This window comes from Massilia varians, assembly GCF_027923905.1.
GTDB classification, from domain to species: Bacteria; Pseudomonadota; Gammaproteobacteria; order Burkholderiales; family Burkholderiaceae_D; genus Telluria; species Telluria varians_B.
Genome location: NZ_AP026966.1, coordinates 2936269 through 2993939 on the forward strand (window position 1 = coordinate 2936269; position 57671 = coordinate 2993939).

Annotated in this window: 47 protein-coding genes and 3 pseudogenes (2 of these 50 only partly in view); 30 read left to right on the forward strand and 20 right to left on the reverse strand. The window is 61.1% G+C overall.

The features are described 5' to 3' along the window. From MasN3_RS13300 to MasN3_RS13310, 3 genes and pseudogenes are all read left to right on the forward strand, one after another. A pseudogene (locus MasN3_RS13300) lies at positions 1 to 389 on the forward strand (IS481-like element ISKpn27 family transposase) (its annotated part extends 586 nt beyond the left edge of the window); the annotation flags it as partial. A 483-nt stretch (positions 390 to 872) separates the two neighbouring features. Then, entirely contained in the window at positions 873 to 1100 is a 228-nt protein-coding gene (locus MasN3_RS13305) for a hypothetical protein (RefSeq protein ID WP_143054574.1), read from the forward strand. Positions 1101 to 1176: 76 nt separating this feature from the next. Beyond that, the gene (locus MasN3_RS13310) at positions 1177 to 1641 is read left to right on the forward strand and encodes a copper-binding protein (RefSeq protein WP_281907672.1); all 465 of its coding nucleotides are present in this window, start codon (positions 1177 to 1179) and stop codon (positions 1639 to 1641) included. Between the two features lie 112 nt (positions 1642 to 1753). On the opposite strand, the gene MasN3_RS13315 is transcribed toward MasN3_RS13310, so the two are convergent. From MasN3_RS13315 to MasN3_RS13325, 3 genes and pseudogenes are all read right to left on the reverse strand, one after another. After that, positions 1754 to 2782, reverse strand: a complete 1029-nt coding sequence (locus MasN3_RS13315; protein ID WP_281914461.1) for an IS5 family transposase — start codon at positions 2780 to 2782, stop codon at positions 1754 to 1756. Between the two features lie 325 nt (positions 2783 to 3107). Continuing rightward, positions 3108 to 3488 (reverse strand): cupredoxin domain-containing protein, encoded by a 381-nt coding sequence (locus MasN3_RS13320; protein ID WP_071362890.1) that lies wholly within the window; start codon positions 3486 to 3488, stop codon positions 3108 to 3110. A gap of 8 nt (positions 3489 to 3496) precedes the next feature. Beyond that, positions 3497 to 3952: pseudogene (locus tag MasN3_RS13325) on the reverse strand (HAD-IC family P-type ATPase); the annotation flags it as partial. Between the two features lie 274 nt (positions 3953 to 4226). On the opposite strand from MasN3_RS13325, the gene MasN3_RS13330 reads away from it, so the two are divergent. From MasN3_RS13330 to MasN3_RS13355, 6 genes are all read left to right on the forward strand, one after another. Next, positions 4227 to 6092 (forward strand): copper resistance system multicopper oxidase, encoded by a 1866-nt coding sequence (locus tag MasN3_RS13330; RefSeq protein WP_071363896.1) that lies wholly within the window; start codon positions 4227 to 4229, stop codon positions 6090 to 6092. After that, positions 6089 to 7333 carry a copper resistance protein B gene (locus MasN3_RS13335; protein WP_281907674.1) on the forward strand — a complete coding sequence of 415 codons (1245 nt, stop codon included), beginning with the start codon at positions 6089 to 6091 and terminating at the stop codon, positions 7331 to 7333. Before MasN3_RS13330 ends, MasN3_RS13335 begins: the two co-directional genes overlap by 4 nt. A gap of 85 nt (positions 7334 to 7418) precedes the next feature. Continuing rightward, on the forward strand, positions 7419 to 7748 hold the full coding sequence (locus MasN3_RS13340) for a four-helix bundle copper-binding protein (protein WP_071362887.1): 330 nt from the start codon (positions 7419 to 7421) through the stop codon (positions 7746 to 7748). A 295-nt stretch (positions 7749 to 8043) separates the two neighbouring features. After that, entirely contained in the window at positions 8044 to 10752 is a 2709-nt protein-coding gene (locus MasN3_RS13345) for a TonB-dependent receptor (protein WP_071362886.1), read from the forward strand. A gap of 91 nt (positions 10753 to 10843) precedes the next feature. Further along, on the forward strand, positions 10844 to 11536 hold the full coding sequence (locus tag MasN3_RS13350) for a PepSY domain-containing protein (RefSeq protein WP_071362885.1): 693 nt from the start codon (positions 10844 to 10846) through the stop codon (positions 11534 to 11536). Further along, on the forward strand, positions 11533 to 13332 hold the full coding sequence (locus MasN3_RS13355) for a 2Fe-2S iron-sulfur cluster-binding protein (RefSeq protein WP_177185553.1): 1800 nt from the start codon (positions 11533 to 11535) through the stop codon (positions 13330 to 13332). The genes MasN3_RS13350 and MasN3_RS13355 overlap by 4 nt, the downstream gene beginning before the upstream one ends. A gap of 124 nt (positions 13333 to 13456) precedes the next feature. On the opposite strand, the gene MasN3_RS13360 is transcribed toward MasN3_RS13355, so the two are convergent. After that, complete coding sequence (locus MasN3_RS13360) at positions 13457 to 14632, reverse strand: S8 family peptidase (RefSeq protein WP_281907677.1); 1176 nt, start codon at positions 14630 to 14632, stop codon at positions 13457 to 13459. 505 nt (positions 14633 to 15137) lie between these two features. On the opposite strand from MasN3_RS13360, the gene MasN3_RS13365 reads away from it, so the two are divergent. Beyond that, on the forward strand, positions 15138 to 15797 hold the full coding sequence (locus MasN3_RS13365) for a c-type cytochrome (protein WP_281907679.1): 660 nt from the start codon (positions 15138 to 15140) through the stop codon (positions 15795 to 15797). Positions 15798 to 15890: 93 nt separating this feature from the next. On the opposite strand, the gene MasN3_RS13370 is transcribed toward MasN3_RS13365, so the two are convergent. Next, positions 15891 to 17135: a hypothetical protein gene (locus tag MasN3_RS13370; RefSeq protein ID WP_281907680.1), complete on the reverse strand. Its 1245-nt coding sequence runs from the start codon at positions 17133 to 17135 to the stop codon at positions 15891 to 15893. A 216-nt stretch (positions 17136 to 17351) separates the two neighbouring features. Between MasN3_RS13370 and MasN3_RS13375 the strand changes: the two genes are divergently transcribed. The 6 genes from MasN3_RS13375 to MasN3_RS13400 all read left to right on the forward strand — a co-directional run bounded on the left by MasN3_RS13375 (position 17352) and on the right by MasN3_RS13400 (position 25270). Continuing rightward, entirely contained in the window at positions 17352 to 17558 is a 207-nt protein-coding gene (locus MasN3_RS13375) for a heavy-metal-associated domain-containing protein (RefSeq protein ID WP_071362880.1), read from the forward strand. Between the two features lie 435 nt (positions 17559 to 17993). Beyond that, a protein-coding gene (locus MasN3_RS13380) for an IS3 family transposase (RefSeq protein WP_370662284.1) occupies positions 17994 to 19159 on the forward strand; the annotation gives its coding sequence in 2 pieces (ribosomal slippage) (positions 17994 to 18270 and positions 18270 to 19159; 1167 coding nt in all). A 734-nt stretch (positions 19160 to 19893) separates the two neighbouring features. Beyond that, positions 19894 to 21762: a copper resistance system multicopper oxidase gene (locus MasN3_RS13385; RefSeq protein ID WP_281907685.1), complete on the forward strand. Its 1869-nt coding sequence runs from the start codon at positions 19894 to 19896 to the stop codon at positions 21760 to 21762. Next, positions 21759 to 23219 (forward strand): copper resistance protein B, encoded by a 1461-nt coding sequence (locus MasN3_RS13390; RefSeq protein WP_281907686.1) that lies wholly within the window; start codon positions 21759 to 21761, stop codon positions 23217 to 23219. The genes MasN3_RS13385 and MasN3_RS13390 overlap by 4 nt, the downstream gene beginning before the upstream one ends. Before the next feature lie 97 nt (positions 23220 to 23316). Continuing rightward, entirely contained in the window at positions 23317 to 23694 is a 378-nt protein-coding gene (locus tag MasN3_RS13395) for a four-helix bundle copper-binding protein (protein WP_281907687.1), read from the forward strand. A 64-nt stretch (positions 23695 to 23758) separates the two neighbouring features. Then, positions 23759 to 25270 carry a calcium-binding protein gene (locus MasN3_RS13400; RefSeq protein WP_281907689.1) on the forward strand — a complete coding sequence of 504 codons (1512 nt, stop codon included), beginning with the start codon at positions 23759 to 23761 and terminating at the stop codon, positions 25268 to 25270. 67 nt (positions 25271 to 25337) lie between these two features. Here MasN3_RS13400 and MasN3_RS13405 read toward each other — a convergent pair whose 3' ends face one another. Genes MasN3_RS13405 through MasN3_RS13440 form a run of 8 tightly spaced genes read right to left on the reverse strand, consistent with a single transcriptional unit; the run spans position 25338 to position 31231 of the window. Next, on the reverse strand, positions 25338 to 25781 hold the full coding sequence (locus MasN3_RS13405) for a YybH family protein (RefSeq protein ID WP_281907690.1): 444 nt from the start codon (positions 25779 to 25781) through the stop codon (positions 25338 to 25340). A 26-nt stretch (positions 25782 to 25807) separates the two neighbouring features. Next, positions 25808 to 26749, reverse strand: coding sequence for a copper resistance D family protein (locus MasN3_RS13410; protein ID WP_281907691.1), 942 nt, complete (start codon positions 26747 to 26749; stop codon positions 25808 to 25810). Continuing rightward, on the reverse strand, positions 26750 to 27115 hold the full coding sequence (copC, locus tag MasN3_RS13415; protein ID WP_071362875.1) for a copper homeostasis periplasmic binding protein CopC: 366 nt from the start codon (positions 27113 to 27115) through the stop codon (positions 26750 to 26752). 60 nt (positions 27116 to 27175) lie between these two features. Next, positions 27176 to 27523, reverse strand: a complete 348-nt coding sequence (locus MasN3_RS13420; protein WP_071362874.1) for a copper-binding protein — start codon at positions 27521 to 27523, stop codon at positions 27176 to 27178. A 24-nt stretch (positions 27524 to 27547) separates the two neighbouring features. Continuing rightward, positions 27548 to 27988: a DUF411 domain-containing protein gene (locus tag MasN3_RS13425; RefSeq protein ID WP_281907694.1), complete on the reverse strand. Its 441-nt coding sequence runs from the start codon at positions 27986 to 27988 to the stop codon at positions 27548 to 27550. Between the two features lie 39 nt (positions 27989 to 28027). Beyond that, positions 28028 to 29419, reverse strand: a complete 1392-nt coding sequence (locus MasN3_RS13430; protein ID WP_281907695.1) for a multicopper oxidase family protein — start codon at positions 29417 to 29419, stop codon at positions 28028 to 28030. An 18-nt stretch (positions 29420 to 29437) separates the two neighbouring features. Next, on the reverse strand, positions 29438 to 30856 hold the full coding sequence (locus MasN3_RS13435; RefSeq protein ID WP_281907696.1) for a TolC family protein: 1419 nt from the start codon (positions 30854 to 30856) through the stop codon (positions 29438 to 29440). 12 nt (positions 30857 to 30868) lie between these two features. Beyond that, positions 30869 to 31231: a hypothetical protein gene (locus MasN3_RS13440; RefSeq protein ID WP_281907697.1), complete on the reverse strand. Its 363-nt coding sequence runs from the start codon at positions 31229 to 31231 to the stop codon at positions 30869 to 30871. Between the two features lie 741 nt (positions 31232 to 31972). On the opposite strand from MasN3_RS13440, the gene MasN3_RS13445 reads away from it, so the two are divergent. The 5 genes from MasN3_RS13445 (at position 31973) to MasN3_RS13465 (ending at position 37477) form a co-directional block, all read left to right on the forward strand. After that, the gene (locus MasN3_RS13445; protein ID WP_281907698.1) at positions 31973 to 32377 is read left to right on the forward strand and encodes a DUF305 domain-containing protein; all 405 of its coding nucleotides are present in this window, start codon (positions 31973 to 31975) and stop codon (positions 32375 to 32377) included. A gap of 643 nt (positions 32378 to 33020) precedes the next feature. Next, positions 33021 to 33689, forward strand: a complete 669-nt coding sequence (locus MasN3_RS13450; RefSeq protein WP_071362868.1) for a PEP-CTERM sorting domain-containing protein — start codon at positions 33021 to 33023, stop codon at positions 33687 to 33689. Positions 33690 to 33718: 29 nt separating this feature from the next. Then, a complete protein-coding gene (locus MasN3_RS13455; RefSeq protein WP_071362867.1) occupies positions 33719 to 34441 on the forward strand; it encodes a DUF305 domain-containing protein in 723 nt (240 codons plus the stop codon). A gap of 337 nt (positions 34442 to 34778) precedes the next feature. Beyond that, positions 34779 to 35117, forward strand: a complete 339-nt coding sequence (gene fdx, locus MasN3_RS13460) for an ISC system 2Fe-2S type ferredoxin (RefSeq protein WP_071362866.1) — start codon at positions 34779 to 34781, stop codon at positions 35115 to 35117. 71 nt (positions 35118 to 35188) lie between these two features. Continuing rightward, positions 35189 to 37477, forward strand: a complete 2289-nt coding sequence (locus tag MasN3_RS13465; RefSeq protein WP_370662285.1) for a heavy metal translocating P-type ATPase — start codon at positions 35189 to 35191, stop codon at positions 37475 to 37477. Here the strand turns inward: MasN3_RS13465 and MasN3_RS13470 are convergent. Next, entirely contained in the window at positions 37474 to 38724 is a 1251-nt protein-coding gene (locus MasN3_RS13470; protein ID WP_281913402.1) for an IS256 family transposase, read from the reverse strand. The genes MasN3_RS13465 and MasN3_RS13470 overlap by 4 nt on opposite strands. A gap of 74 nt (positions 38725 to 38798) precedes the next feature. Here MasN3_RS13470 and MasN3_RS13475 point away from each other — a divergent pair. After that, positions 38799 to 38981 (forward strand): annotated as a pseudogene (locus MasN3_RS13475) (hypothetical protein); the annotation flags it as partial. Continuing rightward, the gene (locus MasN3_RS13480; RefSeq protein WP_071362865.1) at positions 38978 to 39163 is read left to right on the forward strand and encodes a hypothetical protein; all 186 of its coding nucleotides are present in this window, start codon (positions 38978 to 38980) and stop codon (positions 39161 to 39163) included. The pseudogene MasN3_RS13475 and the gene MasN3_RS13480, both read left to right, overlap by 4 nt. A 104-nt stretch (positions 39164 to 39267) precedes the next feature. Here the strand turns inward: MasN3_RS13480 and MasN3_RS13485 are convergent, their stop codons facing one another. Continuing rightward, positions 39268 to 39801 (reverse strand): hypothetical protein, encoded by a 534-nt coding sequence (locus tag MasN3_RS13485; RefSeq protein ID WP_281907705.1) that lies wholly within the window; start codon positions 39799 to 39801, stop codon positions 39268 to 39270. Positions 39802 to 40403: 602 nt separating this feature from the next. Here MasN3_RS13485 and MasN3_RS13490 point away from each other — a divergent pair. From MasN3_RS13490 to MasN3_RS13505, 4 genes are read left to right on the forward strand one after another with little or no spacing between them, the layout of a single operon-like run. Further along, on the forward strand, positions 40404 to 43241 hold the full coding sequence (locus MasN3_RS13490) for a type VI secretion system Vgr family protein (RefSeq protein ID WP_281907706.1): 2838 nt from the start codon (positions 40404 to 40406) through the stop codon (positions 43239 to 43241). A 15-nt stretch (positions 43242 to 43256) separates the two neighbouring features. Continuing rightward, on the forward strand, positions 43257 to 45524 hold the full coding sequence (locus MasN3_RS13495) for a T6SS effector phospholipase Tle3 domain-containing protein (protein WP_281907707.1): 2268 nt from the start codon (positions 43257 to 43259) through the stop codon (positions 45522 to 45524). Then, positions 45521 to 47323, forward strand: a complete 1803-nt coding sequence (locus MasN3_RS13500) for a type VI lipase adapter Tla3 domain-containing protein (protein ID WP_281907709.1) — start codon at positions 45521 to 45523, stop codon at positions 47321 to 47323. Before MasN3_RS13495 ends, MasN3_RS13500 begins: the two co-directional genes overlap by 4 nt. 30 nt (positions 47324 to 47353) lie before the next feature. Next, a complete protein-coding gene (locus MasN3_RS13505; protein WP_281907711.1) occupies positions 47354 to 47623 on the forward strand; it encodes a PAAR domain-containing protein in 270 nt (89 codons plus the stop codon). A gap of 281 nt (positions 47624 to 47904) precedes the next feature. Here MasN3_RS13505 and MasN3_RS13510 read toward each other — a convergent pair whose 3' ends face one another. Continuing rightward, positions 47905 to 48648, reverse strand: a complete 744-nt coding sequence (locus MasN3_RS13510; protein WP_281907712.1) for an ATP-binding protein — start codon at positions 48646 to 48648, stop codon at positions 47905 to 47907. On the opposite strand from MasN3_RS13510, the gene MasN3_RS13515 reads away from it, so the two are divergent. Continuing rightward, the gene (locus tag MasN3_RS13515; RefSeq protein ID WP_281907713.1) at positions 48641 to 49009 is read left to right on the forward strand and encodes a hypothetical protein; all 369 of its coding nucleotides are present in this window, start codon (positions 48641 to 48643) and stop codon (positions 49007 to 49009) included. The two genes, MasN3_RS13510 and MasN3_RS13515, sit on opposite strands and share 8 nt — an antisense overlap. Before the next feature lie 271 nt (positions 49010 to 49280). Continuing rightward, on the forward strand, positions 49281 to 51050 hold the full coding sequence (locus MasN3_RS13520) for a hypothetical protein (protein ID WP_281907715.1): 1770 nt from the start codon (positions 49281 to 49283) through the stop codon (positions 51048 to 51050). 49 nt (positions 51051 to 51099) lie between these two features. Here the strand turns inward: MasN3_RS13520 and MasN3_RS13525 are convergent, their stop codons facing one another. The 4 genes from MasN3_RS13525 to MasN3_RS13540 all read right to left on the reverse strand — a co-directional run bounded on the left by MasN3_RS13525 (position 51100) and on the right by MasN3_RS13540 (position 56919). Next, positions 51100 to 52224 carry a patatin-like phospholipase family protein gene (locus tag MasN3_RS13525; protein WP_281907717.1) on the reverse strand — a complete coding sequence of 375 codons (1125 nt, stop codon included), beginning with the start codon at positions 52222 to 52224 and terminating at the stop codon, positions 51100 to 51102. Continuing rightward, the gene (locus MasN3_RS13530; RefSeq protein WP_281907719.1) at positions 52221 to 54488 is read right to left on the reverse strand and encodes a Mov34/MPN/PAD-1 family protein; all 2268 of its coding nucleotides are present in this window, start codon (positions 54486 to 54488) and stop codon (positions 52221 to 52223) included. Before MasN3_RS13530 ends, MasN3_RS13525 begins: the two co-directional genes overlap by 4 nt. Beyond that, a complete protein-coding gene (locus MasN3_RS13535) occupies positions 54488 to 55666 on the reverse strand; it encodes a hypothetical protein (RefSeq protein ID WP_281907721.1) in 1179 nt (392 codons plus the stop codon). Before MasN3_RS13535 ends, MasN3_RS13530 begins: the two co-directional genes overlap by 1 nt. A 269-nt stretch (positions 55667 to 55935) precedes the next feature. After that, positions 55936 to 56919 carry a hypothetical protein gene (locus MasN3_RS13540; protein WP_281907722.1) on the reverse strand — a complete coding sequence of 328 codons (984 nt, stop codon included), beginning with the start codon at positions 56917 to 56919 and terminating at the stop codon, positions 55936 to 55938. A gap of 258 nt (positions 56920 to 57177) precedes the next feature. Here MasN3_RS13540 and MasN3_RS13545 point away from each other — a divergent pair, with 258 nt between their 5' ends. Beyond that, a protein-coding gene (locus tag MasN3_RS13545; protein ID WP_071362777.1) for a DNA-binding protein crosses the window boundary here: on the forward strand, positions 57178 to 57671 show its 5' portion. It continues 574 nt past the right edge of the window; 494 of the gene's 1068 nt are visible here — the first part of the coding sequence; its start codon is at positions 57178 to 57180; the stop codon falls past the right edge of the window.

The following is a 57671-nucleotide window of genomic DNA, read 5'->3' on the forward strand; positions in this document are numbered from 1 at the left end:
AGATCGTCAAGCTTCTGACCGACAACGGCAGCCAGTTCACCGACCGCTTCACGGCTGGCGGCAAGAAGAAGGAACCCAGCGGCACACACGTGTTCGACCGCCTGTGCAAGCAGCTCGGCATCGAACACCGGCTCATCCCGCCTCGTCATCCGCAGACCAACGGCATGGTGGAGCGCTTCAACGGTCGTATCAGCGACATCGTCAACCAGACCCGTTTTGGTTCAGCTGCCGAACTGGAATCGACGCTGCGCAATTACGTCAAGATCTACAACCACAGCATTCCGCAACGCGCGCTCCAACACAAAACACCCGTTCAGGCGCTCAAGGAATGGCATGAAAAACGCCCTGAATTGTTCAGGAAGCGCGTGTATAACCAGCCGGGTCTTGACACATATGTATTTCAATTTTCCATGTGTTGGCCGGTCATTTTATTGAGGACTGTAGAGAAAGCTACAGGTTCCGAGGACTGCACTCAAACAAACTACCAACACGAAAATGACAATTTGTCTTCCTGAATCGGCTTGTGCAACCGTCTCGAAGTCACGACATTGTTGCACAACGGATGGCTGAGCGTGTGGATGGGCACCGGCAGCGGGATAAGATCACTGCGCTGACTAGCTTCGATGCTGGTTGCGGCTCCCTAAACCAACGTCGAGCTCGCACTTGCGGAAAGGAATTCATGTTGCTGCTGCCAGATCGACAAGGTTGAACAGGCCGCGTCGTCAGAGCCCTCCTTATACATTACATCATCGTAATGTGCAGGTAATCCTCCAGTCAGTTACGTTCCGCTATGATCTATCCATGCAGTCGATTTGCACTGCAATGCAAATCAGAACATGTGTCTTCGCTCAACTACTTGGAACGGTTTGAATATGAAAAAGATGCTAATTTCGCTCGTGGGCGCTGCCCTAATCGGAGCAGGCAACCCGGCTTTCGCAGGCCCTGACTGGCAAATAATTGAGCATGGTAGAAAAGTTGCAGCCGAACGCTGGCGCCAAGCCCAAGCTCAAGAAAACAAGCACCAACAACAGTCCAATCAAGCCGCTGTAGCAAAGCAAACAACAAAACCTTGCCACGAAACGAATATAAGGTCTGATTGAACAGCACTTCGCTTCAATGAAGACTTATCTTGAAGCACCTGTCAAGAAATTAATTTATATCTAAAAGGATACTATTATGAAACGCATTGCCCAACTTGCTGTCATCGCCGCCTTCTCTGCTTCTGCTGCTGCTTTCGCTCAGAATAGCGGCGGCATGATGAACATGGACCATAAGAAGTGCATGGAAATGAAAGATATGAGTGGTATGGACAAGCAGAAATGCAAAGAAATGATGAAGAACATGATGTCGGACGACAAGGCCAAAGGCGCGGCCGATACAACCGTCCACACCGCTTCGGCGGTCGTGAAAGCGGTTGACCCGGCAAATGGGAAAGTCACTTTGGCCCATGGTCCTGTTAAAAGTCTGCAGTGGCCCGCGATGACAATGGCGTTCGCGGTCAAGGACAAGGCGCTTTTTGACAAGCTGACGGTAGACAAAAAAGTTGACGTCGAGTTCACGCAACAGGGGACAGTCTATACTGTTTCTGCAGTTAAGGCCACCTCGAATAACCCGGCTTTTGGCATGATCGAGGCGATATGACGCGCGATCGAATGGCCCCGAGCTGTTGCGCGCGCCGGCAGCGTCATTTTGATAGCGAAGATCGCCCTCGAATCAGGCCAGTTTGGCAGCCGAAGGCTGCCAAACTGCTGGTTTAGAACGGTGCAACCCCGTGTTTCTTCAAGAAGACGAGACGCTTGAGGTTGTAACTGGCCGCTTTCAGGTGCAGGGCGAACGTCGTGCGCACGATCCCCAGGCAGCGCACCAATTTGCCGCCCATCTGCGCCAAGGCGCCAAACACATGCTCGACACGAGCGCGCGGCGTGGCGATCGCGCGATTGCGTCGCTTCTGCGTGTCGGAAATGCCTTTGGTTGCATGGCCGCGTCGCTGGATGTGCACGCGCCAGCCCGCCTGCTTCAATCTGGTTTCCCGTTCAAGGCTGGGGTAGCCCCGGTCGGCATACACATCGCGACTAGTATTGTTCAGGTCGAGCAACTCTTCAAAGACGTTGGTATCTGCCACCGCAGCGTGGGTGACGACGATCTTGCGGATCAGCTTGCAACGCTTGTCAACACTGGCATGCAACTTGTAGCCAAAGTGATTCTTGCCGTGCTTTTTGGTCCACTTGGCATCAACGTCTTTCTGTGCCCGCTTGTGCGGCTTCCAGCTCAGCGGCATCGTGCTTTCTTTGACCGTCTCGGCTTCTTCTCGCTTGTTGCGCTGAACCGGTGCCTGAACCAGCGAGGCGTCGACGATCTGGCCGCAGCGCGCCAGATAGCCTTGCGACAGCAATTGCTGCTGGACTTGTTCGAATACCTGATCGCCTACGCCCGCCTGCGCCAGACGGTCACGGAACAGCCAGATCGTTTTGGCGTCGGGGATACTGCTGCTTTCAGTCAGATCCAGAAAACGCAGGAAGCTGCGGCGGTCCAGCAACTGATACTCCAGCGCGTCATCGGCCAGGTTGTAGAGCTGTTGCAGCACCAGGATCTTGATCATCAGTACTGTCGGGTATGGCGGACGGCCGCCTTTGGCCCGCGACGGACGCGGCGCGACGGCATCGATACGTGCCGCCAGCGCCTCGAAATCCACATGCTCGGCCAGGCCCACCAACGGATCACCCAGTTTCGACCGCCGATCCTCACGCTCCTGCTCGGCAAATAGACTGATCCGGGGTTTCATCATCACGACACTCGCTGGCTTGGTTCGATGTCAGGATTTTACCCAGCTTGCGTCAGGTCAGCCGAGGTTTTTCGAGGTGCCCTTAAGTAATCCCGGCACAGCCCGGGCTGGAGAGGCGCAATCCCTGCGGAAAGCGTCCTGCTGCATCCAGCCCGGGTATGGGGCAGCATCACGAAAGCTTACAAGATCGATGCGCCGCCCGGCAAAAAACTCTTGCTTGCGATGTCGGAAACCGAGAGTGCTTTGTTGAGCAATCATGAACAGTCCACCCGGAGCCTACTGGCGTAAGTAAGTGCCCTATCTCTCGCAACAATAACCAGGCATTCTAAGGGGAGTTCACTATCAATTTCCCTCGCATCATATTCATTCCGCACGTGAACGTGAACTCGCCAGACTTGTCCGGATTGAGCTCAACCGCTGTTGACTTAAATGCCGGCAGATTTTTCGCGATGCCGAAATCACCAAAGATGACTTGCTCGCTGCAAGAAGCAGTTTCGTCCCGATAAAATTCAAGGCGTACCGGCTTTCCCTGCCTGACGACGATAACATCGGGCGAGTACCCCCCTTTCACGGTCACTTTGATCTCCTGTACACCACTCTCCGTAGTCGAGGCCGCGACAGCCTTACGCTCTCCAAAGAAGTACCACAACACGAAAGCAATCAAAAGCAGTTCACTAACCACGACGGTTATCTCGGCGCTATCCATATTTCCTCCTATATTTCAGGTTTAAAGCGCCGCAGGCGCAAGCTATTGGCAACAACTGAAACACTTGACAGCGACATTGCAGCGCTGGAAATAATCGGCGACAAAAGCCAGCCGGTAAACGGGTACAGGACACCTGCAGCAACCGGAATCCCCAACACGTTATAGATGAATGCCCAGAACAGGTTTTGTTTGATGGTACGCATCGTTGAACGTGACAGCGCGATACCATTGACAACGCCTCGCAAGTCGCCCTTGAGCAGCGTGATATCGGACGCTTCGATGGCGACATCAGTGCCAGTACCAATTGCGATGCCAATATCAGCCTGCGCGAGAGCAGGGGCGTCGTTGATCCCGTCACCCACCATCGCCACGACTTTCTTTTCTTGTTGCAGCCGTTTGACGACATCCACTTTTCCCTCACCGGCCATGTTCCCGCCCGGATCGAGCGCCCCCCACGCACTGCCGCGTCAATCGCGGCGTAATCCTTCACGGCTAGCGCCGGCGATGCGTTCCTGATTACCGGGAGACCCGCCCGTGTCCGCGCTCGCGCCTGCACGAAGGAGTCATCCTGACCGGGCACGCGTTCAAACAAATCAGATCAAATAACCGAGTCGTGTCCCGGTGGCTATCCGCCGCGGGGCAGGCGTATCCGCGTCCCTGGTCACCGGCATGGGAACGTTTGGGGCCGAATCGCGCAGATTCCTGCGCCAGAAGTCGCATTTCGAATCGGAGAACCATATGAAACGTTCAGAAGTTACTGACGTCTGCACAAGCAGCTGGCGGCGCCGTTTCCTGCAAGGGCTGGGGGCAGCGATAGGCCTCGCGGGTTTCAGCCCAAGCGCGCTGTTTGCCGCGCAGGACAGGCGCAATCTACGCGGCACCAGTTTCGATCTCGAGATCGGGCCGGTTCCTGTCAATTTCACTGGAGCAGATCGTATCGCCACCGCGGTCAACGGCCAGGTGCCGGCGCCCACGCTCTACTGGAACGAAGGCGATACCATCACGATCCGGGTTACCAACCGTCTGCCGACGGTCAGTTCGATCCATTGGCACGGCATCCTCCTCCCGGCCGACATGGATGGCGTGCCGGGGCTGAGCTTTGCCGGGATCCAGCCCGGACAGACCTTCACCTACCGGTTCGAGGTCAAGCAGAGCGGTACGTACTGGTACCACAGTCATTCCGCGTTCCAGGAACAGCTCGGCTTGTACGGCCCGATCGTCGTCCTGCCAAAAGCCGGGGAGCGCGTCCAGGCCGATCGCGATTATGTCGTCATGTTGTCGGACTGGACGGACGAGAAGCCGGAGCGGGTGCTGGCCAACCTGAAGAAGATGAGCGACTTCTTCAACAACAAGCAACCCACCTTCGGCGAGTTCGTCAGCGACGTGCGGAGCATGGGATTCGCCGCCGCCGTGGAAAAGCGCAAGATGTGGAACCAGATGCGCATGATGCCGACCGACTTCAGCGATGTGACGGCCAGCCGGAATATCAGCGGGGCACTGCGTTACCTCATCAACGGCGCCACCGCGGAGATGAACTGGACCGGCCTGTTCCGCCCCGGTGAACGAGTCCGCCTGCGCTTCATCAACGGCGCCGCGACGACCATCTTCGACGTGCGCATCCCGGGTTTGAAAATGACCGTCGTCTCCGCGGACGGACAGGACGTGGAACCCGTCACTGTCGACGAGTTCCGGATTTCGGTCGCCGAAACCTATGACGTCATCGTCCAACCGCGAGAGGACCAGGCGTACACGATCTTCGCGCAGTCGATCGGACGCTCCGGTTTCGTCCGGGCCACGCTCGCACCGCGGCCGGGAATGCTGGCTCCCGTACCGAACATGGACGAGGCCCAATGGCTCAGCATGACTGACATGATGGGAGCAATGGCCATGTCAGGCATGCATGGCTCCGCCACGGGCGGCCATGCGATGGGTGGACATGCACAGCAGGCGGGCGCATCGCCACCGGCAGCGACGGCAGGTGCCGCGCATCAGGGGCACGACATGCCGATGGCAACGCAAACCGACCCGCATGCCGCGCATGCCCAGATGCCTACGGCCGCCGCGCCGACCGCGGGCCATCCGCCGAAGGTGACGCATGCGCGCACCGAATACGGGCCGGGCGTCGACATGCACGTCGATATGCCGCGCACCAACCTCGACGACCCCGGCGTCAACCTGCGCGACAACGGCCGACGTGTCCTGACGTATGCCGACCTGCGCACGATCGGCGGGCCGGTCGATCCACGGGAACCGAGCCGGGAGATCGAGCTTCACCTCACCGGCAACATGGAACGCTTCATGTGGTCGTTCGATGGCCAGAAGTTCTCCGAATCCTTGCCGATCCGCTTCCGCTTCGGGGAGCGTCTGCGCATCGTGCTCGTGAATGACACGATGATGAATCATCCGATCCACTTGCACGGCATGTGGAGCGAACTGGAATCGCCCGACGGGAAATTCCAGGTCCGCAAGCACACGATCAATGTACAGCCGGCCCAAAGGATCACCTACCGGGTCACGGCCGATGCGCCAGGCCATTGGGCTTACCACTGCCATCTGCTGTACCACATGGAAGCCGGGATGTTCAGGGAGGTGGTCGTATCATGAAAAATCCATCGATTAAACCTGCGCCTCGCGCGCTCGTGCTGGCGTGCCTGCTTGCAGCGAACGCCGCAGCGCAGACGACAGCTCCAACCCAGCCGCCGCAGTCGACCGGCAGCCACGACATGTCGACCATGGACCACTCCAAAATGGGACACGGTACGCCCGCGCCGGCCGGCAAGAAGACGTCGCAACAGGCACCGACCGACCCGGCCCCGTCGAATGCACCGGCAGCTGGGCATGCTGGCCATGCCGGGCATGGCAACACGGCAGAGCCGCCCAAGGAGGCCCCGCCGGCGCCGGCGGCGCAACACCAGGGTCACGCAACCGGCCATTCGAGCCACGCGGCACAACCAGCCGCTCCCACGAAGCCACCGGCCCAGCCGACATCCACGGCCGCGCCCGGCATGGATCACGCAGCCATGGGACACGGTGCAGTCCCCGCAGCAGGAAGCGCTGGCCAGGAACACGCGTCCGGGACGGGTGGCGGTATGGCGGGCCATGCCATGCAAATGGGGCCCATGCAGGGAGGCAACCCTCCGCCCGACGCCCGCGATCCGAACGCCTATAACGAGGGAACCCGACACGCGAACTTCGGCAACCACGAAATGAACGACAACGCTCCGTTCGGGAAGGTACTGGTCGACAAGCTGGAAGCGGCGAGGGGCGATGGCGAACACGGTCAGAACCTCGAGGCCGAGGCCTGGTACGGCAATGACTACAACAAGGCCTGGGTCAAGGTCGAGGGAGAGCGCCGGGGTGGTTCCCTCGAATCGTCCCGCACCGAGCTACTGTGGGACCGGGCATTTGCGCCATTCTGGAGTACCCAGCTGGGCGTGCGGCACGACGGCGGCGAAGGTGGAGGAAAGAACTGGCTGGCCGTGGGCGTCCAAGGCCTGGCGCCGTACTGGTTCGAGACCGAGGCCACCGCGTACTGGCGCTCGGGGAGCGGATTCGCGGCACGCCTCAACGTGAAATATGAAATCCTGTTCACGCCGCGACTGATCCTCGAGCCTGAGCTGGGCGCGAACCTGTACAGCCGTGCGGATCCCGAGCGTGGGACGGGCGAGGGTGTCTCCGACCTGAGCGCGGGTTTGCGGCTGCGCTACGAGATCACGCGCAAGTTCGCGCCTTACATCGGCGTCACCTGGAACCGGCAGTTCGGAGAAACCGCCGATTTCACGCGCATGCGGGGTGGCGACCCCAGCGAAGTGCAGGCGGTAGCGGGCGTGCGCCTGTGGTTCTGACTTGACCGGCAAGCGGCATCGTTCCGCAGCGCGCGAGAGTTTTGTCCTGATAGAGACCTAGACCAACTTGTTCAAGGAGAACGCCATGAACCAGCAACACGAAACCTGTATCGAGGCCTGCAATGACTGTGCGGATGCATGTGACATGTGCGCCGCCGCCTGCCTGCAGGAGGACGACGTGAAAATGATGGCCCGCTGCATCGCTCTCGATATCGATTGCGCGCAGCTTTGCCGGGTTGCCGCCGCCACGATGGCACGGGGTGGCGAAGGAGCCAAGATCGTCTGCGAGGCCTGCGCCGCACTGTGCGAGATGTGTGCGGAAGAGTGCAGCAAGCATCAGATGGAGCACTGCCAGGCGTGCGCCGCGGCCTGCCGCAGGTGCGCGGAAGAATGCCGCAGGATGCTTGCGGCATGATCGCGATTTGAGTAGGGAAGGGCGGTTAGGGAGCGGATTCCCCTAGCCGCAGCAAAGGAATTTTGTGGCGGCGCGAATTTGCGCCGGTGTATTCGCTCGTTCTTAAATTTTATACGGAGGATTGTTGTAAAAACGTATCTTTATTGCTTACTTGCAGAAACCGCGTTACATTAAAAGTGCGGCTTAATTGTATATACAAGCCGTGAGTGACTCGCTTCATCCCACCATGTGCCGCGACCTGAAGCCCTAAACGTTGCGGTTTCATAGCTCTTACAAAAATAACCCCGGAGGGTAAATGGTTCACAAATACGTCCCAAGAACGACAGCCGCGCTCGCACTGCTGGTCCTGCAGCAGAGTGCCCAGGCGCAACAGCCCGCCACCAGCGACAACACCCAGGTAAGCGGGATGGAGCGGGTCCAGATCACCGGCAGCCGGATCAACCTGCGGCAGGAACAACTGACCGGCGTCGGTCCCGTGACCGTCATCGACGCCGAAACCATCCAGCGTTCCGGCGCGATTTCGGTCGAGACGCTGCTCCAGCGGCTGCCGTCATCGGCGGGCACGGCCGGGAACCAGACCAGCGCATACTGGACCAGCAATGGCTACGGCACGACGCAGGTCAACCTGCGCGGCCTGGGCATCGACCGCACCCTGGTGCTCCTGAACGGACGCCGTGTCGTGTCCGGCGGTACGGGCGCCAATAGCTCCGTCGACCTGAACATGATTCCAGTGGCGATGATCGAACGGATCGAGGTGCTGAAGGACGGAGCATCGGCCATCTACGGGGCCGATGCCGTCGCGGGTGTCGTCAACATCATCACCAAGAAGGCCTTCGATGGCGTCGAGGCATCGGTCCGGTTCGGCAGGACCGAGCGCGGCGACGGGGACGAGAAATCCGCCGATCTGGTCTGGGGTAGCCGTGGTGAGCGCGGTTCGCTCATGGCGTCGCTGAACTATTCGGAAAGCGGCGAGGTGAACCTCGCGTCGCGCGCGCCGTGCTCGCTGTTCGAGGATGAAGGCGAACTGGTCTGTTCCGGCAGCTCGTCCACCATCGGCGGCCGTGCCCGGCTGGCCGACGGCCGCCGGGTCAACTTCAACCAGGACCCGAACGGGAATCCGCGCGGCTTCGAAACCTACAGCGCAGCCAAGCACGCCTACAACAGCAACCCCTTCCTGAACGCGGTCAACCCGATCAAGCGGATCGGCGTCAGCGCCTTCGGTAACACACGCCTGACCGATAGCGTCGACATGTTCACCGAACTCATGTTCACGAACCGCAAGTCCAGGCAGCTGGCGACGCCAGGCGCGATCGGCGTCTACCGCCCGATCGAGATCGCGGCCAGCCACCCGACCAACCCGACCGGTCAGAACCTGACGCTGGAGCGCCGCCGGGTTGCCGAGGTGGGACCGCGCCACTTTTTCCAGGAGACGAATACCTTCCGCATCGTCGCCGGCCTGAAAGGCGCGCTGGGAGAGAAGTGGGACTGGTCGGCATCCCTCAACTGGGGGCGTAACACGGGCGTGGACGGGATGACCAACATCATCAACCTCGACCGGGTGGATGCGACCCTGAACGCCGCGACCTGCGGCAAGAGCCCGACCGCCGCCCCCTGCGGCAATTACCTCGGCTACGGCAACCTGAGCCCGGCGGTGCTGGAGTACATCCACTTCACGACCCGCGACCACGGCGGCAACGACCAGAAGAGCTTCAACGCCAGCGTCAGCGGCGAGCTGTTCTCGCTGCCGGCGGGACCGGTAGGATTCGCCTCCGGTTTCGAATACCGCCGCGAGAAGGGGTGGCGCGACCCGGACAGCCTGATCGTGTCTGGCGCGGCAAATACTCCTGCCATGGACCCGATCGCCGGCGAGTACAGCGCGCGCGAAATATTCGCCGAGCTTTCCGTCCCCTTGCTGGCCAAGCTGCCGCTGGTGCAGTCCTTGACCATGAATGCCGCCGCCCGCTACTCCGACTACAGCTTGTTCGGCTCGCAGGGAACCTACAAGCTCGGCCTGGACTGGCAGGTGATCCCTTCGCTCAAGATGCGCGCAAACCGGTCGACGGCCTTCCGTGTCCCGAACGTTCCGGAGCTGTTCGGCGGGGTCTCCGAGGGCAACCTGACGACGACCGACCCGTGCAACAACTGGAATACCCTCGACCCGAACTCGGCGGTCTACAAGAACTGCCAGGCGTCCGGCGTCCCGGTCGGCTACAGGCAATTCGGTCCATCGATCCTGACGACCGGCGGCGGCAACCAGAAGCTCGAGCCGGAAGAGGCGGACACCTTCACGGTCGGATTAGTCTGGACCCCGTCCAGGGCGCTAACCCTGACCCTCGACTACTTCAACATCGAGATCGACAACGCCATCGAAACGGTACCGGGCTCGACCAAGCTGTCGGTCTGCTATAACTCGCCAGGGCTGTCGCACATCTTCTGCCGGCCGTCGAGCTTCACCCGCGATCCGCGCACCGGCGAAATCAACTTCCTGTCGTCGCAGCCGGAGAACGCCGCGCAGCAGAAGGTCGCCGGCCTGGATTTCGGCGCCATGTATGACTTCAGCCTGTTCGGATGGGCCTCGTCGCTCACGGCCGACGTCTCCCGCCTCAACCGCTTCGACGTGACGCCATTCCCTGGCGGCGAGGTCATCGAGTACGCCGGCAAGATCACGGGCGGACGCGGAAGCTATGCCAAGTGGCGGTCGACGGCGTCCCTGACCTCGTCCAGCGGACCGTGGTCGGGTTCCTATACGGTCCAGTACATCGGCAAGGCCGAGGACATCAATGCCGCACCGGAAGACATCGGTTCACGTGCACCGAGCATCGCCTACCACAACGCCAGCGTGAAGTATGCGTTCAACAAGGCGATGGCGGTCTCGTTTGGGGTCGACAACCTGTTCGACAAGCGTGCCCCGTATATCCAGAGCTGGACGGACGGGAACACCGATACGATGACCTACGACCTGCTGGGGCGTCGCTGGCACGTTCGCCTGGGCTACAAGTTCTAGCCATTCAATGATGCCGGGCGGCCCGCGAGCGTGTATGCTTCGCTCCGGCTCGCCCGGCTGACCGGGTAACCTATTCATTACAACAATAACTATGCAATTAGCTTTCTGGGTGCGACGCGCCCACAAATGGATCGGGCTCGTCATCGGGGTGCAGGCGCTGCTCTGGATGATCAGCGGTCTCTACATGGTCGTGGTCCCGCTCGAAGTCGTCCACGGCGACCACCTGGCCCACGTCCCGACCGAAAGGCTTAACCCGTCCGCCGCCCGTATCAGCCAGGCTAGCCTGCACGAAGCCTACCCGGGCATTACGGCCGTCCGCATGAAAAACCTGCTCGGCAAGGAAGTCTATGAAGTCAAGCAGGGCAAGCAAACGAGCCTGGTGGACGCCGTCAGCGGCGAGAAGATCAGCCCGCTCGATCGCGACCAGATCATCGCCCTGGCCGATGCGGCCTACGTGGGCGAGGGCAGTATCAAGGGCGTCGAATGGGTGACCAAGGCGCCCCAGGAGGTCGGAGCGCGCCCGGTGCCGCTGTGGGCCGTCCACTACGACGAGCCCGGACAGACGACGCTTTACTTTTCCCCGTATACCGGCGACCTGGTGGCCCGGCGTCATGAACTCTGGCGATGGTTCGATTTCCTTTGGATGTTCCACATCATGGACTACGAGGAACGCGAGAACGTGAACAACACGCTGCTGCGCACGGCGTCGATTACTGGCCTGCTGTTCGCCATCAGCGGCGCATGGCTGCTCTTCTACAGCTTCAACCGGAGGAAGCAGGCATGAGCCATTGGATGAGACGTTTGCACAAGTGGGTGGGGGTGATCCTGGCGATCCAGTTCCTGCTGTGGATGTCGAGCGGCGTCGTCATGAGCCTGCTCGACGCGAACAAGGTGCAGGGACGTGAGTTCCGCACCAGGCCACCGGCGCCGCCCGCGTGGCCCAAGGATGTGCTCAGCACGGACGCGGTGCTTGCGGCCAGCCGGGAAAACGTCATGGCGATCACTTCCGGCTGGGTGCTCGACCGGCCCGTGTACCGGCTGCAGAACGACAAGCGCAGCTGGATGGTCAGCGCAGCGGACGGCAATGCGGTGGCGGTGGACGCCAGCCTGGCAGGGGAGATCGCGCGTGCGTCCTATTCCGGAAGCGGGAAAGCCGGAGTGCCGCGCCTGCTGAACTTCACACTCGAGGCCCGCAAACACAAGGAGCCCGTCTGGCGCGTCGACTTCGACGACGCCGACGAGACCTCGGTCTATGTCTCCAGCCTGTCGGGAACGGTGCTCGAACACAGGAACAGCACCTGGCGCCTGTTCGACCTGTTCTGGATGCTCCACATCATGGACTACAGCGAAAGGACCAATTTCAACAATCCCTTGCTTGTCTCCAGTGCGATCGGCGGACTGTGGATGGCCTTGAGCGGTGTCTGGCTGCTGTTCGCCAGCGTGCGGCTCGCGGAATTCGTTCCAAGCCGCTGGCGGCGGCGCCGTACCGTCAACCTGGTCGACGCTCATGGCACGATGCATCGCGCGGTCGAGGCGGTTCAGGGCGATACCGTGTTCCAGGCGCTCGCCCGCTCGGGCCTGCAGTTGCCGTCGAACTGCGGCGGCGGCCAAAGCTGCGGTTTGTGTGAAGTACGATGCGTTGGACAGGCGCCTGAACCTACGGGTGCGGATCGCGCACTGCTGTCGCCGCAGAAGCTCGCGGCCGGGTACAGGTTGGCCTGTAACCTTCCTGTAACGCGCAGTCTCGACGTCGACGTCGGGAACACCCTTGCGTCGTCTGCCGAACGCATAGGGGTGGTCACCAGCGTCAAGCCGGTGACGCCGTTCCTGCGGGAGATCACAGTGCGCCCGCAGGACCAAATGGAATGCCGGCCGGGCGCCTATGTCCAGATCCACGTGCCCGCGTACGCACGCGAGGCCAGCCAGCTGGATGTCCCCGAGGAGCACCAGGAGGACTGGCGTGCCGCAGTTGTGCTGTCGACGCTTGCGAATGAGACGCCCGTTCGACGGTCGTATTCGATATCGGTACCGGTGGAATGTGCCGGCTCGCAGTTGACTTTCCTGGTCCGCTTCATGCCTGGGAAACAACCGGGCAGGGGATCAGGCTACATGTACACGCTCAAGGTCGGTGACGAAGTTCGCTTCAGCGGACCATTCGGCGATTTCGCACTGAAGCCCGGGGCGCGTGAGAAAGTGTTCATTGGCGGCGGCGCCGGGATGGCGCCATTGCGCGCCATGATCCATGAGCTCCTGACAAAGGGTGCCACCGAGCCGCTGCACTTCTGGTACGGGGCGCGCAGCCGGCGCGATGCGCCGTATGTGGACGAGATGCAGGCATTCGCAGCGAAACACCCGAACTTCCGCTGGCACCTGGTGCTGTCGGAGGAGGCAGTAAACGGCGCGCCCGCAGGACTGGTACACGAAGCCGCGCTGGAGGGTCTGCTGCGTACGCACCCGAACATCGCCTCGCTCGAGTTCTACGTTTGCGGCCCGCCGGCGATGCTGTCGAGTACCCTGGCAATGTTGCGCAGTCTTGGAGTCGGGGAGGCGAACATCGCCTACGACGATTTCAAGATCTGAAGGACGAAGATCGCTAGGGCTATTCCTTGTGCTCCGTGTCGTCGACCGCCGGAACGCCTCATTTTGCCTTCCTCCACGACCCGCGCACGTGACCTCGGGGGGAATTACGGGATATGCCCCAGGACTAGGCGAGCGGACACTGGACCAGGCCGGCGCCGACATCCTGCTCGTCCGTGTCGCTGGCGAACACGTCCGGTTTGGCTGTGCTCATCAGTTGCGACTGTACCAGGAGCGAAGTGGGCGTTTGCCCACGCGTCTGGATTGCTTCCCACCACAATGCGCATGCGCCCGCGACGTGCGGGCAGGCCATGCTGGTCCCGCTCAGCGCGGCCAATCCTCCGCCAAGTTGGGCTGAGCGAATGTCCACACCTGGCGCTGCAATCGTCGCCATCGAATTCGAGAACGGCGCCACGGAAAACCGGTCCAGTGCCTGGCCAACCGCGGCGACCGAGATCACGTGCGTGGCGGCAGACGGCAACGAAGCAGCTAGACGGTAGCTGGCGTCAAGGTCGCGGCGGCTTTCGTTGCCGGCAGCGGCGACGACGAGTGGGGACGAGCCAAATGCGGCTTGCGCGTTGTAGAGTTCCATAATAGCATCGAACATGCGCAGGTTCGCCCGGTAAGCTTCAAGCGCACTCGAGGTGGCCAGATCGACTGGCCACCCCTCCTGATTCGCTAGACGCGCGACCATGCCGGGGAAATCGAACCCCAGTGACATCGAGACGATATGCGCCTCATTTTGCATTGCCCACATCAGGGCTTGAAACAGCTGGGCGGAGTCCCCCTGACCGGCCGAATCCAGGACTTTTCCAATCAATGCCTTCTGCACACCGCGTGCAACGCCGACCCGCTTGCCGTCCACGTCGCGCCCGAGGATCGTGCCCGCACAATGCGTACCGTGCCCGTTGCCATCACCGTTTCCGTCGCCGGTGAAGTCCACCTGGGTCAGCTCGACGCCTGCGAACGCAGCATGGGTCGCATCGATGCCGGTATCGAGGACTGCGATACGGGCGCCACGACCGGAGAAGGGACACGTATCTGCAGCGATGGCTTGCAAACCCCAATTCGCATCGGTTCCCGTGGCCGAGGGCGCCAGCGGTGCGATCAGTTTTACCGGCATCAATGGGGCAACGGCCGATACGCCAGGGTCGCGCAAGAAGCTGGCGTAGGCTGTCGACGCGATATCCTCGATGCCGAGCTTAACGCTACCAACGGCAAGCGCCTCAAGAGGTTCAATGCGGCCTTTGCCAGTTTTCAGAGGACCGCTGTCAACATTTATGCGTAGGACGATGTATTTCATCTGCCTTCTCCCTGACGCACCGCCCGCGCCTTCGTAGCGCGGCTGCGTGTACGTGGTGAATGCTATGGTGTACGCTCGTTCGGCGCATGCCAAAAACATTGACTGGCATCAAGCTTTTTAGCGATGAGTCAGCCAAGCACTTCCTGCGTTGCCCTGCATGAGACCTTAGGAGCTCCCATGCTCACAATTCGGACGTCGACCGCCACGGAGCCGCGCACGAGTGCGTCAACGTACGGTCTTTACCGCGTCAAAGGCTTCTAATGCAGTATGGCTGCGGCAACACTTGGAGTCCTGACGTTGGCCATGCTCGAGACCACTATCGGGGCGTCCTCCTGTTGAGACGTGCAGCGAAACACCCAGCCCACAAGACATCCCTGGAATAGGCGCCTGGCCAGGTTCGAGAATCGGCCGCCAGGCGCGGCCAGAAGCCGGCGGATGTGCCGACGTCGCGGGCGTGGCTGATTCCCCGTGTGCTTAGTTGTCAAACAGTGAAAGGAGGCACAAAATGAAACCAGTCGTTAAACAGACCGCTGCCATTACTGTCGCGATAGCAGCAATTCTTCTGTTGGCAGCCTTTGCAATCGCCTGGTCCGGCACCTTCAATGTTGCAGCTGATGCGCCTCACTCACGTCCAGTGTATGCGGCAATCAATTTTGTGCGTGAACAGTCCGTCCGTGCACGGGCAGCGAACGTCAAGGTGCCCGACCTTGCAAATCGTGCCTCCCTCGTTAAGGGGGCTGGCAACTACGACGCGATGTGCGTGCAGTGCCACCTGTCGCCTGGGATGGGAGAAACCGAACTCAGTCGCGGTTTATATCCTGCACCGCCGAACCTGTCGAACACCCGGGTCGAGCCATCACGAGCGTTCTGGAGCATCAAGCACGGCATCAAGGCATCGGGGATGCCTGCGTGGGGAAAGAGCATGAACGATGCCGACATCTGGAACTTAGTCTCTTTGCTCCAGAAATTGCCGGACCTGAACAAAGAAAGCTACGAAGCGCTGGTCCAAAGCAGCAGTGGCCATTCTCATGCGGGAGCACCTTCTGGAGAGATGCATGATGCTGCTGAAGGTCCCATGAAAGGACACGCCAAAACAGACGACGTGAAGCCTTCGCCTGAGGGCAAGCCCCGTGCGCATGAGCATCAAGCAGGCGAGGAGCATTGAACTGGGACCTCAATGCACTGTTATTGGGTCAGCGGTTCAGATTCATCCCGAGAACGATCCCGTATACTCACCATGGACAGGTCCGCCTGGCGGTCAAATGATGGCCTTGCCTCGCGCGATCTTGCGCAGTACATGCAGGTCGCTGCCAAACATGCACAGGGCTTCGCAATGCTGGGCAAGCAGGCCGAAGGGAATGTACATGACCGGCACATCGCCAGCTTCTTGTTTAAATGATGGCCGGCTGAGCTGGGCGATCACTTCCTGTTCGCGGGTATCCGGGGCAACGATGTAGTAATGACATGCCTGCTCCGGCAAGGACAGGGCCAGGTCCTTCATCCTCAGGATGCCCGAGTAAATCGAGGTACTCTTTTCGATTTCGAAGGCGCACACGATGTGCTCGCCGTCCTCGCTCAGCCACAACACGTCGATCAAGCCGATCGTATTCATGACTTCATCCTGGGCGCCGATGTCCGGCAGCTTATCGGTCGTCGCCAGGACGAATGCCTCACCCGCAAAGGAATGATGCCGGTCATTACGCGCGACGTGGACGCGATACTTCAGTGCGCGGCCCAGGCGGATCAGCAGGTGCTGCATGCGTGTGTGCTCGGATACGCCGGCCTGATCCGCCAGCACCTGTTCGTGCCGGCGCTTGTTAGCCTTGGCGGCTTTTTCTTGGAGCGCAGCCAGGGTCGCGTCTGCATTGCCCGCGGTGGCGATTCGTCCCGTACCGATTTCGAACAGGAGTCCTGCGAACGCACCGAGATCCTTCGACAATAGCTGCCTGTGCTGATTGTTGACCTCGACGATCGCTTCCCGCATGGCTAGGTAGCTGTGCCAGCAGCCCAGTTTGAGCTTCGTTCCAAACAGCGCATTGAAGCCGTTGATGATCGCGGTGTTGAAAGGCGGGATCAGAGTGGGATGGAGAAAGTAAAGAATCGTGGCCGCCGCCGGGCCCAGCCCCTTGATGCCGGCTTCGGCCAGACGGCTCATCTCGGCAAGCAGTTGTTCCTCTCGCGTGGCATTCAGGCAGGCCGACAGGAAGCTGCCGAACCTGCGCTGGTTCGCTTCGCTCTCGTAGATGTCGGGGATGCGCAGCTTCGGTTTCCAATAGAAGGGATGGGCGGCCCCTTCGAACATCTGTTTCTGCTCGGTGATCGCGCAGAGTACATCCTCGAGTGGCGAACCGCGGAAATCGTTTCCGAAGCTGCCTTTCGAAATTGCCTGGACGGTGTCGATAACGCCGCGCCGGATCGAGCGGAAGGCTTTCATGCGGTCCTCGCTACCGATGAACCAGGTGTTGTAGACCGACTCGGCATCCTGCTTGTATTGGTGGATCAAGTCGGCGACCCCATTGTTGGCAACCGCCAGTGTAGAAGAGCACATACGCTATAAATATCTTTCTGGAAAGACAAGTGTAGCGGTCTGTTCGTTTGGCGGCAATGACTGCGTGGTTGTCAGGCATGTCCGCCTGGGACATCGTTGCAGGTAGTGCTTGACCTTCCCATGATGGGAAGGTCTAAAGTACGTATAGAGCAAACAAACAGGAGGTACGATATGTACGAGCTCAAGGTAGAAAAAATGTCCTGCGGCGGTTGCGCCGCCCGGGTTACGCGTGCAGTGCAGGCCTTGGATCCGAACGCAAAAGTGGAGGTGCTGCTGAAAGACCGCTTGGTTCATGTCGAGAGTACGGCGAGCCCGGAAGCAATTGTCAACAAGATTAGCTCTGCCGGATACCCGGCGTCCCAGGTAGCGAGCCAGTGAGCCGCCCCGGCTTTCGTGAAGGCGGACGCTGGCCCGTCCCACGCTCCTGCTGGCGTACCTGACGGCGCAACGTTTCAGGCGCGCAGCCGATCTTGGCCATAATCGGCGTGGGCGTAGCCACCGCAATTTGCACTTGCTGCTCGCTTCACTGACCATGGGAAAAGTACCCGATGACATCGGGGAATGCTTCGATTGCTCCTTCCTAGCTCCGTTTTCTCAAATGAAGCCCCTACAAAATCTGGGTGGTTCACGAAGCAGATGAGCGAGCAGTTAATGCGGGGTAGCGAGACCGCTTGATACCACTTGGTTGCGCCGCACTAGCAATGACAGCTACTGCCGAAGGGAAACGTGCGCATTACATGAAACGGGACATGTGAGGTACGCTGACTTTTTCGGACACTTCCGATTGATAAAATTATCGGAAGGAGCGAACACATGAAATTGAAGACATACACACCTGAGTTCAGGACCGAAGCCGTCAAGCTGGTGCTGGAACAGGGCTTGTCGCAGGAACAGGCTGCCCAGCGGATCGGAGTGCCGAAAGGGACGCTGGCCAACTGGGTGAGCGCGGCGAAGCGCAGCACAGACCCGGCGGCACCACCAGGCAGCCGAAGCGTCGTGGAACTAGAAGCCGAGTTGGCAAAGCTGCGTAAAGAACTGGCCGTGGAGCGGATGGAAAAGGAAGTGCTAAAAAAGGCCACCGCGTACTTTGCCAGGGAGTCGCTGCCCGGTACGCGTTCATAAAATCGATGCGACTCGAGTACCCGCTTGGCCTGTTGTGCCGTGTCTTTGACGTGTCGCGCAGCGGCTATTACGCAGCGCTGGATCGTCCCGCATCGCAGCGTGCGCAGAACGACGAGAAGCTGAAGATCGCCATCAAGGCTGCTCATGTTCAAACTCGTCAGACCTATGGACCGTTGCGCTTGCAGCCGGAACTGGCTGCGCAAGGCTTCGAGGCGGGACGTGATCGGATCGTGCGGCTGCGGCGAGAGCTTGGCCTGTGCTGCAAGCAAAAGCGCAGATTCAAGGCAACGACAAACTCGAAACACGCCTACCCGGTCGCACCGAATCTGTTGGAACAGACCTTCGCGCCGACGGAGCCAAATGAAGCCTGGGTGAGCGACATCACGTACGTCGCCACCGACGAAGGCTGGCTCTACCTGGCGGGTATCAAGGACATTTTTACGTGCGAGATGGTGGGCTATGCGCTCGGGGCCAGGATGACCCAGGAGTTGACGGCGCAGGCGCTCTGGCGAGCAGTACGCAACAAGCGGCCAGCGCCAGGCCTGATTCTCCATTCGGATCGCGGCAGCCAGTACTGCGCAGATGACTATCGCAAACTGCTCGAGCAGTTCGGCATGACGGCCTCCATGTCGCGCAAGGGGAACTGCTACGACAACGCGCCTATGGAGAGCTTCTGGGGTAGCTTGAAGAACGAATTGATCCATCACCAGAGGTATGCGACCAGGGCCGAGGCGGAGTCCGCAATCACTGAATACATCGAAATTTTCTATAACCGCCAGCGGCGCCATTCGCGTCTCGGGTACCTATCGCCAGCATCGTTTGCCGAAGAATTCAGCAGACAGCAGCTGGCTGCTTGAAACGGACGTGTCCACTATTGACAGTACACCTCACATGTTAGATTCATCACATGCGCCACAGCCTACGGACATTTCTTTTGTGCCTGCTGTTCGTTACCCTGCCGATACAGAGCATCGCGGGGGTGACGAGGTATCAGTGCGGCATGGCGCATCATGCTCTGGCAGTGGACACCGCTCGCTCGTTGGCACACGAAGAGCATGGAATAGGCGCCGATCTGTCTGGCAAAAAAACACACGCTGACGCTGCTACGGCGGCGGCAAAGGCGACCGATCCCGATGGTGCCTGTGCGAACATGGGTGGCCATAAGAGTTCGAGCTGCGGAAAGTGTTCCGGATGCTGTATCGGCAGCTATGCTCCGCCGCCTTTCATTGCCATGACTGCAGCGCAAGAACCTGCGGAAACGCTGCGTTCACCCTCCGTTTCTTCCTTCACCGGGCAATTCCCAGCCCGTCTTGAACGACCTCCTCGCGCTAGCTCATCCCCCTTGTCGTGATGCGGAGCAGCGCATCTCCGAGGCGCAACTACGACTTCAACCTGCTTGCCCAGCACCTGCTGGCCTTCGCTGTCGTGCCGCCGCGTGTGCGGTGGCATCGTAGCCGACATTGTGAGCTCGTGCGATTGCGCGGCGGTCCTGCTGTGCGCGGCCAACGATTGGCGAGGCGGGCAGATGATGCGGGGCGGATTCCATCGCCCCGCTCGAAAACAGGTTTTCCCTTTTTGACTGGAGAGTTACATGAATGCCTTTGAAATAGGCGACAGTTGCACAAGCAACTGGCGCCGCCGTTTTCTGCAGGGACTCGGCGCCGCAGCAGGCCTGGCAGGATTGAGCCCGCGTCTGCTATTTGCACAGCAAGCGGACCGGCGAAGCCTGCGTGGCACCGAGTTCGATCTCGTCATCGGGCCCACGCCCGTCAACTACACCGGCGCCGAGCGGATCGCCACCGCCGTCAATGGCCAAGTGCCGGCACCGACGCTGTACTGGAACGAAGGCGACACCGTCACGATCCGGGTCACGAACCGCTTGCCAACGGTCAGCTCGATTCACTGGCATGGCATCTTGCTGCCGGCAGACATGGATGGCGTACCCGGGCTGAGTTTCTCCGGGATCGCCCCGGGCCAGACCTTTACCTACCGGTTCGAGGTGAAGCAGACGGGAACCTACTGGTATCACAGCCATTCGGGATTCCAGGAGCAAACCGGGCTGTACGGCCCGATCGTCATCCTTCCCAAGGGGGCAGACCGGGTCCGGGCTGACCGGGATTATGTCGTCATGCTCTCGGACTGGACCGATGAAAAGCCTGAACGTGTGATGGCCAACCTGAAGAAGATGAGCGACTTCTTCAACAACAAGCAGCCGACCTTTGGCGAGTTTGTGCAGGACATCCAGCGCATGGGATTCGCGGCCGCCGTCGACAAGCGCAAGATGTGGAACCAGATGCGCATGATGCCGACCGACTTCAGCGATGTGACGGCCAGCAGGAACATCAGCGGCGCGCTGCGCTTCCTGATCAACGGCGCCACCGCGGAGAAGAACTGGACGGGGATCTTCCGGCCAGGCGAGAAAGTGCGGCTTCGGTTCATCAACGGGGCCGCGACCACGATTTTTGACGTCCGCATTCCCGGATTAAAAATGACGGTGGTCTCTGCGGACGGACAGGATGTGGAACCGGTTGCAGTGGACGAATTCCGCATATCGGTTGCCGAAACCTACGATGTGATTGTCGAGCCTGCCGAAGACCGGGCTTATACGATCTTCGCCCAATCGATCGGGCGCTCGGGATCCGTACGCGCGACGCTGGCTCCACGTCCTGGCATGCAGGCCCCGGTGCCGGACATCGATGAAGCAAAGTGGCTCACGATGGTCGACATGATGGGAGCCATGGCCATGGGAGGCGCGCATGGTGCGCATGGTGCAGCGATGCCGGCCATGAATCGCGCCGCGGCACCAGCCACAGCAGGCGCAGCGGCGCACAGCATGCATTCGATGGCGCAGGGCCAGGCACAGCAGACAATGCCGGCGGAAGCTGCGCACGCAGGCCATGCACAGATGGCGTCGCCAGCAGCCACCCCGGTGCAGCCGCCTAAGGTGACCCACGCACGCACCGAATACGGTCCAGGCGTCGACATGCACGTCGACATGCCCAGGACGAACTTGGACGACCCCGGCGTTAACCTGCGCGACAACGGGCGCCGGGTGCTGACCTATGCCGACCTGCGGACCATTGGCGGCCCTATCGATCCGCGCGAACCGTCCCGAGAGATCGAGCTGCACCTGACGGGGAACATGGAGCGCTTCATGTGGTCGTTCGACGGCCAGAAATTCTCGGAGTCCCTGCCCATCCGCTTTAGGTATGGGGAGCGCCTGCGGGTCGTCCTGGTCAACGACACAATGATGAATCACCCGATCCACCTGCACGGCATGTGGAGCGAGCTTGAATCGGAATCGGGCCAGTTCCAGGTCCGCAAGCACACCATCAACGTGCAACCAGCCCAACGCGTCAGCTTCCGCGTGACCGCCGACGCACCCGGGCATTGGGCGTTCCACTGTCATCTCATCTATCACATGGAAGCCGGCATGTTCAGGGAGGTCGTCGTATCATGAAAAACCAGTCGAAGCGACCGATTCCCTGCGCATTGGTACTTGTCTTGCTGCTGTCGCAAAACGCCGCGGCACAAGCCATTCCGGACTCGGAAGGACGCGGCCAGTCCAGCGAGGCGCCCGCTCCCGGGCAGCCCGCCGTCGATCATGCAGCGATGGGGCATGGCAGCCCCGCATCCACAAGCAGCACCGCGTCTCGAGAAACGCAGGCGCGGCCGCAGAGGGATGCCAGCCCGAAACAGGCCAAGGCAAAGCGCTCCAACGAGCCAGGCAAGCAGCAATCCGTCCAGTCCGGGCAGAAGGACAAGCCACAGGAACAACATAGTGGCCATGCCGGGCACGCCATGCCTGCACAGCCAGCGGCATCGCACGCACCGGCGGTATCCGGGCAGGCGCACCCCGGGGATCATGCTGCGATGGGACACGGCAGTCCTGTTCCCGCACCGAGCGCGCCCCTACAAGGTGCTTCCACACACGATCATCCTGCCCCGCCGCCGGCGGTCCAATCCGGGCAAGACAGCCAGCACCAGGGACATGGCGCTCAGGCAGGGCATACCATGCCTGTTCAGCCACAACCTGCCCGCCAGGGACAGGCCGGAGCGGTACAGGCGCCCGCCATGGATCATGCGGCGATGGGCCACCCGGCCACAGATGCAGCGCCGGCCGCGTCCACCCGCGCGGGAATGGCGCAAACGGGCCAGTCCAGCGGAGGACATGGCATGCAGATGGGCCGGATGCAGGGTGGCCCCCCGCCGGCTGATGCGCGCGACCCCAGCGCCTATAACGAAGGCACACAGTTTGCGCACCTTGGCAACCACGAGATGAACGATAACGCGCCGTTCTGGAAAGTCTTGGTGGACAAGGCCGAGGCAGCCAAGGGCGATGGCGAGCGCGGGCAGAATGTCGAGCTCGAGGCGTGGTACGGCAACGACTACAACAAGGCGTGGGTCAAGTTCGAGGGGGAGCGGCGGGGCGGAACGCTGGAAGCGGCGCGTACCGAGCTGCTATGGGACCGGGCATTCGCGACCTTCTGGAGTACCCAGCTTGGCATCCGGCACGACAGCGGCGAGGGCAAGAGCCGGGACTGGCTCGCCTTCGGTGTGCAGGGCCTGGCGCCGTACTGGTTCGAGACCGAAGCCACGGCCTACTGGCGACCAGGAAGCGGACTTGCGGCGCGGCTGAACGCCAAGTACGAGGTGCTGTTCACACCGCGCCTGATCCTCGAACCCGAGATCGGCGCCAACCTGTACAGTCGCGCCGACCCCGAGCGCGGGACCGGAAGCGGGCTCTCGGACATCAATGCCGGCCTGCGCCTGCGCTATGAGATCACGCGGAAGTTCGCGCCCTATCTCGGCGTGACCTGGAGCAGGCAGTTCGGAAGGACCGCGGACATCACGCGGCAGCGGGGAGGAGACAGGAGCGAGGTGCAGGCGGTGGCCGGCGTCCGTTTCTGGTTCTGATCCCACGCGGAGCATCAGGATCGCTATTCGACGCGTCAGACAGGCGCGCGACGTCCTGGAAGAGGCGACCTGTCAATGAACTTCAAGGAGAAAGATCATGAACCAGAATCAGTTTCAATCTTGCATCCAGGCTTGCTACGACTGTGCCCAGGCCTGCGACACCTGCGCCGCCGCCTGCCTGCAGGAGCCGGATCCGAAGATGATGGCCCGTTGCATCGAGCTGGACAATGAATGCGCGGCGATGTGCCGCCTGGCCGCACAACTCATGAGCCGGTCGAGCGAGCACGCCATGCAGGTGTGCCAGCTGTGCGCCGACATTTGCGAAGCCTGTGCGGACGAGTGTGCGCAGCACCAGGCGCAGCATTGCCAGGACTGCGCCGCGGCTTGCCGCCGCTGTGCCCAGGAGTGCCGCAGCATGGCCCAGTCTGGTTCCGGCGCCGGGACCGCAGCCGGCGCCCACGCGGCATCCCACTGAGCAGGCGGGGCCGGCGTCCGCCGGCCCTTAGCACCGAGCAAGTCCAATTTCAGGAGAACAGATTATGGCAAACAATATGAATACAGCAAGAGACCGATTGGAAGCGCGCCTGCAGGACGCAGGTGAGCGCGCGCTGGAGCGGGTCGCGGCGCAGCAGTCCCGGTTTGACGGCATTTCCTTCGATTTCGACGCCGGCAAGGCACCCTACGATTATGCGATCCGTGTCGGCACCGGCTCCTCCAATGCATTCCAGGGTAGCGAAGCACGCGACTACTTGTGGGGGCTGGGCGGCAATGATTCGCTGGGTGGTGGCGCTGGGCAGGACAACCTGTTCGGCGATGCCGGGGCCGACCTGCTGGTCGGCGGCGACGGCGGCGACCGCCTGGTGGGCGGGATGGGCAACGACCGGCTGTTCGGCGGCGCGGAAGCCGACGGGCTGATGGGCGGCATGGGCAACGATATCCTCGACGAGGGCGATGGGCACGGTGACCTCAACGGCGGAGCGGGCGACGACATCCTGATCGGCGGCCGTGGTGCCGACGCCTTCATGATCTCTCCCGACAGCGGCAACGACGTGATCCGGGATTTCACGGCTGGCCCAGGCATGTTCGACCACCTGGCGATCAGTGGCCTGCGTTGGGGCGACCTGTCCTTCGCCGATACGGCCGAAGGCGTCAGGATCAGCTGGAAGGGCGGCTCAGTGCTGCTCAACGGGGTGACGAAGGCCGAGCTGTCGCAGGACGACTTCATGTTCGCCGATTCTCCCGAGCTTCCGCCATCCTCGCGCCCCGCCAATGGGCCAGCGCCCGAGCGAGCGACCATGAGCCAGGAAGGTCCGGCGATCGCAGGCTCGGACCGTGCGAACCCGGCGTTCGACCGTATCGCCGACGCCATGCTCCGGCGCGACACGCCGGTAGGCTTCGACTTCACTGGTGACGAACACTATACCGTCAAGGTCGGCACGGACGGCGCCGACCGGTTCGATGGCGGTGCGAGCTGGGACCAGCTGTTCGGTCGCGACGGCAACGACCGGCTGTTCGGTAACGGCGGCAACGACATCCTCCAGGGAGACGCCGGTAACGACCAGCTGGACGGCGGCGCGGGCTCGGACCGCCTTGATGGCGGCATGGGCAACGATCGGCTTGCCGGCGGCGACGAGGAAGACGAAGTGATGGGGGCGGAAGGGGACGACACGATCGACGCCGGTGCCGGCCACGACATGATCGAAGGCGGCATGGGCAACGATACCATCCGCGGCGGCACAGGCGCCGATGCCTTCATGGTGATGCCCGACAGCGGCCACGATATCGTGCTCGACTTCGAAGCCAGGGGGGCGGCGCAGGGCGCCTTCGATCACATCGCGTTCATCGACATCCTGCCGGAGCAGGTATCGGTACGGGACGTCGACGCCGGCGCGCTCATCTCATGGGATACCGATGGCGATGGTTCCGCGGACGGCTCGGTACTGCTGCAGGGAGTCTACAAGGTCGACCTGCGCCAGTCCGACTTCATGTTCAACGAAGAGCCGGCGTTTATCGCAGGGATCAGTACTGTCGGATCAGGCTACATTTTCTGATGCGGTGGCCGCCCGACCCAGTGAGGTCGGGCAGAAAGGCGGGCAGCCAACGCCCGCCTTCCCAATGTCACTTCGCCTTGCGCGAGGACCAATGCACGTGCACGATCAACCAATCGTCGCCCTTCTTCTCGAGGACGGCGGTGCCTGTGCCGAACACGTGCACCGGTTGGCCGCGCGAGGTTCCGGTCGTCTCCGTTTCTTCCCAAACGACCGCAGTGTTGCCATCGATGCGTTCGGTCTGCTTCAGTACTTTCCGGGTCGAGCTCTTGGCGAACTGCATGTCGCCGCCGAGGTGATGACTCGCATATTCGTCGCGCGATCGTTCCACGTAGCCGGATTCATAGATCGCAATCTCGGGAGACAGCTGCGCGAGCGCCTTCGTCTTGTCGCCGCTGACAAGCGCTTCATGGAAAGCCGCAAGGGTCTCCTTGGGCGACGCTGCAAAGCTGCTTGCATGGATACCGAACAAGCCGGTGGCCAGGATAATAACTGCCAGTGATTTCTTGAACACGTGTACTCCTTGGATATAGTTATTGTTTAGGACGCCATAGGTGGCGAAGTTGAGGTCAGGAAGGCTGCTGCGATGAGCACCGCGACAAGGACGATTGCCTCAACCTGCAGCACGCGTGCAAACAGGCCGCCGGCAGCGCGCGCCTCTTGCCCTTGCTGTTGCAGGGAGCGCAGCAAGGCAGGCATGACAGCGAAGCGGTTGAACCCACCAAGCGCCGCCGCGCACAATACCAGCCCGACCTTGATGAGCAAGGTCGTTCCGTAAGGATTGCCGAACAGGTCCGCAGGGCTTTCCAGCACGCGCCAGGTGCTGATCGCACCGGTCGCGAAAATGCCGACCAGGGCGACGGTCGCGCTGCGCGAGAGGGCGTCGACATAGAGTGCGCAGTCGGCCCGGCTCCCTGATGCGGCGTCAGGCAGGACTCGCAAGGTGATCAAGCCCGCCACGATCACTTCTCCCACCCAGATACTGATCAACACCAGGTGGACCCAATCGGCTGCGACGGCCCAGGTGAAGTCGCCGGAAGCGCCGGCGTGGCTTACCATGCTGCGGCTGTAGAGCAGCACGCCGATCGCCCCGATACGGACTGCGGATGTCGCTGCGGCTGCCTGGAAGCGCGCGCCAGCGGCGGAGGCCGTCCCCGCCACGACAAGCGCGGCAGCGCCGATCATCCACGCGAGCCCGAAGTGTGTCCCGGTGATGAGTGACCGCACTGCGGGCCATGCTTCGGCAAGCGGGACTTCGGCCATCGACGCCGCCTCGATCCAGAGAATGGCGACATAGGCCAGTATCGCCGTGCCAGTTCCCGCCAGCAGGGCCGTCCGCAGGCGCGGCAGCATGGCGCGCGCCCACGGGGAGGTCCTGGTGCGCAACCAGAGCGTTGCGGCGCTGGCCCCGACCAGTACGGCCAGCGACAGGTTCAAAAAAGCGGTGACGGCGCGCTGCGCGGACGCGAGATCCGACTCCAATTACTTCACCTGGAACGAGAATTCGCCCTTGACCTTGTGTCCATCGCGGGTGACTGTGGTCCATTGCACGCGGTAGGCCCCCGCGTGCAGCCCCGGCGTGGTGGCGATCAGCGCCTTCGCGTCGGCAGGGTCGGCAGCGATCTTCGACGGCTCCACGACCGCCCCTTTCTCGTCGACCAGTTTGACCTTGCTGAAGGGCAGTTCCAGGGGCTCATTGAACTGCAGGCGCACCTCGGCCGGTGCGGTGCTCACGACGCTGTTGGCCTGGGGGGATGAGGCCAACAGTTTTGCGTGGGCGAGGGCAGCTGGAGCTGCGATCGTCGCCACGGCTGCGGCTGCGGCAAGAACGAGGTTCTTGATGTTCATTTCTTTCTCCTTAATATCCTGCGCACTGTGCGCAGGGCCAGGTGATGGGACAGGTTGTGCTTACTGCGCTTTCTGCATCTGTACGATGGTCACCGCGCCGTTCACCCGGTCGGCTGCGAACTTGACGTTGTCGCCCACCTTGACCTGGTCGAGCATACTCGCGTCCTTCACGCGCAGGACCATGGTCATCGCGCCCATGTTGAGGTTCTTGATTTCGCCGTGGCGCAAGGTGATCTTGCCGGCCTCTTTGTCGATCTTCTTCACTTCGCCATCCGTCAGCTCCGCCGATGCCGGCGCTTCGTGGCCCGCATGCGCCGCGCCATGGCCTGCGTGGGAGTCCTGCGCGAATGCGACAGAGCTTGCGGCGCTCATGACGATAGCCAGGGTCAGTTTCGAGAATGCGTTCATCGTCGTTCCTTTCGTTGGGTTGGTTCAGTTGTAGTGTTTGAAAACTTTGGTCTTGCCATTGGCCTGCACCAGCAGGACGTCGAACGGGTCCTTGCGCGGACCTTCCATGCCGGGGGAGCCGAGCGGCATCGCGGGCACTGCCAGTCCCTTTGCCTTTGGCCTTTCGACCAGCAACCGCTTGATGTCGTCCGCCGGCACGTGCCCTTCAATCGCATAGCCTCGCACCATCGCGGTATGGCACGAGCCCAGCTCGTTGGGGATACCACCCCGTTCGCGGTAGTCCGACGGGTTGGCGACGTTCGACACCTTGGTAGCGAAGCCGTTGGCCTTCAGATGATCCACCCAGGCCGCGCAGCAGCCGCAGGATTCGCTCTTGAATACCTCGACGACCGGGGCGGCCGCCATCGCAAACACAGGTGTGCACAACGCAGCGGCGAGTGCGGTCTGACGTAATAATCGTTTCATAAGAGACTCCTTTGGTACTCTGGTTGGGTCATACTCTAGTTAGTGATGGCCCTGGTGGCCAGTCGGCTTACGAACAGTTACCTCGATGTCTGCAGGCTTCGTGGCGGGCATGGACTGGCCGCCCCCACTCTGGTTGCGTACCGCCGCTGGCTGCTCGCCTTTCCATTCGTACGCCACCGTGCCGGCGGGGTGCTTGTACCAGCCCGGATCCTTGTAGTCGCCCGGCTTCTGATCCTTGCGGACCTTGAGCACCGTGAACATGCCGCCCATCTCGACTCCACCGAACGGTCCCTGGCCGGTCATCATCGGCAGCGTGTTTTCCGGCAGCGGCATCTCCATGTCGCCCATCGAGCCGCCTTTCTCACCCATGACCATGTAGTCGGGAACGAGCTTCGTGATTTTCTCGGCCACGCCCCGATGGTCGACGCCGATCAGGTTCGGCACGTCATGTCCCATCGCGTTCATGGTGTGGTGCGACTTGTGGCAGTGGAAGGCCCAGTCCCCCGGCTCGTCCGCGATGAACTCGATGGCGCGCATCTGGCCTACGGCGATATCGGTAGTCACCTCCGGCCAGCGCGACTCCGGACGGGTCCAGCCGCCATCGGTGCCGGTGACCTCGAATTCGTGGCCATGCAGGTGGATTGGGTGATTCGTCATCGTCAGGTTGCCGGCGCGGATGCGCACGCGGTCGCCCTGGCGCACGTTCATGGTGTCGATGCCCGGGAAGGCGCGGCTGTTGAAGGTCCAGATGTTAAAGTCGAGCATCTCGTTGACGCGGGGCGTATAGCTGCCCGGCTCGATGTCATAGGCGTTCAGCAGGAAGACGAAATCGCGATCGACCTTGTGATGGGCCGGGTTCTTTGGGTGCGTGACCCAGAAGCCCATCATGCCCATCGCCATCTGCACCATCTCGTCGGCATGCGGGTGGTACATGAAGGTACCCGGGCGGCGAGCGACGAACTCGTACACGAAGGTCTTGCCCGGCTGGATCCCGGGCTGGTTCAGGCCGGTGACGCCATCCATGCCGTTGGGCAGGCGCTGGCCATGCCAGTGGATGCTGGTGTGCTCTGGCAGCTTGTTGGTGACGAAAATGCGCACGCGGTCGCCTTCGACGACCTCGATGGTCGGCCCGGGGCTCTGTCCGTTGTAGCCCCACAGGTTGGCCTTCATGCCGGGCGCGATCTCGCGCACGACCGGTTCGGCGATCAGGTGGAACTCCTTGACGCCATTGTTCATGCGCCAGGGCAGCGACCAGCCGTTCAGGGTGACGACCGGGTTATAGGGGCGGCCGTTGGGCGGTGGCGGTGGCGGCTGCGTGGCGGCGCTGGTCATGATCGGGGCTTCCGGGAGGGTGGCCGCGCCAGCGCGGCTGACCAGTCCTGCGCCCACGAGGGCGGCTGCGCCAGTGAAGAAATCTCGACGAGAACTCATTGCTGATTCAATCCTTGTTTAATGTCCCGCGGCGGCTTCGGTTGCCGCGGCGGTGGAAGCCATGGAGATCGACGAACCGCCGGTGCCGGTGATGGCGGCCTGCAGATCCGTTTCGGCGATCCAGAAGTCACGTTGGGCGTCGATCGCCGCATTCACACCCGCAATCTGTGCGCGTGCATCGGCCAGCAGCTCGAACACGCTCATCAGCATGCCGTTGTAGCGAAGCAGGGACTCCTCGGAGATCTTCTTCCGCAGCGGGACCAGCTCGTCCCGGTGCTGCCTGGCGACGTCATAGGTGGTGCGGTAAGCGGAGTAGGCTTCACGGACCTGGGAGCGAGCCTTGACGGCGGTATCGGCCGTGCGGTGGACCGATTGCATGTACAGCGCCTCGGCTTTCGCGACACGTGCGCCTCCCCAATCGAAGATCGGCAGGGCAAGCTCGATCTCGTAACCGTTCTCCCGCGGCGAACCGGACTTGCTCGAGTTGACGTAGCCAGCCTCGAGCACGTTGATGACGCCGGTTGCCTTCGTCAGGCCCAGGGCGCGCGCAGTCGACTCAGTACCGAGCTTTGCCAGGCGCACATCGAGGCGCTGCTGCATGGCGAGCGACTCGATACTGCCCGCCTCACGCGGAGCCGCCGGCAGGTCCGGCAGCCTGTCCGGAAGCTGGAACGCCGTGTTCTCGCCCCACACCCCCATCAGCCGCGCCAGCTGCTCCCGCGCCGCCGTCGCGTTGTGGCGTGCGCGCGCCAGCTGGGTCGAGGCTTCGCTTGCGAATGCCTGCTCGCGAGCCTGGTCGAGGGCACTCAGGTGTCCGACCTTGGCCATGCGTTGCGCAAGCTCGGCGCTCGCGCCGGCTGCCTCGCGGACTTGTTCCGCGTAGCGCGCCGACTGCACTGCCGCGACGGCATTGAAGTAGGCCTTGCGGGTGTCTGCCGCCAGCCGGACCGCTTCGGTTGCCGCGGCCAGCTTGGCGCCCTCGAAGCGACGCGACTCGATATCGCGGCGGATCGGGATGGTGACGAGCCCGACGAGGTCGAACATGACGCTGCGCTCGATCTCGGTCTCGCCGCCACCGGACATGCGGCCAAAGCTGAAACCGGGGTTGGCCATGCGGCCGGCTTGCACCAGGTCGGCCTCGGCGACACCCAGTTCGGCGAGCGAGGCACGCAGGCCACGGTTGTTGAGCAGGGCAGCACGGACCGCGCTGTCGGCGGTGAGCGGCTGTTTCAGCAGCTGATTCAGCTCGTTCTGGATGGCCGCGCCATTGGCATTTGCCTTTGGCAGGCGAATGTCCTGGCCGGTGCGCTCGGCGGTCAAGGCCGAAACAGCGTCCAGGCCGCCGTCCTTGGAAAACGTTGCGCAACCGGTCAACGCAAGGAGCATGGCGCCCGCCGCAACGGCGCGCCGTGCAGGAATAGAAAGCTTTGTTGTCATTATCTGTTCGGCTTAATGATGTTTGCTGTGATCCACAGGCGCCGGATTGGTCGGCTTCGCTGGCGTGGCTGGCGCGGACGGAGCCGGCGCCGCTTTGTGGCCGTGGTGGTTCTGCTCACCGCCGTGAGCACCATGCCCCGCGTGGCTCGGCACTCCCGCAACAACATCGTTTGCGGCGCGCCAGGATTTATCGGGCGTCGTCTGGCCGTCCTGCGGTGCAGGCGAACGACTGGGAATGACCGATTCGTACACGGTCGGTGGCACCGCCACGGCGGGGTCTGCAGGGTCTGGCAGCGGACGGGATTGCTGGGCGTGCGCGTACATCGGCAGGACCAGCAGGACGCCAATAGCGGCGGCCAAAAGCTTGGAGGTCATGGACAATCCTCAAAATCGGTAACAGGGCGTGCACGGGCACGCACGATTGCTCAAGAGCGATGACGGCGCCGCCAAAGGGCAGCGGGTCACCTCTTGTTACGATTAAGCGGATTGGTGCCGCGGAGGGCGTCGGGGGCCGTCCTGGATGAAGCCAACGGCAAATGCCGCAGGCGCAACGACGACTGCGTCGGAGCCGTCGAAAGCCGGGACAGCGAAGTGAGTGGAGGGTGGCGCAACGGCGCCCAGGCAGAACGCGGAGCATGCACTGCAGGTGGAGTGCGGTTTCTTGCCTGGCTTGGAGTCTGTCAAATCGGCGCCGACCAGGGAGTCGTCCGATTGGCTTGCATGCTCGCCACCGTCATGAGCGTGCGCATCGGCCATGTGCTCGTGGGACTGCATGTCCAGATTAATCGAAGTCTGGCTGGACTGCTGGTGAACCGGGCCGCAGGACATACGATTGGCCGCAAGCGCGTGCAGAGGAAGCACGGCCAGCAGGAGCCAAACCAGAAATGTCTTAATTGCGCGGTTCATAGTTGCCGTGAGTATAGCACGACATTTTTGGCTGGAGCAGCCCTTAAGGCTGACCAAAGTCAGGGCGGCAGGCACGGCTAGTCGACGAGATGTACTGACAGGGTGCGTTAGCGCACAGCATGCCTCATCGGACTTCATCCCGAATCGCGAATGGACGTGCTGCGTTTTTTCGGCGTCGCACGGTGATCAATTTCGTTCGAGGAGACGAACATGAAGAAAATCCGGGCCCGTATTGCTCTCATGGCCGGTGCGCTTGCACTTGTTTCTGGTGTGTCAGTGAACGCGTTTGCGCAGTCGGGGCAGCACGCACAGCATGGCGCCGCGTCTGGCCAGGCGGGGCAGCACCAGGGCATGCTTGGTCACGAGATGATGCAGTCGATGGAGGCCATGCACCAGAAGATGTCGAGCATGCAGATGACCGGTGATCACGATCACGACTTCGCCATGATGATGCGTTCGCACCACCAGGCCGGCATCGACATGGCAAAGGCCCAGCTCAAGAATGGCAAGGATCCGCAGATGCAGGCAATGGCCAAGAAGGTGATTTCCGACCAGACTAAGGAAATCAAAAAACTCGACCAATGGCTGTCGAAACACCAGGCATCGGGCAAGTAGGGGCCGGGCCACGGCACCGGTGTAAGGGTTAGACGCCGGTGCCGCGATCGCCTCGTCAGGTCTTTTCCGCAAAGAAAGCTTGCCACTCCGTATCGGACAGCGGTACATCAAAGCAGATGCTACAGTTTTTGGCATGACTGCCGCCTTCCGAAAGATAGCCTGGTGTTTGCTGTGTCTGTTGGTCGGGTACCATGGGTACGCAACCGCGGCTGTCACATGCCACAACTTGAAGGCTGAACTGCAGGTCGTGAAGATAGATGCCCGGGCCCATAAGGATGATTGCCCGCAAATGCGCTCCGACGTGCCAGAAAGCAGCGATGGAAGCTGTTGCAAATCGAAGTCGCTCTGTTGCTCGCACTTTAACGTTCCCTACGCGCCTATCCCCTCATCCACACCGCTGGGCGCACCTTCCACTTCTTCCGAGCGGTCGCATTCCTTCCAGGCCGCCTTTTCCAATTTCATCCCCCCCGTCCTCGATCCGCCTCCGCGCTCTTGACGCATTGCATCGTGCCGTCCTCGCGTCGCCGTTCGCAAGCGATACGAGGCCGCAAGGTATTTGATCTCTCCTTCGAAGCTGCAGGTCCGTGTTTCTCTGCGCGGGCACGGTGGCGTTCGCATGAACAACTGAGCAATGAGGTAGAACATGAAAAGCAACAATGCATTGCCCAAGCCGGCTCTGCTGGCGGCTCTGCTATTGTCTGTCGTGGTCCCGGCACGTGCCGATATCACTATTTTTACCGACGAGGCAATGTTCCTGTCGGCAGTGTCGGCGTCCGGAACCGACCGTTTCGACGACCTTCCAGCCTCTGAACTGGATGCCGAGCTCTCACGTACCGCGGGTGCATACGGGTATCGGGTCAGTGCGGGACCGGGAGAAGGTGGTTTCTTTCCAGCGATGAATGAAGGCGACGTCTATCTGGCGCCGACGCTTGCCGCCGATGCCGTGCGCTTCAACGCGTTTTCACCCGGGGTGTTCGGCTTTGGCGGGAGCTTCTTCGCGACCGATGCCTATGGCGGCTATGTACCCGGACGAACGATCGAGCTCACGGCGATGGACGGATCAAGTATCGCAAGCTACACCCTGGATGGATCGGCACCCACCTCGTTCCTCGGATTCCTGTCGACCCGCCCCTTGACCGAGGTAGCGCTGCGCACCATTGGCGAGCAAGGAAATGTCTACTGGGCGACCGCAAACAATGTTGTCCTTGCTGTGCCGGAACCATCGGCATACGCGATGTTCCTAGTGGGGGCAGGCATCGCCGCCTGCGCAGTACGGCGCCGGCGAGGGCTTGCCTTCGCCTCGGCTAAATGAATCGTTCTATTGTGTCTAAAGGAGCCAACATGAACACCGCAACCAATCATTCCGACCGTTCTTCCGTTGTCCGCAACCTCCGCGCGCTGGTGCGCAATCTCGGACTGGGCCTGAGCTTGCTCGTGCCTGCCATCGGCGTGGCCCACGCCGACGGACCGGGCAGGGGAGCGACCGCACAGTTTGAAAAGAATTACCTCGTCTTCATTATCAATCACCACTATTCCGCCCTGCGGATGACCGAACTGGCTGCCGGTACGGACCTGACCCGTGACGCGCAGGTCGTAGCCCCCCAGGAGGGGACGTCACCGACGCCAGGCTTCAACGCGACCCCGGCAAAGGCGAGCGACGACGAGATCAAGTCCATGGCGCGTATGGGAAACCGTGAGCAGCGCGAGGAGATCGGCCGTGCCCAGCGATTCCTGAGGGAGTGGTACGGCATCCATTATCAGCCACAGCTTACGGCGGACGGCCGACGCATGATTGCCATGCTCGAGGCGACGCCGGCCGGGACGCAGTTCAACCAGGTCTTCCTGAGGTCCTTCAGCAACCATCACCTGGGTGCGCTTGCGCCGAGCCTGCACTGCACGGTCAAGAGCGACCTGAACCATGACGGGTTGCGGCGCTACTGCGAAAACATCGTGGTCGTCCAGAAGAACGGCATCAACGACATGCGGGAGATGCTGTGTAAGCGCTACTCGGACTGCGGCTTTGTACCGATGACAGGTGACAAGCGGAAGGACAACGAGTTCTGACCGGAGATGGGTTGAAGCGGCTGCGAAGCCGCTTCAACCTGGCAGGAATGCCGCTACCTGCGCCTTCGTTCAGCAGAAATTCCGCTTGACCTTTCCATCATTGGAAGGTTTACAGTGGAATAGTCCACTTTCCAGAGGCAATTTATGTATGAGTCCACCCGCCGCGAGGCCCACAGCTCAGACGAGCGCATGGCCGCAACGCCCAGTACAGCCTTGCACGACTTCGCGCGTACGAAGCAGGCAGAGAGTGCGCTCTCCGATTCGGACGAGACGCCAGCGACGCCACGCTGTCTGTTCTGCCGGTATCGCAGTCCAGGTGCCGGAAAGGAGTTGGCGCATGCCTAGAATTACCGTACTACCGCATCCGGAGTGCGCGCCTTCCGGCGCATCGATCGAGGTCGCTCCCGGCACCAGCATTTGCGACGCGCTGCTGGAAAATGACGTCGACATCGAGCACGCATGCGGAAAGGTTGGTGCCTGCACGACGTGTCACGTCATCGTAAAGAAGGGATTCTCGTCCCTCGCCCAAGCGAGCGAGGATGAGGAAGACATGCTTGACCGGGCTTGGGGCGTGGAGCACTTGTCCCGGTTGTCGTGCCAGGCCATCGTCGCGGAGACGGATCTTACGGTCGAGATCCCGCGGTATTCCCTGAATCACGCCAAGGAAAACGGATAGACATCACAGGTCGCGCACCGCTTGCGACAAGCGGGGCTGCGCGAGGACAATCGTTTTTTACTGGAGCTGCCATGAAACATGAAGTGCATGATCACGCCGGTCACCAGCAGAAGGGCCACGAATGCCACCACGCGCACGGGCATCACGCCGTCGACGCCGCCCCCGACGGAGGCATGGCCGGCGCATCCCAGCATCATCCGACTGCTGCGTCCGATAAGCCCTATACCGATCCCGTATGCGGCATGAGCGTTGCTGACCGGCCGGATCGGCGCGTCGAGCACGACGGAGTCCTCTATCACTTCTGCAGCGTGAAGTGCATGGACAAGTTTCGCGCCAGTCCCACCAGCTATGCGGAGAAAAGCGCCCCGGCGGCTATGCCCGAGGCGCCGCCAGGGACGATCTACACCTGCCCGATGCATCCGGAAATCCAGCAAGCCACGCCGGGCAATTGTCCGATATGCGGAATGTCCCTGGAGCCGATGCTGCCGTCGCTGGAGGATGAAGAGAATCCCGAATTGGACGACTTCCGCCGTCGTTTCCGGTGGACGCTGCCGCTGACGGTCGTCGTCACCATCCTGGCGATGGCAGGACACCGGATCTTTAGCGGTGGTCTTGCTTACCAGAGCTGGATCGAACTCGTCCTCAGCACGCCTGTCGTCCTGTGGGCTGGGTGGCCCTTCTTTGTCCGTGGTGCGCAGTCGTTCAAGAATCGCAGCCCCAATATGTGGACCTTGATCAGTATCGGGGTCGCCGCGGCGTATGGCTACAGCCTGGTGGCGACCGTGTTCCCGGGCCTGTTTCCGTCGAACTTCGCGATGCACGGCCGTATCGGCGTCTATTACGAGGCCGCCGCCGTCATCGTTTCGCTGACCCTGCTCGGTCAGATCCTCGAGCTACGCGCACGCTCGCAGACGTCGGCGGCGATCAAATCCTTGCTCGGCCTTGCACCCAAAACGGCCAGACGGATTCGCGCCGACGGCACCGAAGAAGACATCGAGCTTTCGCACGTCCATATCGGCGATTCGTTGCGGGTAAGGCCTGGCGAGAAGGTGCCCGTTGACGGGGTGGTCCTGGAGGGCGAAAGCGCAGTGGATGAAGCCATGCTCACTGGCGAGCCGCTTCCGGTGACGAAGCGCCCCGGCGACAAGGTCATCGGCGCAACCATCAATACGAGCGGCAGTCTCGTCATTCGCTCCGAACGGGTGGGGTCGCAGACCATGCTGTCCCAGATCGTGCAGATGGTCGCGCAGGCCCAACGTTCGCGGGCGCCCATGCAGCGCTTGGCCGACGTGGTCGCCGGCTATTTCGTCACCGTCGTCGTGGCTGTCGCGCTGCTTACCTTGATCGGTTGGGGACTGTTCGGGCCAGAGCCCAGTTGGGTCTACGGTTTCGTGAACGCCGTTGCGGTCCTGATCATCGCCTGCCCGTGCGCATTGGGCCTGGCGACGCCGATGTCGATCATGGCCGCGACAGGCCGCGCCGCCACCCAGGGCGTGCTGTTCCGCGATGCCGCGGCGATCGAAGCGATGCGCAAGGTCGATACGATCATCGTCGACAAGACCGGCACGCTCACGGAAGGGAAACCTGCGTTCGACCGGGCGATCGCTGCGCCCGGGTTCGAGGAAGAGGATGTTCTACGGATCGCGGCAAGTATCGACCAGGGGAGCGAGCATCCGCTGGCACACGCCATCGTCGCGGAAGCGCGCAGGCGGAATCTGCCGCTGCACAAGCCTGAAACCTTCGAATCGTCCAGTGGGATCGGTGTACGCGGCACAGTGCAGGGCGAGCGGGTAGCATTGGGCAATACGGCGCTCATGGACACCGAAAAGGTCGACTGGACGCCACTACAGAAGGCCGCGGAAGAGCTTCGCCAAGTCGGTGCAAGCGTCATGTACCTGGCACTTGAGGGAAAGCTTGTCGGCCTGATCGCAGTATCCGATCCAGTCAAGGCGACGACGCCGGAAGCACTGGCGACGCTGCGCGATGCCGGCATGACGGTGGTGATGGCGACTGGAGATGGCGTGACCACGGCGAAGGCGGTCGCGTCGAAGCTCGGGATTTCCGACGTCTATGGAGAGGTCAAGCCACAGGATAAACTGGCCTTGGTCGAACGGCTGCAGCAACAAGGCAAGGTAGTGGCGATGGCCGGCGATGGCATCAACGATGCTCCGGCGCTGGCGAAAGCGGATGTTGGGATTGCAATGGGTACCGGTACTGACGTCGCGATCAATTCGGCGCACGTCACACTCATCAAGGGCGACTTGCGTGCAATTGCGCGATCGCGACTTCTTTCGCTGGAGACTGTGCGCAACATGGGACCTGTCAGAAATTCTGTGTGCGGGGCCAGAATTCGTAGTTAGGTAATTGCGTTCGTGAAGCGCTCGCCGAACATAATGGCGAACTGATTGGCAGCCTGTTTCCAGGTACGCTGCGGCATCTTCCAATCTTTCTCGATATTGCGCAAGGCCAGAAACAACAATTTGGTTGCTGCTTCGTCGCTGGGGAAGTGGCCGCGGTTCTTGACGATCTTTCGCAGGCGCATATGCAAGCTCTCGATGGCATTGGTCGTGTAGATGATGGTGCGCACTTCCGGCGGATAGGCGAAGAAGGGAATTACCTGCTGCCACTGGCGGCGCCACATCGCTGCCACCGTCGGAAATCTGGTGCCCCATGGCCCGGCCGCGAACGCGTCAAGCGCCGCTTCAGCCAAGTCAGCATTGGCAGCCTGGTAGACGGGCTTCAGGGCCGCCGCCAGCTCCTTGCGGTCCTTCCACGCTGCCAGCGTTGTCGAGTTGCGAATCAGGTGTACGATGCAGGTCTGAATCTGCGCTTGCGGGTATACCGCCTCGATGGCCTCAGGGAAGCCGCGCAGGCCGTCGACGACGGCGATCAGGATGTCCTCCAGTCCTCGGTTCTTCAGTTCGTTGAAAACCTTCAGCCAAAACTTGGCTCCTTCCGTTTGCTCGATCCACAGGCCCAGCACCTCCTTGCGGCCATCGGCACGAATGCCCAAGGCCAGGTAGACGGCCTTGTTCTTGACGGTGCCTTCGTCCCGGATTTTCAGGCGCAGCGCGTCGAAATAGACGATCGGGTACATCGCTTCGAGTGGCCGCTGCTGCCATTGATTGACCTCTTCGAGAACCTCGTCGGTGATGGTCGAGATCAGGTCTGGCGAGACGTCGGTACCGTACAGCTCCAACAAATGCCCCTGGATTTCGCGCACGCTCATGCCGCGCGCGTACATGCTGATGACGTGATCGTCAAAGCCCGTCATCCGGCGCTGGTGCTTGGCCACCAGCTTGGGCTCGAAGCTCGACAGGCGATCACGTGGAATGTCCAGATGGAGTTCGCCGCCCGGTGTCAGCACCTTCTTCGGACTGCTGCCGTTACGGTGATTCTTGCTGCCTTCGCCCTCGCTGGCCAGGTGATGGCTCAGCTCGGCCGACAGCATGCGCTCGGCCAGCATCTTCTTGAGCTGTCCGGCCAGGCCAGCTTCACCGAGGATCGATTCGGCGTCCTTGTTCTCGACCTGGGCGAGCAACTGGTCGATCAGCTCGACCGGGAATGGGTATGCGGCTTTCTGTTTCTTGGGCTTTTTGGTGGTCATCACTTCGGTCATGGAACAGTCCTTTCGAGATTATTTCATGACCCCGTTCCACACAGAAATACTGACAGGCTCGCAACATGAGGCAGAATCTCGGCTTTGCCTTCGTTTACAACGCCATGGGAATTCCGCTGGCCGCAGGTCTGCTTTATCCCTTTACCGGGCAGCTACTATCGCCGATGATCGCCGCGCTGGCCATGAGCCTGAGTTCGGTCTCGGTGATCGGTAATGCACTGCGCTTGAGGGGAAGTACCACATGAACCTGGTTGTTACGGACGAGATGCGGGATCTGACGGTACTGGTCGGGGTCATCTTTGGCATCATCGCGGCCGGGTTCATCGCTTACGGCGAGGTCCAGCGACGTCGCGGTCGCAAAGGCCGGACGAAAGAAGCCAATACGCGTGGCAGAAGAAAGCCTGGCAGGGCTGGCAAGAGCAGGTAGGGCGCCGTTTCGCTCATCGTCCGGGTACGGCGGCCTCACAATGTGCTCAGGCGCGCGAGGACCACTCGTCCGGTCGTAGGGGCGGGTCGCTGGAGGCTAGGCGCTTAGCGCACGGCGAGGACCGACTTCCGGATACTCTCGGCCCCAGACGACATTGCGCCGCACTCAAGCGCTAATTTATGGAATTCTTCCGCGGCCTCGTGAGGATTAAGCCGCGCTGATCGCACAGTGGCACGTGCAGCAGGAGCCAGGTCGTTGATGTCCCCATAGGTCAAATACCCGGAGAACGCCATGGCCTCCTTGAATTTCGCAACGATATTCGGCGGAAGGGCAGGGCCATAAATGAAGTATTCGAGAAACTTCAAGAAATTCCCATGAGCATAGATTTCAGTACCTGAGGTGCCGTTATTCTCGAAAACCTGCTGACGGGATTTCCCGCGCCCTCCTGGATTGCGCGCGGGATCTGTGATGTATAAAAGCCGCACTTCGGGGATCGCTCCGCGTTCCAATAAGGACTCGGTCAGGGCAGCCATTGGCATGAGGGATGCGCGGAGCTCATCATGCGATGTATAGCGGAACCTGATTTGGTTCAGGAGATCGGTCTCTCGCTCGGTCAGCTCGATGTCGGGTACTCGCAAACCAGAACCTCCTCACAAGATGAAAAAGCGACCAGCTCGACCAATAGCCCGCTATTGCTGACTGCTAGTGTAGCAAAGACTAATTTCTTACGGTAGCTGAGCAAAGGGCCACTGCTTCTGCAGCACGTCGCGAGTTGTGAGTATTGGTTAGTTTGTGGCCGAAAGTTCGGCGCTAAAAACCGTATATCGCTTCATCTTGCGAATGATTCGCCATCCTCCGCTATCCAGTGTTGTTCGTAAGTAGCACCGTCTGTCCTAACTCCTCTCCCAAACTGCTCTTGAGCAATGTATGTAAGGTTGCTTAGCGGATACTACTGCTAGTTAAGTCGATTCTGAATGTCCTCCGGTTGGACTTCCGATGGCTCGACGGTACTGACTGTCGAGACCGCCTGGTCTGACACTCGATACCTTGGAGTACGCGGGACCGCGGGTCTCGTGCAACTTGCGGCGCCACAGCATACAGGGACATTGGCACACTAATAATCCTGCTTTCGTGTTTACGAATCGTAGAGCGAAGTTGGCAGTATTTCCTTAGTAGAAGAATAAACATAATCCCTTTCCCGTCAGTAAATGGGCGGGAAGCCCGTAAAGGGAAACAACATATGGCAGAGTTTGACACCGCGCGAATTGCCGACCTGGCCCAGCATCTCCTTTCGACACAGAACAGGCCAATCCGGCTGATGCTGGACCATGCTGGGGACAAGCCGGATGGACAGTTGCTAGCCCAGAAGATCACCGGTCACGAAGCAATATGTGGCGGTTTCGAGTTTCGGATCCTGTGCGTCGCCGAGAGCGCAACCCTCGCCCTCAAGAATTTCATCGGGATGCCTGCGGAGCTGCAGATCGTCACGGACAGAGGGCAATTGCGCCGGCTGTGCGGCATCGTTACCGGCGCCTTGTCTGGCCAGAGCGACGGTGGACTGGCAACCTATCAGCTGGTCATGCGCGACGCATTGTCGGTGATGGAAAACCGCGTGAATACGCGAATATTCCGAAACATGAGCGAACTGGATATCGTCGAGACCCTCATCGCGGAGTGGCGTTCCACCAATCCGCTTCTTGCGGCTACATTCGACCTTGAAATCCATGCGCGCCTATTGAACGGAAGGCTCCCGCAGCGCGAATTCACCATGCAGCACAACGAATCGGACGCAGTTTTCCTTCGCCGCCTGATGCAGCGGCGCGGGATCGCCTGGTTCTTCCGTCCGGGGCTTCCCGATCGGGAGGGCGGCGGCAGTCAGTCAAGAAATGCACTCGGACACACTCTGGTGCTCTTCGACGACCCGGCTTGCCTTCGCCAGAACGAAGCGGGGAGCGTGCGCTTCCACCGGGATGCCGCTACCGAAGAGCGTGACGCCATCACGGACTGGAGTGCCGAGCGCAACCTGCAGCCCGGCAGATTCTCTGTGTACAGCCCGGATTACAAGAGTCCCGCCGCAACGCCAATCACGACCGCGCAATCCCAGTCCCAGGCGAATCAGGGCGAGCTCGGCAACCGGTTGGCGGCAGGGCTGGAAGAGTACTACGTCGCGGCGCCACACCTGGGCGACACCGCGCTGGATCTGACGGCGCTAGGCGACGTGCAGATGGCGCACTTCGAGTACGTCTCGAAGTCCTTTCACGGCGAAGGGGGTGTGCGTGACCTGGCTGTCGGTGAGTGGTTCAGTCTCGTGGGGCATCCGGAGATTGACCTGCATCCGCAGGAGGAACGGGAATTCGTCATCACCGAGCAGCGAATAATGGCTCACAACAACCTGCCGGTCGACATCAGCGCCCGAGTCGAGCGTCTGTTCAACCGGAATGGCTGGAAGCAGGACGACGACGGCATTCAAGCAGGCGGCAGCCTGGAGCAAGCCGGCTACAAGACGCGCTTTTCCTGCGTCCGGCGCGGTGTGCGCATCGTTCCGCCGCGTCGCGTCCTGAGGCGCCCCCAAATTCAAACCGCGATTGTGGTTGGCCCACCCGGCGAGGACGTGTGGTGCGACGACATGGGTCGGGTGAAGGTGCGCTTTCCAGCAGCACGGGCGCAGGACCATGTCCATGCGAATGGCGCCGGCGCTTCCGGCTCCGATCGAGATTCGGCGTGGGTCCGTGTGGCCTCGAACTGGGCCGGCAACGGTCCCGGTAGCGGCACGCAATGCGGCGCCCGATTGCTGCCGCCGGTCGGGACCGAAGTGCTGGTCGACTGGGCGGGGGGCGACCCGGACAAACCCATCATCGTTGGCCAGCTCTACAACGCCGTTGCGCCTCCCCCGGCCTTTCGACACGAAGCGGCACTGCCTGCCACAAGGTATCAATCGGGCCTGCGCAGCCGCGAAGTGCACGGCCACCGCGGGAACCAGTTACGGTTCGACGACACGCCACGAGAGATCAGTGCCCAACTCGCGAGCGACCACGCGACGACCGAGCTGAATCTCGGTTTCCTCACCGAGTTGCGGCAGGACGGCCAGGCCGCACCGAGAGGCGAGGGTGCCGAGCTGCGCACCAGTGAAGCGATCGCCTTGCACGCTGCGCGTGGGATCTTCCTGAGCGCGTGGAAGCTCTTGGGTGCCGCCACCTCCAAGGGCGGCCAATTGGAACGGGGCGAGTTCCTCGGCATGATGCGCGAGTGTGGCGAGCTCTTCGCGTCTCTCGGGAACTATGCGGCCGAACACAATGGCGTGCAGGCTGACGCCAAGGAACAGGACGAACTGCTGGCACGATTCAAGAACTGGGAAGATGGCAGCAACACCGCGCCGAACGCGACTGCGCCACGGGAGCCGGTGATCGGCGTGACGTCGCCGGCCGGCATCGGCTTTGCCAGCTCCAAAGCCATCGTCAGCTACTCGGCCAGGAACATCGACACGGTCGCGCAGCAGCACCTGCAGCTTGCAGCTGGACAGCGCTTCACCGTCAATGCCGGCAAGGGGGTGTCGATCTTCGCACAGCACGGCGGGCTGAACGCAATCGCCCATAACGGCAAGCTAGTCCTCCAGAGCCAGCACGATGACGCCAGTATCGACTCGGGCAAGAACATGCAGCTGACCGCCAGCGACGGCGTGGTCACCGTCTCGGCGAAGGCACTGCACCTGGTGGTGGGCGACGGCTCCTTCATCCGGATGGGTGATGGTGTGTTTGTCATCGGCAGCAAGCATCCGATCCAGCTCCATGCGCCGGACTACCTCTACGATGGACCGGAAACGATGACGCCTCTGCGTCCGACCTTCAACAGCGAAGGAGCGGACCAGAAGTTCGAGCTGCGCTACCCGCCTTCAAGCCGGACGGAAAACGGCGAGCCGGTCATGGGGGGAATCGTCCGGGACGCGAGCATGGATATATCGCTGAGCGACGGGTCGAGTATGAAGGCGCGTAGCGGCGCCGATGGAAAGTCCGAACTGATTGCGCGTGAAGCCATGCACCTGGCCGACATCGGTTTGCTGCGTGGCGGTGGCGACAAGTAGCCTCCAGGAGGAGACATGGCGGAGAAGCCCTATCCGAAGATCGAGTATGTCGCCAAACGCGAGAGTGCCGTTCTCCAGTGCAGCCGCGTCAGGGATAAAGTGATTGAAGTGCCGCGTGAACTGCCCGGCAATATCATCCTCGTTCACGGGGTCAACGATGTCGGCATGGGCTACAGCGCGGCGGAGGAGGGCCTCTGCGCCGGACTGCAAGACCGACTATTCCGCTACTTCAGGCCCGCCGAATACCGGCTCCCAACCAAGACGGATAAGGAGAAACTGGAGCAGGACCCCGACGACGTATTCTTCAAGCGCAAACCGACACCGGACACCGATAGCCCTGTGATCCCGTTTTACTGGGGCTACAGGGAACTTCGCCTCGAGACAAGGACTGTCCACGGCCAGAAGACTGACCGCTACGGTACCCGTCTCGACAAGGACCTGTCCAAGGGAGGCGGCCCATTCGGCAACGCGACCGCGACCTTGCCAGATATGTGGAACCGCGGCGTCTACGCCGCCGGCGACCCGGTAGGCGACGCGCTCAGGCCAATCAAGACCGGCCCAGGGCGCATGTACATGGTAATGGCAGCAATGCGCCTTGCAGCCCTGATTAGCATGATCCGCAAGTTCGAGCCGAAGGACACGGTCAGTATCGTCGCACACAGTCAAGGCTGCCTGCTGAGCCTTCTCGCGCAAGCTCTTCTTATGGAGCGAGGCGAACGTACGGCCGACACCTTGATCCTGACCCACCCGCCCTACAGTCTGGAAGAGGAAATGAGCCTCATGATGAAGGGCTTGACCTTCTTCCGTGGCGGTAAGGATGAGGCGATGACTGAGGCCGACTATGAGTTGCTCGATGGTCGCCAGAGCATGCACGCCAGGCTGCAGACGCTGGTGAACATCGTGGCCGGCGTGGCAAAGTCCAAGGCGGGCGCTCCAGCCTTTTCGAAGATCAACGAGAGTGACAACGGTGGCATGGTTGCCAGTTGCTGGCAACCCGAAGGGGACCGTGACAACCGCGGGAAGGTGTACCTCTACTTCTGCCCGGAAGACATGACGGTCCCCCTGGATAACATGCGCGGCATCGGCTGGCAGGGGGTGCCCGACTATCTCCACACCGTCTCGTTGAGGCCGCTGGTCCAATCCGGCTACGCGGTGAGCAAGGCGGACTATCAGCCCCGGCACAAAATCGTGACCCGCAAACCTATGGACGAACTCGGGACCGGCTTCTTTCAAAGGGTGTTTACTGCGAAGCATCGGCTTGATCCACGCACCGGGAAAACCGTTCCGGTACTGATAGGACAGCCACCCCACGATTTTGCGCTATGCATCAAGGACGAAAACGGCCATGCACACGTCGCCGCGAGCGCGCGCAGTTTGCGCGAAAAGCTCCCGGTGGCCACGCGGCCAATCAACCAGACAGACAAACCCGAGGCGCAGAGGTGGGGTATCCGCCGGATCAACGGCGAGCCGCTGCATCCACCGTACAAGGCCGACCTGCGGGGCAACCAGATCGCACCGGACATGATTCCGGCCAGCTTGCGTCTGGCCCAGGCCCCATTGAACAAGAGGGGACCGAGCGAGGAAGTCGATCCGATAACTGCAGCCATCGCGGTTACCGCGACCGGTGGCATGGATACCAAACTGGAAGAGCTGTCTCCCGCGGTGGCCGCTGCATGCGTTGATACCAAGCCTGGAAGGTTATCGAAGCTGGAGTGCCAACGGATGCAAGCAGTCTACAACGAAGCGAAGCATCCAAACGACGCTAGTCCCGATAACAGCTACACGATTCTCAGTGCCAGCCGCAGGACCGACGGCACGGTGGTGGCATATGTGATGGAAAGTCCCAATGCCGCGCGCAAGCGTTGGCAACACGCGCTGGGTGAGAAGTCATTCCATAGCGCGATTTACGACAGCCCGGCGAACCACCGCAATGTGACCGCGTATGACGTCGCAATCGGCAGTGGCAAGGCGTCCATTCATCCGAAGTTCCACGCTTACCTGTGCGCCGTGGCTGACTGGCGGTTGAAAAAGCCGGCGCCGTGGGGCCTATTGCGCAAGGGCATTCTCATGTGGCCGAAGTTTCTGGAGCTCTTCAGCGACTACTTCGAATGCGATCCCGACTGGCGCCGGCAGATCATCGAGGGCAACGTCGACTACTACAGCGACGGCACGCTTCCGAAATGTCTGCCGGTCCTCACGGGCAGGTTGTGGGAGATCGTGGTCTCGGAAACGACCACGGGCAAGCGCGTGAGCCAGACGATTCCGCCGAAGGGAAAATCATGAACAGCGACGCGCTCGCAGACCCAGGGGAATTTCGGCGACCGACAGCCTGGAAATACGTCTTGGGCGCAGTGGTGGCGTTTCCACTCGTGTTCGTGCTGTGGGTCGCGTTTGAATACTTCGTGCTGCATCCGGAGCTTGCTAATGTTGAGGTGGAGACCACGATGGACAGAATACGCTGGTTCGGCGTGCCTTTGCTGCTGATCGTAGTCCTGTTTGGAGGCAAATGGATCAAGGACTCATTTGCCGCGAATGCCCGCGAGCAGGAATGGCGGCATAAGACGCAGCAGCTCAAGGACCAGGAAGCTGCCGCGCGCACCGAGAAGACTCGCCGCGAATACGTGCTCGAGGTGCTGGGCTTGGGCGTCACCTACGAGAAGTACCGGCAGGGCAAGTTGTGGGATGCGCTTCAACGAGGGAATCCGCACACCAGCATACGCGAGACCGACCCGAAGAAGTATGAGTGGGCAGGAAACGACAAGATTGGCGATTCGGGAAGCCGTGCATTGGACGCACTGGAGAACGGTGTCGAACCGTCTCCGATGTTCTGGGGCGTGCCGAGCATGTATGCCGGCATTCCGACCGAAAACCCCGGCCATCAACCCTGCGATATCCAGCCGGTAGCGGGACTGGCCGCCGGCGCCGAAGGCACTGGCATGGCTTGGCACCTCTTCGTGACCGGACCCTGGCAGCTCAGCGAACGTCCGGACCAGCTACTGGAGCAGGCGTTCGCGTTCTTCGACAAGTACCCCGATCTGCCCTACCTAGTGCTGTTGTCCAATGACGACATGGCCACACGCGACAGCAATCGCCGCCCTGGCACGCCTACGCTCGTGACGGATGGCTACTACATTCCAGAGCGGCCGGACGCGACCGCCGTGTTCGTGCTGGCCCGGCGCGAGCGGGTCGAGCCGCTGCGCCCCTACGTGTGGGACGACCCGGACAACGACTACCTGCAAGAGAACCTGCGACGTATGTACTTCAAACTTATGCAGGACGTCCCTAAGCCAGAGAGGACCACCCATACCGAGAAATTCAGCAATAATCGTCAACCTTCGGTGGTGGAATGGTTGCAAGCAGCAGCCGCCTTCGCCACGCGCCCGGTCTTCGACAAAAAGGACGGCAGTCCGCTCGTCGACGCATTCAAGCGCTGGGCCAACCATCCCCCGAAGGACTGGAAGCCAACGCCGTGGTTTCCGCTTCCGTGGAACCGCGAACAGATGAAGGCGTTCGACAATTTGCCGTCGCTTGGATTCATCCACCGCCCGGTCTTCGTCAAGTTCGAGGACGAGCAGGGCAAACCGGTAAGTCGGCGCGACGCGCGCCAGAAGCTGCTGGAAACCGGCTGGCACAAGGCTTTGCAAACCCTGTCGGACACCGAACGCGCCAAAGGACCGGCCAGGATCATCGCAGCCTTCGACAACATCGTCGACCATCTGGTGGCGATGGAAGGCGTACTGCATCAATACGCGGCGCAGGGCGGACCGGAAATCGACACTGGCAAGACTGCTCAGTTCATCAACACGGACAGAAGACTGGGCAACACCGGGGCGGCGAGTTTCTTCATGCAGATGGCGATCGGCGTCATGGGCAGTTACATCGAAGGTGGACCGTCGGTTGCCATCAACTTGCGTGACCCGACCGGGGCCAGCATTGTCTTCATCAGCCCGCCGACCGAGGAACGGCGCAAGGCGCAGGAACACTGGAACGTGTTCAAGCACCAGGTCAAGCCAGCGATCGATCCGGAGAACTACAAGGCGCCGAAGGTTGGTGAGGTTTTACAGGAAGGCGACGCACAGTGATTCCCAACTGGCATAGATAGGAGCAGAACAATGCGAAACGTCATCCGGTTAGGGGACGGCACCTCTCACGGCGGGAAAGTGGTCAGTACCGGGGCCTCCAACTTCAAGGTTCACGGTGTACCGGTGGCGTGCGTTGGAGACCCCTGCAGCTGCCCGTTACCAGGGCACAGCGATTGCACGATTACGACTGGCTCGCCTCATCACCTCATCAACGGCAAGCAAATCGCCTTCCACGGCGACAGTCTCAGTTGCGGCGCCAAGCTTATCTCATCCTTCAAGCACTTCAGTATGGCCCAGTAGGGCGGCAAGCGATCCTTAAGTGCTTGCGAAAAGTGCCGGCCGCTAGGTTGCCCGCGCCCTGAAAAAATTTCGCGTTCCGCTCTGGACTGGCCTGCGTTGCATGATTTCCATTTTTCTGCCTCTGCATGGAATGCTCGCGCATCGACTGTGCGAGGCCGCCACAGTGCGGCGCGTGCATCGAAGGACGTCCGAAGACATAGCGATGGGCGTGCTCGGCCGTGATTTTTTGTATTTGCATCACGAAGTCCAACGACACAACAATCCCCTTTTGTAAGCGTGGCTCAGGCCCAATTTGGTTGCCTCCTACTGCCGGTAGCTTTTCCCCTCAACTCCAGGATATGGGCCCAGAGCATGAGCCGGCCCAGGAAGGTGGTAGCCACGGAATTGTCGCCGAGGTACTTGCCCCAGTTTTGTACCATCAGGTCGGAGGTCACAACGATGCTGCACTTGAGCTTGTAGCGCTGGTGCACCAGCGTCTGCAGCAGTTCGCCGGACTTGTCGCTGATGCGGCGAGCGAGGAACAGATCCTTCAGCACCAGGCGGGCGGCGTCGACCAGCGTGCACAGTTGCTGCCGCTGTTCGGCGTCGCCACCGAGCGCGTAAGTGGCGAGCGCCTCATCGGCCTCCAAGTAGCGCACGTTGTGCCCTGCAGGGTGGGCCTGGTAGGCGACCGCCTTGGCAATGTGGCTCTCGCCGCTCCCCGGCCTCCCGAGAATCAGCGCGTTCTGCCCCTCGGCGACGAGCTTGAGGGTGTGCGGCTCGAAGCAGGCCGCCCTTGACAGCTTGGCGTTGAAGCGCCAGTCGAAGTCTTCCAGCGACATGCGCTCATCGAGCGCGCTTTGCTTGTAGCGCTGGTCCATCAGGCACGAGCGGCGCCGATCGAGTTCATGCTCCAGGATCAGCGAGGAGGTGCCGAGGAAGGGTTCCTGGGTGTTCTCGTCCTGCGACACGCGCGTGTCGAGGGCGGCGCGGATGCCAGACAGGAGCAGCTCGCGCAGGGCGCGTTCGATTTCGTTCATGGTCATGCTCGAGGCGTCTCCTGATCAGCGCAATGGCGGCGCCGGCGGTGCCCGCGCGCGCAAACAGATCGGCGCAGTCCTCGCCGTCGCGGATCATTGGATGGTGCTGCTCCAACTCCAGCTCGGCCTGGAGTGGCGCATCGATCTCGGCCAGCGCCTGTGCCGGCAGGCGCTCGGTAAGGATCTTGATCGATTTGTAGATGTGTACGTTCTCCTGCAGGGCCTGTGCGCAGGCCTGCTCGATCAGACGGCGCGGGAAGCGCCTGGCGAGGCCCACTACGCCGCGCAGCTCGCGCTGGCCCACTCTGCCTTCATGCTCGAACCATTGCTGGCACAGCGCCAGCATGGTGTCGCCGGCCTGGGCTAGGATGCGGCGCGTTTCGTGCGAGTGGTTGAAGGAGCGCTAGCCGCCGGCCAGCAGCACGCTGCCGGGAAGCTGGGGGCGCGCGGGTGCGTCCGCAACAGGGCCAACGGGGACAATCGCGGGCTGAGAGGCCGCGGGATGCTGATTCGATGCGGCGCTACCCGGACCAGACTAATAATCATCGATCTGCGGGCGTGATGTGAGATTGCTGACATAGTGCAGTCCCGGCAGTAACATGAAGCGTTTCGATCACTGGTGAGCCTCCCGCTTAAACATGCCATTTGACTACTTAGCTAACTTCCCCGTTCCCGTGCACGTCATGCCGCCCAGACTGCGCAGCCTGTTGACGCCCATCGGCTTGTCTCCAAGAGAGCAAGTGGAGGTAGCCTGCATGCAGGAGTCGGATCCGCATGGAGAACGAAACGAGCATCTGCAGTTGTTGATGGCCGTTGTGCCCGGGGCCGAGGGCGGACCTATCGAGGTCTTGTCTGAAGCAAGCGAAGGAGTGGTCGAGTACTCGGTACCAGTTGGCGATCGATATGGCTGTTCGACCGACTTCACGCCATCGATTTCCAGTCACGACTATATTGTCGCGGCATGGGGGGATGGCTCCTTCTACACTTTCAACCTTGCCGAGAAGGTCTGGATGGCGCTGGGGTTGACGCCGCGCTGCGTCGGGAATGAACAGCAGCGCCTGGTCTACGATGACCCCGGCCTTCCGGAATTCAGCGTTGCAGAGGGCGAGGTCGCCAGCGAATACCATGGGAACCTGAAAAGGAACGTCACCTGGCGGATGTCCAATGAATATCTGCGTCGCTACCTCTGGATGCGTGGCGCACGCGGGGTCCGGGTCTTTTTTTACCAGGCTCAACTTGCGGATGGACCGGAACTACGTGCGCTCATGGCGGGGCAGGCCCACGTTGCTCGCGGGCCTGATGGGGGTGTGGAGTGGTACAGGCTGGACCTGCGCGAACATCATGGGGGAATCCTGCTTCAGCTATGGTGCTCGGTAGAGGCGGTCATGCCGGAACTATGTCCGGAGCAGACTGCTGAAGGCATCCTTTGGCCCGATGACGATCAGCCCATGACCCATGCCCGCGCAGACGCTCTAATGGGGAGAGCTGCTGTCTTTCTCGATGATCGGTTTCTGCATAAATATGAGCAGAGTGCCTTCTATGACACGACGCCAGTGCACGTCTGGGGGCATTGGTCCTGCAACCCTTCATACAGAGGACAGTGGTCCTTCAGTGACTGCCGCAGGATTGGGCGGAATCTGGTCCAGGTACCGATGCGGGAGCTGTACAAGCCGAAGCCGGACCGCGAGATCGTACATGCCCGCACATTTGCCCTTGCAGCCGCCGATCTAGCCCATATGAACCTGGACGAGGAGCACATCGTCGCGAAAGTACAGCGGCTTCTGGATGTCCTTCTGAGTTTGGGGAACGGTTTGTCTGCCCTCGGCGCAGTGGTAGGGCTGAACAAGCCGGCAGCCGAGTTGGTAGGGTTCGACAGCGCAGAAGTAGCCGCCAACGGCTGGTTGACCTACCCCGTCCTTGTGCGATTGGCGCAGGTCGCGCCGTTGGACATGACGCAGCAGGCGTTCCTGGCCCGTTGCAAAACCTTGCACGAAGTCTGGCAGCGTGTACCCAACGGCTACCTTAAATCCTTGCTGGAACGTGCTGGTTGCCCAAGGGCGGCTGTCAAGGAACTTGCCAGTATCAAGTTGCTGCAGGCGCTTCTGAACATCGTCGAACGGCTCAACGTCGATGAGGAAGCAAGCGATGCCTTTGCGTCGGGAAGGGCACCAGAGGGGTGGGGTGAACGCAACCAGGCCATGGCACCGCTATTCCTGAACAATGACCTTAGAATTGCGGATGCCCACGAGACCGTCGACAAATGCCTGGTAACCCTGCGGGATCTTGGATTCGACACGGCCAACGTGAATGCGGGATACGGGCGAGCACTCGACTTCGTCATGGATGGCGTGATCAGCGCCCTCGGGACATTAGCGGCCTCACTGGAGAAGCTGCTCGAGCGAGCCTAGCCGCCGATTTCCAGTGCCTGGCGTTGGCGGCCCGCGGAAGGGATTACTGTCAGCCTACACTTGACCGAGACGTCAAAGGCAAGACAGGAATCCCAAGGCCCGATTCGCCATCTATACTCGCCGCTACCTGATAGCCATGCTCGACAATCGCGTCAAAATGTTCCGGGGCCGGCCGACGTAAGGTGGTGGGGTAGTTCGAGGCAAAGGTGGACGGGTTACATGTGCCGGCAGAACACTGGCCGACCGGCGTACCGATATAGATGTATGCGCCGCAACCAGGCCGTGTCTGAAGATAGTGGGTGAACGTGCGGACACGCAGAGCCCGGGATTGTTCGGACATGATGTCCGCGACCCGCTTGAGCCGCCAGGGGCTGACCGCCGATGCCGCGAATCCTGGTTGCAGGGGCGCGCCTGCGTCGCTGACGATGATATTGTCGCCGGCATGCTTGGCACTTCCGCGCCCAGCGTCGAAGAACGGCTCGAGTCCGAGGTTGTCGTAGACACCGCCATCGTAGAGATGCAGCCGCGTGTAGCCGATATCGACGACGCGTTCGCTGTCGACCTGAGCGTTCCAACTGGGTCGGCGGCGCCATTCAAATCGGTCCGCGCGCAGGACGAGTGGGCCGAACCCACCCGGAAACGCGGCGGACACCGCCAGCGCGCTGGACAAAGGGAAGTTTCTGGGTGAGGCATAGCCGATGGAGTAATCGCCCATCGAGTTACGCTTGAACCGGAACCGCTTGCCGTTCTCCGCAGTCGTGCCATTGATCGACAGTTCAGGACTGGATGGAAGGTCAGACACTCGGCAGGTTACGCCCCATTCCTTTTCCAGCGCGAGCGCAAGCAGGTTCGCGCGTGACAACGCATAGCGGAAATTCCAGGGCCTGAGGAGCTGGCGTACCGCTCCCCATTGCAGGCTACGTGAACACAGCTTCCGTCGTAGAGCCGGATACACGTGCGACAGGAACCGTTGCGAACTCGGCCACTCGCGTTCACATTCTTGCAGAATCAGCCCGACAAGCAGGCTTCCTCCTGACACCGTGGAGATACGGTGGACAAGCTCCAGCGCATCGCGTTCGGCCAGGTACCGCAGAACGCCAAGATGGAACATCATTGCGCGGATCCCACCGCCGGAAAGAACGAGGGCTATACGTGGCCTCGTGTCATTACTCATTGTCGCACCTCGCCGATCATTGCCTGGACGTCGCCGCCATCGCCTACAATCATGGTCAACACAGGCGAACCCTCTTCGGACATCCCGAGTGCGAGTTCCACCAGCTGCATCATATCGTCCTGGCTGGGATTTGCCGCGCAACCTGTCGGGTGGCTATGCCATTCCCCGATGTATCCAACCACCTCCGCGGTGCGTCGACCCGCTTCCGTGACCGCCTCGCGAACACCGGTCGAGCCTCGCGTGAACGCGACGGGACTCGAGACACTGTCCGGCGGGGCCCGAAGCGCATCGACCACCACCACGCTCTTACGGTTGAAATCGAAGTATCCGAGAAGGGTGCCACCGGTTTCGTTCGGCAGCTGTTCCGCGCGTGCAGCCATCATGTTTGCGATGACACCTTCATCTATGAAAAGCTCAAAATCGTCAAGTGACATGCGCCGTTCTTTCTGCACGGGCACCTGGTGCACTCCAACCGCGCCGGTATCCCCGTCGCGTTCCCACACGATGATCGCGGCTTCAGCCTGTTGGCTTTGAATACGGATCTGTTCGGCGAGCGTCGCCGCGTGCCCGACTATTCGCGAGTGCGGCATGACCAGCGAGATATCGCGGCAGCCGCCGCCGCTCCATAGTCGACCGAGATTACCGTCGAGATGAGATTCACCCCACTCCGATCGGATCACGGCCCGGTAGTACTGCGCTTCCAGAGTGCGGAGACGAATGGTACGCGCCGCATCCTCGACCAGCAATACGGAGTCCCGACCACTTGGCGTGACGAACGTCGATGCATGGCGGCCGAAGTCGTCCCGGGTGCTTGCCAAACGAGGATAGTCCAGCGTCGTCGATGCGTCCACGATCAGTGCGGCAGAGGATAATGCCGGTGCGACTCCCTCCTGATCGAGTTCACATGCATCTGCATGGATGGCCGTGATCTGGCCGGCGCCCTGCATGACTTCGTCATGGCGGTGTTTCGCCGCTTCGGCTTTCGACCAACCAAGGAATCTCGCATCAGCCGCATGGCGGACCAGGTTATGTGGTTTGAGGTGATCGTTGTCGATCACCGACCATTGCCCCCAGCCGCCCCGCGTCCAGAAGTCGAGAAGGATGCTGCCCAATGCCCCAGCACCTACCAGCGCTCCATCCGGTCCGGCGCTGTCAATTCCGGAGTAGAGCCGAGCAAGCGGTTGATCGAGGCCTCGTACCACCTCGAGCGCGGCAATGCTTTGAGCTCGCCATTCGTTCTTCTCTCCCGCGGCAAGGAAGCCGGCGGCCTGCTCCTTGTAATACTTGCCGTCGAGCTCGAAGAACGTACCCGTGGCCACGGCCAGCTCAAGTGCGCTCAATCCAATCAGATACGCGCGGCGAACCGTACGCTCGACGATTCCCCCGGCATCCCGGGTCACGGGTATGTTGAGTAGTAAGATGCTGAAGCCTGAATCGCTTGCGGCGCGTTTGCAACCATCGTCGAGGCGACTACGTAACGAGTCCTTGAGTGTCGCAAGCAAGTCGACACCGCGTGGGCGCAATGCATCTGCCAGCATGCCAAGGGTCGGATGATCAACTTCGGGACGCCCGTGCACGACGGGCGGCAGCGTAACCTGGAGGAGACCGATGTTATTGCTGCCTCCGGACTGCCCGCTAGGTACGGTACGCAAAAAATACGTGTCGCCGTCATCTGGCCGGGTCGGCGTCTTGCTGACGATGAACGTACACTCCGGCTCGGCGGACAGCGCCTCGAAATTCCATGGTAGTACCAGCTCATCGGTGCTCGTAAAGAACAGCTGTTCGACCGGCTGATCGGCTGGATGAAGCGTTCCCTTCGCACTCTTCTCCAGCCATACCTGGATCCGCTGCAGGAACCGTTGAGGCGTCCAGGACCTCAGGACCGCCCGCACCGGTTCATAGTAGAGGCATAGGTTCGGCGCCTTGCCTGGACCAACGTGATGTTGGTGCATGAGCAGGGGGAAGGTGGCGCGCAACGGGCGTGCCTCGACCAGCTTGCCTGTATCGCGGAATACGCGGAGCGCCAGGCGTTCGCGGAACTCGATTCCGTGCACATTGTAGTGAGGTACGCCGTGGCACTCCACCTCTACGATGAGCGTTTCGGTTACAACCTCGCCATCGACGCATGCTCGGACACACTGGAGGAGCGTGTAATCCGGGTGGCGCTGAATAGCGATGGCCAAGGACCGCGCACGCGGAAGGCTGAGCTCCTCCGCGCTGCCGAGCACCTCGGTTTCCGGAATGGTATGCCAGGCGCCGTCCATCAGCCGGCCCGCGCCGAACGGGGCTCGAAGCCGGCCCGTGGCGCGGCCGTGCCGATGACCGCCGGGGCTCCCGCAATTGCTTTTATCCACGACACTCCGCCCCGGGTCACTTCGAAGGTGATCGGCTCGGGCTTCGCGGCGTTCGGCTGTTCCATCGTTACCAGCACTTCGCGGCCACCGACCTTCTTGCAGTAGGTCTTATAGGCGTTACGTGCCTGGATGTGCGGAGGCTGGTCGTTGACGTACATGTCGCGCGAATCCGGGATAGGGCAGCTCGAGCTCACCATGTAAGAGCCTGCCTTGCCGTAGAGCAGCAGTTCTTTGACGAGCGGTTTCGGCTCGGTCTCCTTGTCTCCCTTTTCGTCACTCAGGGCCAGATAGCTGCAGTGATGGGGAATGTTGAACAAATTCCAGGCGAGGCGATCCTGGTTGGCGTGTGTCTTGGTGATCTCGACGATGTCTTCGAGTACCTCCCAAGTGCTGTCGCCGATCTGCAGGAAATCGTAGTGTTGTCCATCGGCCCGGAAGCGGATGTTCAGTACGATCGAGGCGTCGTTACAGACGATTTTGTCGCCGTCGCAGTGCTTCATGAAAGGCGCATGCGAGAAGAATTCGACGCCGTCGGCCTCCAGCGAATAAGAGTCGACGAGCGTACCCGCGTCGACGAAGAGATGATCCCGCGCCGTGGTCGGCTCGCCGCGCTCCTGCAGGGCCGGGCCTAGCCACGCCATCAGGCTCTTCGGCTGCGAGAACACCTTAATCCCCTTGCCCTCCAACAGGCGGTGGCGCGCTTCCCGGCGCCAGATGGCGAATTCCTGGCTCATCTGGTCACGGGTGGGGGCATCAAGGAGCATCGCTGCCGGCACCCACAGCTCTTCGATCCTGATGCGATCGCCGCCCTGATACTTCGCAGCGTGCTGCAGTTCGAAGAATTCGGTGCTGCCGCAGATGTGGTCGCTGTCGGCATGGCTGAACGCGACCATGTCGAAATAGTCGCGCTTCGCGGCCTTCAACTCTTCCTGCAGACGAGCCTTCAGGTCGATGCGGGGATCATCCTTATCTTCGGCACATTTGCGGTGGCAGAAGTCAAAAAGGAAACGGCGGCCATTGGCCGTAACGATCTGGCAAGTATCGCCATGACCGACAGGGTAGAAAATGATTCTGTGCGTAGCAGCCAAGAGAACCTCCAAGGTTTAGGCGGCTATCACGAATTAGCACTCAACCGCCGAGAGTGCTAACAAGGCTACTAGCGTTGTTGATTACTGTCAATACATCCAGTGGTTTTCAGGTTCTTATGTTGCTTACGTGCGCAAGGTTCGGGTGTGTCCATGCGTAGTCGTGATCGGGCCCGGCTTGCAGGTTTTTGCTCAAACAAGCAGGCTCTTGCAGGACACAGTAGAGAGACGATGTAGATGCTTAAATACGCCCCGTTTGGCTAAATTACTCGTCAGATCCAGCGGTAAGGGGCACCGATCTGGCGCGCACGGATGGAGTCTGCGTTGTGCTTCAGCTTGTCGAATTTCTTGGGTTCGAAGTGGCCGTGCTTGTGAATCTGGGTGGTGGCACCCATGGTATCGACCCATCGCACATGCGACGTTCCGTTTTCTGAATAGACCAGAACATCGCCGCGAATCGTGGTTGCGAACGGAATATCCTTGCGGCCCAACAGTTGACGAAGGGTCGGGGCAGGGTGGCCGTACTGGTTGTCATGATCCACGCCGCACACCGCCAGACGGGGCCGTATCTCATCGAGTAAGTCACAGGTCAGGAAGCCGTTATCGGCTCCATGGTGCGGCATTAGTAGAACATCAATTTCCCCACGCGCGATCCGGCACGACTTGATCAGCGCAGCGATCGCCGGCGATTCCACGTCGCCAAGACTCAACACATTGAAGCAACCCGTCCGGTACAGCTTGACCGTCGAATTATCGTTTGACTTGTCATACAGCGTCTTCGGATGGTAGACGAGATCCTTGTATCCGTAGCCGACACCAGTTTCGAGGCCTTTGATATAGGACGGCGTGTACGCGATGGCACTGATCCGGACCGTCGCGCGGCGAACATACTTTCGGATCAGGTCACGACAGGCGGTCCCGCAGTTGGTAGCCGGTTCGTATCCGGGATATTCCACGCGCGTCGGGAGCCACACATCGAGGATTTCGCGAAGCTCGGACAGATTGCAATGATCGCGATCCCAACTGGTGATGTGCAGGACGTTGATATGTCGTTTCCCGCAAATCTTCAGCTCGTTTGCGATGCTTGCTCGGTTGGTATCGTTCACGCGCGCTTCGATGAGCGTGAATGTGCTGCCGTCGAAGTACGAAAACGAGGCTCCAGTGCACCCCAGGCGATACGCGCGGAACCTGGTAGGCGCTACGCGGAGTTGGGGCAGAAGGGCTTTGGTAGCTGAAACGATGTCGTTGAGATTCACGATTTCTCCACTGCGCTGTCGGACTACGCTTGCACGGCTTGGCATAAGACGCCTACAGAGTTGCTTGTCCTAAATCTTGCGCGTGAGAACCTGAAAAGTCAAAGAATCGGAAGATTTTTCGTCAATACGTGGAGCGACAACAACGGCCGTATAGGCCTGTTGGACATCTGACATTATAAGAATAATGTCATATTTTCAGGGTAGGGGACCCAAATTATTACGTATTATGTAGTAATATTGCGCAATCAGGAGAGCCTCATGCTAGAGCGAAACGATCTGGACACTGCCCTGCAGGAGGACGTGGAAAGCCTGCGGGCTGCGTATCCACGCACCCCTGACCTCTATAGGGAGGTGTGCATCGTCATGTTTTTCCGATACGGCATTACACCGACGGCGAATAAGCTGTATCAGCTAGTCCGTAAAGGGAGCATGTCGGCTCCAACTGAAGCGCTGCGCGGTTTCTGGGGCGACCTACGCCGGTCAGGCAAAGTAGAGCTGGGGCAACCCAGTCTGCCTAACGACCTGGCGCAGGCTGCCGGCGACCTAGTGTCGAAGCTCTGGAGCTCGGCTCAGGCCTCGGCGAATCAGTCTTTCGACGAATTTCGGCAGACTACGGCACACGAACGTGACTTGGCGCTTCGAGATAAACAGACTGTCCAGGATCAACTCGATAACGCCGATCGAGAACTGCAGGTGCTTTCTGCAAAACTGGAGGCTGCTTCGCGAGAAAACGCGATCTTGCGTGAAGAAGC

Coding starts and splice junctions, on each gene's coding strand:
- MasN3_RS13305 (WP_143054574.1), top strand. CDS start 873: ATGAAAAAGATGCTAATTTCGCTCGTGGGCGCTGCCCTAATCGGAGCA.
- MasN3_RS13310 (WP_281907672.1), top strand. CDS start 1,177: ATGAAACGCATTGCCCAACTTGCTGTCATCGCCGCCTTCTCTGCTTCT.
- MasN3_RS13315 (WP_281914461.1), bottom strand. CDS start 2,782: ATGAAACCCCGGATCAGTCTATTTGCCGAGCAGGAGCGTGAGGATCGG.
- MasN3_RS13320 (WP_071362890.1), bottom strand. CDS start 3,488: ATGGATAGCGCCGAGATAACCGTCGTGGTTAGTGAACTGCTTTTGATT.
- MasN3_RS13330 (WP_071363896.1), top strand. CDS start 4,227: ATGAAACGTTCAGAAGTTACTGACGTCTGCACAAGCAGCTGGCGGCGC.
- MasN3_RS13335 (WP_281907674.1), top strand. CDS start 6,089: ATGAAAAATCCATCGATTAAACCTGCGCCTCGCGCGCTCGTGCTGGCG.
- MasN3_RS13340 (WP_071362887.1), top strand. CDS start 7,419: ATGAACCAGCAACACGAAACCTGTATCGAGGCCTGCAATGACTGTGCG.
- MasN3_RS13345 (WP_071362886.1), top strand. CDS start 8,044: ATGGTTCACAAATACGTCCCAAGAACGACAGCCGCGCTCGCACTGCTG.
- MasN3_RS13350 (WP_071362885.1), top strand. CDS start 10,844: ATGCAATTAGCTTTCTGGGTGCGACGCGCCCACAAATGGATCGGGCTC.
- MasN3_RS13355 (WP_177185553.1), top strand. CDS start 11,533: ATGAGCCATTGGATGAGACGTTTGCACAAGTGGGTGGGGGTGATCCTG.
- MasN3_RS13360 (WP_281907677.1), bottom strand. CDS start 14,632: ATGAAATACATCGTCCTACGCATAAATGTTGACAGCGGTCCTCTGAAA.
- MasN3_RS13365 (WP_281907679.1), top strand. CDS start 15,138: ATGAAACCAGTCGTTAAACAGACCGCTGCCATTACTGTCGCGATAGCA.
- MasN3_RS13375 (WP_071362880.1), top strand. CDS start 17,352: ATGTACGAGCTCAAGGTAGAAAAAATGTCCTGCGGCGGTTGCGCCGCC.
- MasN3_RS13385 (WP_281907685.1), top strand. CDS start 19,894: ATGAATGCCTTTGAAATAGGCGACAGTTGCACAAGCAACTGGCGCCGC.
- MasN3_RS13390 (WP_281907686.1), top strand. CDS start 21,759: ATGAAAAACCAGTCGAAGCGACCGATTCCCTGCGCATTGGTACTTGTC.
- MasN3_RS13395 (WP_281907687.1), top strand. CDS start 23,317: ATGAACCAGAATCAGTTTCAATCTTGCATCCAGGCTTGCTACGACTGT.
- MasN3_RS13400 (WP_281907689.1), top strand. CDS start 23,759: ATGGCAAACAATATGAATACAGCAAGAGACCGATTGGAAGCGCGCCTG.
- copC (WP_071362875.1), bottom strand. CDS start 27,115: ATGAACATCAAGAACCTCGTTCTTGCCGCAGCCGCAGCCGTGGCGACG.
- MasN3_RS13420 (WP_071362874.1), bottom strand. CDS start 27,523: ATGAACGCATTCTCGAAACTGACCCTGGCTATCGTCATGAGCGCCGCA.
- MasN3_RS13425 (WP_281907694.1), bottom strand. CDS start 27,988: ATGAAACGATTATTACGTCAGACCGCACTCGCCGCTGCGTTGTGCACA.
- MasN3_RS13430 (WP_281907695.1), bottom strand. CDS start 29,419: ATGAGTTCTCGTCGAGATTTCTTCACTGGCGCAGCCGCCCTCGTGGGC.
- MasN3_RS13435 (WP_281907696.1), bottom strand. CDS start 30,856: ATGACAACAAAGCTTTCTATTCCTGCACGGCGCGCCGTTGCGGCGGGC.
- MasN3_RS13440 (WP_281907697.1), bottom strand. CDS start 31,231: ATGACCTCCAAGCTTTTGGCCGCCGCTATTGGCGTCCTGCTGGTCCTG.
- MasN3_RS13445 (WP_281907698.1), top strand. CDS start 31,973: ATGAAGAAAATCCGGGCCCGTATTGCTCTCATGGCCGGTGCGCTTGCA.
- MasN3_RS13450 (WP_071362868.1), top strand. CDS start 33,021: ATGAAAAGCAACAATGCATTGCCCAAGCCGGCTCTGCTGGCGGCTCTG.
- MasN3_RS13455 (WP_071362867.1), top strand. CDS start 33,719: ATGAACACCGCAACCAATCATTCCGACCGTTCTTCCGTTGTCCGCAAC.
- fdx (WP_071362866.1), top strand. CDS start 34,779: ATGCCTAGAATTACCGTACTACCGCATCCGGAGTGCGCGCCTTCCGGC.
- MasN3_RS13465 (WP_370662285.1), top strand. CDS start 35,189: ATGAAACATGAAGTGCATGATCACGCCGGTCACCAGCAGAAGGGCCAC.
- MasN3_RS13470 (WP_281913402.1), bottom strand. CDS start 38,724: ATGACCACCAAAAAGCCCAAGAAACAGAAAGCCGCATACCCATTCCCG.
- MasN3_RS13480 (WP_071362865.1), top strand. CDS start 38,978: ATGAACCTGGTTGTTACGGACGAGATGCGGGATCTGACGGTACTGGTC.
- MasN3_RS13490 (WP_281907706.1), top strand. CDS start 40,404: ATGGCAGAGTTTGACACCGCGCGAATTGCCGACCTGGCCCAGCATCTC.
- MasN3_RS13495 (WP_281907707.1), top strand. CDS start 43,257: ATGGCGGAGAAGCCCTATCCGAAGATCGAGTATGTCGCCAAACGCGAG.
- MasN3_RS13500 (WP_281907709.1), top strand. CDS start 45,521: ATGAACAGCGACGCGCTCGCAGACCCAGGGGAATTTCGGCGACCGACA.
- MasN3_RS13505 (WP_281907711.1), top strand. CDS start 47,354: ATGCGAAACGTCATCCGGTTAGGGGACGGCACCTCTCACGGCGGGAAA.
- MasN3_RS13515 (WP_281907713.1), top strand. CDS start 48,641: ATGGTCATGCTCGAGGCGTCTCCTGATCAGCGCAATGGCGGCGCCGGC.
- MasN3_RS13510 (WP_281907712.1), bottom strand. CDS start 48,648: ATGACCATGAACGAAATCGAACGCGCCCTGCGCGAGCTGCTCCTGTCT.
- MasN3_RS13520 (WP_281907715.1), top strand. CDS start 49,281: ATGCCATTTGACTACTTAGCTAACTTCCCCGTTCCCGTGCACGTCATG.
- MasN3_RS13525 (WP_281907717.1), bottom strand. CDS start 52,224: ATGAGTAATGACACGAGGCCACGTATAGCCCTCGTTCTTTCCGGCGGT.
- MasN3_RS13530 (WP_281907719.1), bottom strand. CDS start 54,488: ATGGACGGCGCCTGGCATACCATTCCGGAAACCGAGGTGCTCGGCAGC.